The organism is Pseudomonas sp. MF5691, assembly GCF_016405645.1.
In the GTDB taxonomy this organism is placed as follows: Bacteria; Pseudomonadota; Gammaproteobacteria; order Pseudomonadales; family Pseudomonadaceae; genus Aquipseudomonas; species Aquipseudomonas shahriarae.
Genome location: NZ_JAEKDC010000011.1, coordinates 1 through 57,671, shown reverse-complemented (window position 1 = coordinate 57,671; position 57,671 = coordinate 1). Strand labels below are relative to the sequence as shown.

The window sequence follows — 57,671 nt, the reverse complement described above, 5'->3', positions numbered from 1 at the left end:
GGTCTGCCGCGCCCGCATATTTTGTGCCTTGTTCAGTTAAATCGAACTTCAAAGGGAACAACTCCTAAACCACTCATTGACCATACGATCCAATCAAGAACATATGCTACGCCCTTCGACATACCGAGCGGACTGCGGGCGATTACATCGTGTGATTGCGCAAGGTGGGATAGCTAGCCGCTTACGCTTTGGATAGGTCCTTCGTGACAGGAAGCTTCTGGCCGATTGCTGCCCGCTACGACAGGCAGAAGTTGGCCAGAAGCGGTCATCTAGGACCTACACAATCTCGCGGCGACTCACATAGCGCTGATCAACAACAACTGACCACAACCACACTAATAGCTTCGCTCAAAGTAGAGACGTTTCGTTCGGAAAAGTGAGCAAAAACGCCGTGCCTAAATTGCTGCTGGTTACACCCACTTTTCCACTGTGGGCCTGCATGATCGATCGAACGATGGCCAATCCAAGCCCGCCCGAATCATCGGGCTGATTGCGAGAAGGATCACACCGGTAAAACCGCTCGAATAAATGCGGTAGGTGTTCGCCAGCAATCGCATCACCTTGGTTGTGTACGCTGATTTCGAGCCCATTCCCAGCGCTCATGGTGCTGATAGTCACCGGCGTACCAGGAGCGGCATAACGCAGTGCGTTTGCAATCAAATTGGCCAGTGCCCTGCGTAGCAACTGCGCGTCAGCGTACAACGTGCCACTGGCCTGATTTATCAGCTCAATACCGCGCTCTTCCCCCATCCCTTCGAAATATTCGCAGAGCTGTCCGGCAAGCTCCTGCAGGTCGATGCGTTCGCGGCTGATGGACGACTTTGGCTGCTCGGTACGCGCGAGGAAAAGCATGCTGTCAATCATCCGCGCCAGGCGCTCGTATTCTTCTTGATTGGACACCAACAGATTCTGGTATTCCTCAATCGAGCGAGTACGACCAAGCGTCTGCTGGGTCTGCCCCATCAGGTTGCTCAATGGCGTACGCATCTCGTGGGCAAGGTCTTCGGAGAAGCGTGACAGCTGAGCGAAGCCTTGCTCCAGGCGGCTAAGCATCTGATTGAGCGCATGGCTCAGGGCACTTAGCTCGCTGAGATCATTGAACGCTTCCAAGCGCACATGCAGGTGCTGCACATCGATGGTCGCTGCGCGTGTCGCCAGTTGACGTACCGGCTTGAGGCCGCGCTGACTGACCAGCCAGCCGAGCAGAAACGCCAGCAACGCACCAACCGTCACTGCTGTCAGCACTTCCCAACGATAGGCACTGAGCATCTGCTCACGCTCACCGAGGTACTTACCCGCAATTAGGGTAAGGCGACGCTCTGGACTCGAGATATCGACCCAGGCAAAACGCAAAGCTGGATCATCAGGACTATCGGCAAGCCTTGGCGCGGACGATTTCGGCAGACTCGGCAATGGCACAGCGAGCGGGTTGATTTCGATTAGCAACTGCCCATTGCTGTCGACAATCCAAAGCATGTTGTCGCGGTTGCCCAGCATGTTTTCGTACAGCTGCGGGCGCGTGCGCAGCGAATCTACACTCTTACTGTCGCCGATCAGTGCCTGCATATGCTGCAGCCGACCGAGCAGGGCCTGATCGTCACGCCAGGCTATTTCACGTTGCAGAGAGTGATACAGATAGAACCCTACAGCACCTAAGAGCACCACGCTGATCAAGGCAAACATCAAGGCCAGGCGAAGGCTGAGTTTACGTGGCCATAGGCTCATGGTTGAGCATCCATCATGTAGCCCATTCCGCGTACGGTGTGAATCAGCTTGATCGGATAAGGATCATCAACCTTCGCACGCAAACGTCGAATAGCGACGTCTACGACGTTGGTATCGCTATCGAAATTCATCTGCCAGACATGCGAAGCAATCAGCGTACGTGACAGAACCTCACCTTCGCGGCTGAGCAACAAATGCAGCAACGCGAACTCTTTGTTGGTAAGGGGCAAACGCTCGCCACCGCGAGTGACCTTGCGCTTGAGCAAATCGACATGCAGGTCGGCAATCTGAAACTGCTCTACTTCTCTCGCCGGACCGCGGCGAAGCAGCGTACGTACACGAGCCAGCAGTTCCGCGTAAGAGAAAGGCTTCACTAGGTAGTCATCCGCCCCCAGCTCAAGCCCTTTGACCCGATCTTCGATAGCATCGCGCGCCGTCAGAAATAGCACAGGCGTCTGCCACTTTCGTCGGATGATCTGCAGCAATTGCCAGCCGTCCAAGCCCGGCAACATGACATCGAGGATGATCAGATCAAACTCGCACTCCTGCACCAAGTGCTGACCGTCTAATCCATTCAGGGCGACTTCCACAAGATAGCCGGACTCACTCAGCCCCTTGTGCAGGTAGTCAGCTGTCTTCGCTTCATCTTCAACAACCAGGATACGCATCTAGTCCTCCAGCGCAGGCGCATAGCCTAGGCCAATAAACAGCTTCGTCCCATTACAAATTGGTAATCCTCACGCAATCAGTCTGAGCGCAACGCTTATGCATGATGGCCGCCAATGGCTCAACCGAGCTTTGAACGGGAGGATTTATGCAAATCGCAAGAAGCTGCACCACCTCACTCCTATCCCTGGCGATAGGTTCAAGTGCCGCATGGGCAGATACCTCACCGGTTGCCCAGCGTGCGGATGTCACCCTTGCCGTGGCCAACCAATTGCTAGACGCCACATTGGCAGCCTGCCATGCAGACGGCCGTACCGGGGTAGCAGCAGTCGTAGACCGCGGAGGCAATCTGGTAGCCGTGCAGCGCGATGACAATGTCGGGCCACACAACACACTGGCAGCGCAGCGCAAGGCCTTTACCGCCCTATCAACAAAGACCGCTACAGGCCTGTTATCAGAGCGTGCACGCAGTAACCCCGAAGCTGAAAACCTAAACACACTCGGTGAGTTGTTGCTGTTAGGCGGTGGAGTACCGCTGAAGGTGGGCGATCAAGTCATCGGTGCCATCGGCGTTGCCGGGGCCGGCGGTGCGCAGATCGATGAAGGTTGTGCCCTCAAAGCTATCGCACAAGTTTTACCCACCCATAAATAGGAGACTCATCATGAATACATTGAAAACCCTTTTGGCCGGTGCCGTGTTGAGCGCACTTTCCTCCGCTGTTTTTGCGGCTGGTAACCCTCTGAGCGTCCATGTGCTGAACCTACAAGACGGCCTGCCATCACCTGGCGTGAATGTGACACTTGAAAAACAGAACGGCCAAGACTGGAGCAAACTGAACACCGGCATCACCAATGAACAGGGCCGTATTACTGCGCTTTATCCGGAAAACAAGGTGCTCGAGAAAGGGACCTATCGCGTAACGTTCAAAACGGGTGACTGGTTCAAAGAGCATCAGTCGGCAACATTCTTCCCGGAAGTACCTGTGATTTTCGAAGCAGACGGTAGTGTGCCTCACTACCATATTCCGCTGCTGCTCAGCCCCTATGGGTTCTCGACTTACCGCGGCAACTAAATTATTGATGTGGCTTTGCCCCGTTTTATGGGGCAAAGCCAGCTCTTGAGCAGAGTCGTTCAGGAGCACCTATTCATTGAGCCGCCCTAGATTCGTAGCCATATTTATGGCTGCTATTGGCCCAAAGCCGACGGTCGCGAACGGCAGCAATTGGCCAGAATCAGCCTTCTGAAGTGCCGACCAATCTGCGGGCGATTTACAGTCTCGACCCGCTGCATGCACGTTAATCACTGACTTTGCCCCCCCGCGCACTCTTGGTTTTTTAAACGCCAACTGGTAGCGTTCGGCACCTCGCTGTATTGCCCGATCCCTTTCGTCATTCGTGACCTGCACGAGAACCGTTGCCCCACTCGAGGGCACTGACGCAGGACGCATCGGGCGATGCACAGTCATTCGCAAATGGAGTTCACAATGACGCAAAACAGCACCGTGCTGTCGGGCATCCAGCTGGATCAATTCATGGACCGTCTTGAGGTCGAGCATCAGGAACATGGTGTCGACTACCTGTTGGGCCAGCTGCGCGGCCAACCGCTCAAGGCAACCTCGCTGGAGTCGATCGGACGGCTGCACGTGCTGTGGGTCAACGCGGGTGATGCAGACGCGGCCAGGGCGGTACTGGCTGACGACGGCCAGGCACTGATCGAGGCTACGCCTGATGATGAGCGCAACGAACTCAAGGTCAACCTGCTGATCTACCAACTGCGTCTGGGCAACTACTTCAAAGACGAGCAGGGCCTGCTTCAGGCGCTCGACAACCTTCAGCAATTGACCAACGAGCCGCTGCCGTTCGACATCGAGCAGTACCGGCGCTACCGCATTTTCGAAGATCTCCAACACGCCACCCTCGACGTCTCCCTGAAGACCATCGAAGTGCGTCACACCCTTGCCCTGATCAACCCCGACCGTCATGCACTGCGAGCCTGGGACGATGCCGATCAACACCAGCGACGGGCCCAGGCGCTGGCCGCCCATGAACGCGACGAAGAGGCTCGTGAAGCCGCGCTGGCGGCAATTGCCGCGTTACGCACCGCTGGCGAAGATCAGGATGTCGACGGTAACGACTGGCTGTGGCTGGGCGATGCGCTGATCGAAATCGTTCCATTGCGCCTGGCGATGTTCGAACAGCCGGTTGTGCGATTGATCGCCGAATTGTCGCTGCCCCAGCGTCGAGAATGGGAAGTGCGCCTGGCACGTCTGGCCGCCCGTTCATTGCAGGCCCAGGGCGACCTCGCCGGTGCTTTGAAAATCTGTGAAGTGGCGACCCTGAGTCTGGAGTCCGGCGGCGGTGACAACTTCGTTGATTTCCATTTGCCCTGGCTGCTTGAAAACGGCCAAATCGACGACGCCGGGCAACGTGCATTCATGGAAATCTATGAAATGCGCGGCGAAATGTGGCCGGGCACGGCCTACTGGGTCCACGATCGCCTGCTCGATGCCGAGGACCAGTCAGCGTGGTGGCCGTTGTGCGTGATACGTGCCTGTGATGATCAGAGGGTGCTGGAGCGCTTCACTTCCGGCCTGCCATGGCGGGACGAGTCGACCCCGTCCATGGGCCCGCTGCTCGATGCACTGCATGACGCGCGCGATGACCTTGAGCAAATTGACAACGTCTTCACCCTGGCCCTTGCAGAAGCCCGGCGACGCGCGCCGAATCACCCGTGGATCACTCGTCTGGTGGCGGTACGTGAACGTCAGGCCGGGCGCATCGACGCCAACACCGAACTGACGATGCTACGCGAGGCGGTTTCGGCCGGCGATCTGCAGGACCACCGCAGCGTCTACAGTCTGTTCAGCGCCCACGCCAGTGCATTCGGCATATTCGATGCCTTGCGCCAACCCTTGCCGCTATTGGCCAGCGGCATGTACTACTACAATTTTGCGACTTCCCTTGAAAGCTTGGTCGAAACGCATGTCGAGAAGCTTTCCAGCGAGGAGGCAGATTCGGTCTGGTGGCGGCTGCGGGAAGTGCAAAAGGTTGCCTACGAACATGGCCAGGCCCGTATGGAGCAGTGCTTCGCCAGCGGCCGCGGACACCGCTACGATGCCTGCGCACACCTGTACTCAATGCTGTGCAACAACCTGGCGATCAATTACCGCTGCTACAACGACAAACTCATGGGTCAAGCACTTGAGTTGCATACCCGTGGCATCGCCGCCAGCCCGTTCGCCGAACATTATCAGGGCATCCTCGAAAATCGTATTCTGCTGAACGATAACCCAGGCATCGCCGAAGCCGCCGAGCAGCTATGGCACTACGCAGCCGACTATGGCTACGGCCGCCACAACCCGGAAGATTACATACAGGACGTCACCCGCGCCCTGTTTCGACTGGACCGCGAGCGCGAGATTCTGATCTGGCTGGAGCGCATTCTCAAATGGCAGGAAGAGCGCGAAATCAGCGACAAGGACCTGGAGTACTCGCCGCTGTTCGCACGGATGAAAATTGCCATGTACCTGTCATACAGCCTGCCGGAGGCGGCCACTAACCTGTGGTTACGTTACGCGCCGGTCATCGATGAACTCTCTGAATCCTCTCTGCTGGCTTGTGCCGGCGATGTGCTCAAGGGGCTCGAGCGCAAGGCAGAGGCCGTGGCCTATTATCAGCGCTCCATTCTGCGCAGTGATCCGAACAACGAAGTTGATCGGGGAAACAATGAAATGATCCGCCAGTGCATCGCCGAACTGCAGGCGCCGGCAAAACCGGCCGGCAAAGCCTGGTGGCAGATATGGAAGTGACACCGGAGCTGCGAACGTCCGGTTATGCCCCGCGCAACGCACTCAATGCCGATCAACTCAAGCGTGGCATTGCCGAGCGCAGCAAGGCCCGAGGTGATGCGCCAGAGGTGGGCAAATGGTTGCTCAACCATTTTTACCGTCATCTGGTCGGCAATTTCGAGCCTGCGCGGCGAATCCTGAGCATGGGGCAGGCTATCGAGGCATTGGGAGCCGAGCCGCCGTCCTGGGTGGTTGGGCATTTGAGCGATGCAAAAAAAGATTCACTTGCACCGCTGGTCTGGGTCGATCCGCAGCAGGCGCCATTGCTGGCGCTGGAAGCCTTGCTGGTGGAGTTCCTGACCTCGCGTCAGGGCACAGCACTGGCGGGCAAGCTCGAACGCATCAACTGCCCCCAGGCGTTGATGCTGTGGCAAAAGGAACACGCGCAGATGGCGGCGCGTGTCGAACAAGGCTGGCGCCAGAGCCAGCCCGAGGCCTTGCTTGCGCGGGTGAACACCGCTGAGCACGTATTGCAGGAACTGCGTCCCGAAAGCTCCTTGCTGCGCGCGGAAATGGCCTTTGAAAGCTACGTGATGCGCCACTGTCTGGGCCAGTTCGCCGATCGCCGCGCCTTGACTGGCGGCTACGGCGAGCGCTATGCCGAAGCCGTCGAACAGCAGCGCATGCGTGTGTTCAGTTTGCGCGACAGTCAGGGCCAGCCACACATCACCATCAGCCTGATCGTCCAGGCCGACGGCACCTTGACGGTCGAGCAGGTAAAGGGTAAGCAAAACCGGCCTCCGGTGGAGCGCTATTACCAGGACCTGCTGCAGTGCCTGAATGCTCTGGACACCGACCAGCAGACACCCGCCGACTGTATCGCCATCGGCATCGTGCGTACCGAAGCCGGCTGGCTGCGTATCGAGGAGGTCAACGACCCGACCGCCCAGACTCGCCTGGTAGCCCGATATCCGCAACTTTATGAGCGCCTCGATGCGCCATCCGCCATGGTCGAATGGCTGGTCGCCGGGCGTCAGCCGCAGCAATTCCTGCAGGCTGCCCCGAAGGCGGTGTCGGTCAAGTACGCCATCCGGCACATTTTCAGCAAATACATTGAGCGTCAGCCCAAAGACCCGTTGTACCTCACCGAAGGTGTGCCGTGGCCTGAAATGACCTCGCCAATGGCCGAGGAAATCCTGGCCTGGCAGGCCCGGGCAAGGTAAGGAGAGCGGGATGTTTTTGCTTATCGCAGTTGTTGTTTCAGCCTGGATGTTGTGGCGAGCATTCAGACCGCGTGGCGCCCAGTTGTTCAGCCAACGCAGGCACTGGTCGCTGCTGCTGGCCAGGCCCATGGCTGATGCGATGGAAGTCGAGGGTTTCTACTCGTCGGCGTGCGATCACTTCACCGAGCAAGCACAGACGATTGTACGGGCAGCGTTGTTACACCAGGCCGGGATACGCAGCAATTGCAATGACGAAGCCGTGCGGTCGCACTTCAGTGCGACCCTCGAACAGCAGTGGTACAACCTCGACCTGCAGGCGCTGATGACCGGTGATGAGCCGCGTGCGGCCATGGCCTTTGCCTGCGTTCGAGTGGCGTTTCTGGTCCGTTGTGCGCTGCTGATGCGTTGGCTCGAGCCCGACCTCGCCTGGCGTGTGCTGCTGCTCAATGCACAGCGGGCGCAGGACTGTTTCGACAGTTGGGAAGAATTCGGCAAGGCCTATCAGCTAGGGCGCGAGCAGTGGGTGGCGGCGTTTCGCGTCGACTCGCTGGGCGAAGCATTCCATGAGCAGCATCTGCGCCAGTTGCTGACGCCCGGCAGCGGAGCGTGGGCCGATGTCCCCTGGAATACGCCTGCGGCGCTGACCCCGACTCTGGCGGGAGCTGCGTAGCTATTGGTTCAAGCGTCTGAATCGCTGGAGCTCTCACCGCTGGAGGCGAGCTTGGTTGAAAAGCTCTTTCATTGCTAGATCAGCCGAGGCCTGGAGTCGCTGTTCATGAATGGCTTTTCTCGGCCATAAGCAGACGGTCCTGATCTGTTGCCTCTAACGATTGGCAGAGCTCGACCAATATCTACCGATGATCAGCGCTGGCGTTCATACCAATATGGGGGGCATTCCCGGAGTGCAAACGCGGTATCTGCCGAGCAGAATTCGGAGAGAACCCCAACGGTCTATCCTTCAAGACTTGACTCCAATTGATCAGGGCGCTGATAAATGAACTCTCTCTGGATAGCACTGGCCATTTTTGGGTGCCTCGTTGCTGCCTCGCTTCTCATGATGCACTGGTACCCAAAGTTGGCATCCCGCCACAGGGATGACGACACTAACTCCGTAATTCGTCTAGTAGCCAACATTTTTGTGGTTATGACATCGCTGGTCTTTGGTTTGATGATCAATTCTGCCAAAAACACTTTCGAGTCCATTGATGCAAACTTCCATGGATATGCAACCAGCATGATCATTTTTGATCGGACACTGCGGGGCTATGGCGATGCGGCACAAGACACGCGAAACCGTCTGATCCTCTATCTTGAGCGTGCTATCGAGACCCCGTATCGGGGAGACGAGGCGCTGCAGCATCGTAACAGCGAGGCGGCTAAATACCTGGATGATATCGGCAAGTCTTTGGCTCTTATAATGCCCCCGGACCGCTACCATGAAACGATGCTTCAGGATATTCGTCAGCAATATCATTCGCTCATCGAGCAACGCTGGAGGATCGTAGAGCAGTCAGAGGGAGCGATTCCTGGCCCGCTGATTGGGATGCTTGTTGCCTGGTTGACACTCATTTTCGCCAGCTTTGGATACCGCGCTCCCCGTAATTCGATGGTGATAGGAATGTTCATTATCTCGTCATTGCTCATTGCGGCTTCCGTTTACCTTGTTTTGGACATGGACGTGCCATTTCATGGTCCTATCCAGATATCCGACGAGCCCCTGCGCAGGGCGCTCGCAGTAATGCAACTTTAGGGGCGCGAAAAGCTCTGGCGTTCTGAGTCATGGCCTCGAGGCGGACCAAGCCTAAGTCCGCTTCGGGCCGAATGCTGCCCCTCATGACAGGCAGAAATCGCCCATGAGCGGCCATCCGAACACATCACCTAACCGGCTGTTTTGTAGGATGACGCAGTCACCGATGTTCCGCTGCCAACATTGATCTGAATTGAGAAGTGGTCTCGGAAGATAGCCCGGCAGCTTCGAACACTGCGCAGGTGAAGCTAACGGGTGCAGGGCCTGGAGCAGTTATGATGCGGTCTGCAACCACAGCTACTGGGCTGCTTCGATAAAGCGTGCCCCCCTCATAACCCATGGCATTCTGCTGCAGGAAGTCAGCGCTGTTCGATGTATGAGGAACGGTGTCGAGAAGGCTGGCCCTGGCAAGTGCCAGCGTTCCCCCACAGATACCGGCAATTGTCGCTCCACTTGCACGACTAGCATGAAGAAACTCCCGAATATCAGGTGCTTCTGCACGTTCCCAGACCACTCCTCCAATCACGACTACAACGTCCGGTTTCCAGTCCAGACATTGTTGCAAACTGCTCTCGACCGTTACCGCCAATCCACCCTGCGAGCGAAACTGCCCCGTAGCAGAAGCGAAAAACCTGACATCGATCCCGTAAAACGGAGACGCAGTTCCAGCAATGAAAGCGTATTCCCAGTCCGCAAAACCGGGTGTCAGTATCAATCCCACACGTGCCATCAGTCAGAATCCTCCATGAATGCCAATAACATATGGCGACAACACACATACATCAAGGGCAGCTATGGGTCGAAAGGGGACACCCTTAACCGCGCGCACTACATCGGGCATATGCGCTCGATGTTGCCAAGCAAGCGGAGCAGGCTGAACAGGACGTTGTCTTGGCAAATGGTGCGCGGCCAACCAGTTACAAGCATCACGGCGAAGGCCGCGTGCAGTAACGGGGCAAGCACAAGATTCGCTACCGGTGCCTGGAGGAGAGTAGAGAACAGAATGCCGATGTTCAGCTGTTCGTATTGAACAACCTGATGCTAGGCCCAGCGGCTTTTGTAAAAGGCAAAGGGGTAAATACGTCTGAAAGGCAGGGTTGATCGGTGAGTCAGCAGAATGAGGGCAGAAATCGCCTCATGAAACGCCCAAACGAGTTGTCGCCTGGCCCTCCCGCACCACCTCTATGCATTTATTTTGTGAATAACGCGGCATTCCCCACGTTTTACGTAAAAAGTCCTGCCACTGATGTAACAAACAGTTTAATGATGGCTCAACTGTGCAAACTCCCTGAGTTCACCGTTTGGCTAATGGGTATGGATTGTACGTATTTCTACGTTAAGGATGTCGAGTGCCGAATCAGCCCTCAACCCAACGCCAGTATTGTATCCAGAGCCTGGGCGTCGCCCTGCTCTGCCTATGCGCGCTGCCGGCCGCCGCCGCCGATGGGCCGCAAGCGGGCCAGGAAGCGCTGCGCTTGCAGCAGCAACAGCAGCGCGACTTGCAGCAATTACACCTGGAGCAGCGCCAACGGCAACTGCAACGCGGTAGTTTCGGTACGCAAGCGGCCACGCCGGCCTTGCCAACAGACATCGCCAAAGATGACCGCTGCTGGCCGCTAAGTGGCACGCGCCTGGCCGGAATCACCCTGTTCAGCAAGGCTGAGCTGAACAAACGCATCGAACCCTACGTGGCGCCGTGCATGGGCGTCACCCAGATCAACCGCCTGCTGGCCGAGATCACCCAGCTGTATGTGCAAGCCGGCTATATCGCCAGCCGCCCGTACCTGATCAGCCCGCCGGCGGCCGGGCAGTCGCTGGATATTCACGTCGAAGAGGGCTACCTCGAAGCCATCGAACTGGCCGACCAGAGCCTGCCGGTGTCGTTAGGCGGCGCGTTCCCCGGGATGCTCGGCAAGCCGCTGAACCTGCGCGATTTGGAACAAGGCCTGGACCAGCTCAACCGCCTGCGTTCGGTGGACCTCACCGCCGACATCGCCCCTGGCAATGAAGCTGGCGCCTCGCGCATCATCCTGCGCTCGCGCAGCACGGCGTCACGCTGGGGGCTGGGGCTTGGAGTGGATAACCTCGGCAGTGCCGGCACGGGGCGTGATCGCAATGCGATCAACCTGAGCCTGGACAGCCCGCTGAAGCTCAACGATTCGCTCAACCTGAGCTTCAGCGACACGCTCAACCACGGGCCGCGCTACAGCCGCAGCAACAGCCTGTTTTATTCCATCCCTTACGGGTACTGGACCTACAGCCTGTTCGCCAGCCACAACGAATACCGCTCGCCGTTCAAGCTCAGCCGCGCCACGTTTTACAACAGCGGCCGTACTGACCAGGTCAGTTTGCGCACCGACCGCGTGCTGTGGCGCGACCAGGGCCATCAACTCAGCGCCAACCTGCAACTGGCCTACAAGGACGTCGACAGCTACCTGCAAAAGGTTCGCTTAGGCATCCAGAGCCCGACGCTGACAGTGGCCGAGGCTGGCCTGAATCTGTTCTGGCTCAACAGCGCAGTGTGGAACCTCGACGTCAATTACGCCCAAGGCCTGACATGGTTCAGCGCCGACCGTGATGCCGACCAAACGCAAAAAAACCTGCCCCAGGCGCAATTCCATAAGTACCGCGCCAACCTCACCCAATGGCGCAACGGCCAATGGCTGGGGCAACCGTGGCAGTGGCAGAGCCAGCTGTCGGCGCAATACAGCCCGGATGCGTTGCCTGCCATCGAACAACTGCTGGGCACCGACGATTCGGCGGTGCGTGGCTACCGCGAAAACATCACGTCCGGGGCCATCGGCGCGGTATGGCGCAACACCTTGCGCCTGCCGCTCACCAGCGACCTGCCGGTAAAAATCACCCCGCGCCTGGGCCTGGACAACGGCTGGATCAAGCGCGAACACGGCGCTCAAAGCCAGCGCCTGAGCGGTGCCAGTGCCGGGCTCAACCTCAGCTGGAAAAACGTGCAACTGGACCTCGATTACCAGCGCAACCTCAACACGCCCGCAGGGTTTGGCCAGGAGCCGGAGGTCTGGCTGACGCGCCTTAGCGTACAGATTTGAGCAACACCTGTTTAGCCTGAGTTAACCGCCGTACCTGACCACCACAGCAGCGTTGCAACGAACAACGCACGTCGCGGATCAGCCAACACAGAGCGAATTTATTTATGCCGACTGACACCCATACATTTCACCTTTCACCCCAGGGCAAACTGCGCTGGGCCATCGCCAGCCTGTTCCTGCTGCCGCAGCTGGTCCTGGCCGGTGGCTTAACCGTCGTCGAAGGGCCTGGCGGTACGCCGCAGCTGCAAAACCAGGGCGGCGTGCCCATCGTCAACATCGTCGCGCCGAATGCCGGCGGCCTGTCCCATAACCAGTTCCTGGACTACAACGTCGACCGTCAGGGCGTGGTGTTGAACAACGCCTTGCAAGCTGGTCAATCGCAACTCGCCGGGCAGCTGGCGGCCAACCCGCAGTTCCAGGGCCAGGCGGCGAGCGTGATCCTCAACGAAGTGGTGAGCCGCAACGCCTCGGCCATCAACGGCGCTCAGGAGGTTTTTGGCCGGGCTGCCGATTATGTGCTGGCCAACCCCAATGGCATTTCCGTCAACGGCGGCAGTTTCATCAACACCCCAAATGCCAACCTCGTAGTGGGCCGCCCTGAGCTCAACGACGGCAAGCTGCAAGGCTTGAACACTCGCGATGCAAGCGGCCACCTGACGGTGCAGGGCCAGGGCCTGCAAAACGGCGCGGGGTCGATCAACCTGATCGCGCCGCGTATCGACAGCGAGGGACGCCTCAGTGCGCGTGACCAATTGAACCTCACGGTCGGCCGCAATCAGGTCGACTACGCCAGCGGCCAGGTGCGCCAGGTCGACCCGGCGAGCAAAACCCAGGACCAGCGTATCGACGCCCGCCTGTTCGGGGCAATGCAGGCCGGCCGTATCAACATCATCAGCACCGCCGAAGGTGCCGGGGTGCGCGTGGGCGCGGTGCAAGTCGAGGGCCGTGATGGGGTGAAGGTCAGCTCGGCCGGCGACCTCGATATCAGCGGCCAGGTCCACGCCAACAGCCTCGACGCCACCCGCGCCGGTGTGCAGAGCCGCCAGGGCGATGTCTACTTGCACAGTGCCAAAGACTTGAGCCTCGCCGCCACCGACGTCGGCGGACGCAACGTCAAGCTCGACGCCGGCCGCAACCTCACCCTCAGCAGCCTGGAAAGCAAAAAGCTTCAGGAAAAACGTGAGCAGTGGAACAACAGCAACTTCCTGTTCACCTACGAAACCTATGACCGCACCACCACCGACAAGGACTCGCGTCAGCACGCCAACAACGTCGTCGCACAACAAAATGCCACGCTGTCGTCCGGCGCCAACACCGAGATCAAGGCCAGCAAGGTCGAAGCAGGCGACGCATTGCGCGTCAACAGCGGCGCCGACCTGCAACTGAGCGCCGCCACCGAGACCCACGAAACCCGCGACCAGGGCAACCACCGCAAGCACCTGTGGAAAGCCAACTGGGACAAGTCCAGCAGCGAACAGCGCAGCGTCACCAGCAGCCTCAAGGCCGGCAAAGCCCTGGAACTGACCAGCCAGCAAAAACTGCAACTGCAAGGCGCCGAACTGAAATCTGCGGGCGATATTCAATTGGCCGCTCGGCAAGTCGACATCACCAGCGCCAGCCGTACCCAGAGCAGCAGCGACAACGCTTACTCCGGCGACCTGACTGGCGGCAGTTTCTTCGGCAAGAACGGCGATGGCGATAAGGGCAAGACCCTGAACACCGGCAGCAAGGTCAACGCCGATGGCAAGCTGATCGTCAAGGCGGACGACGTGCGCATCAGCGGCAGCCAGGCGCGTGGTGGCCAACAGGCCAGCGTCATCAGCGACAAAGGCTCGCTGGTGATCGACGGCGTGCAAGACACCTCCCACGACAATAGCTACAGCAACGACAGCAAGTTCTTTGGTATCTCCAAGGATGAAAGCCGCAAGAACCTCAAGGACAGCACCGTCGTCGCCAGCAACCTGCGCTCGGACAGCAACCTCAAACTGCAAAGCGCCAAGGACATCAGCGTCAGCGGCTCCAAGGTCTCTGCGGCAGGCGAACTGCAAGCGAATGCCAAGGGTGACATCAAAGTCGCTTCGGCTGAAAACACCTCTCACACCAGTACCAGCACTCACACGCGGGGTTTCGATGGCTACGCCAAGGAAACCGCCGACGGCACGCATCAGTACCGCGCGGGTGTGAACTATGCAGACCAGCAGCACGCCAGCAAGACCGACACCACCCAGCAGCAAGCTTCCAGCCTCAGCGGCGGCAGCCTGGCCGTCACGGCCGGTGGCGACGTGAGCATCAAGGGTTCCGAGCTGAAGGCGACCCAGGGCGATGCGACCGTGAGCGGCAAAAACGTCGAGCTGTTGGCGACCGATGACAGCACCCGTAGCCAAACCGACACCACCACCACCGCTGGCGGCGTGTATTACACCGGCGGCCTGGACCGAGCCGGCAATGGTGCGCAGTTCAGCCACCAGAGCAGCACTGACACCAGCCACAAAACCACCGCGCAAACCAGCAGCGTGGCGTCGGCCGGCACGCTGACGATCAACGCTGGCAACACCCTGACCAGCCAGGGCGCGCAGGTGAAGGCCGGTTCTGAGTTGCAGGTCAACGCGGCGCAGGTCGATAACCAGGCGGCGCATAACACCGAGACCGGCACCCACAAAGAGAACGGTTGGACCGCTGACGTCGGCGCCAATGTTGAATACAAAGGCATCACCCGGCCGATCGAAAAAGCCGTCGACGGCGTGGCCCAGGCCAAATTCCATCAGCCCGGCCTGTTGGATGCCTTCGAGCAACCGAATGTCGGGCTCGATGTGGAAGTCGGCCATACCAACAAGACCCGCACACAGCAGGACAGTACCGCCGTGGTCAGCCAGTTCAGCGGTAGCACGGTGCAGGTCAATGTCGCCAACACCGTGAAAGATGAAGGCACCCAGTACCGCGCCAGTGAGGGCGGGCTGAAGATCAATGCCGGCGAGCACCTCGCCACGGCGGCCGCCAACACCCACACCAGCAGCGAGCAAGGCGTTGACGCCAAAGTGGGCGTGCGCGTCTACACCACCACCGGTGAAGACTTGAACGTGCGCGGCAATGGCGCAGGCGGCAGCAGCGATGGGCGCGAATCCAGCAGCACGGCGGTGGTCGGCAGCTACGCCGGGGCCCAGGGTGTGAACATCGAGACCCAAGGCGACGCGCGTTATGAAGGCAGCCAATTCAACGGCGGCCAGGCGGGCGTCAACCTCAAAGCCGGTGGCGAATTGGCGCTGAACCAGGCCAACGATACCCAGAGCAACACCAGTAACAGCCTGCGCGGCAGCGGTTCTATGACCGTGGGCACGGCCCCGGGCAGCAACGGTACGAACGCCAGCCTCGGTGCCGGCGTGCAACTGGACGACAAGCGCCTGAACACCCAGGACAGCCAGGCGCGTGTCGCGACGCTGCAGGGCAACGGCCCGATCCAGCTCAGCAGCGGTGGCGACATGACCCTGCAGGGTACTCAGGTCGGCAGCAGCACCGCGAAGACCGGTGACATCAGCCTCAACGCTGGCGGCAAGCTGAATCTGCAAGCGGCCACCGCTACGCACGTGAGCAGCGGCAGCAACCTGGGCGGCGGCCTGACGGTCGGGGCCAGCAAGACCAGCAGCGCTGAAAGCAGCGGCACCACCGGCAGCCTGAGCGCCAACTTCAACATCGGCAAAGTCGCCGAAAACGACCAAGGCGTTAGCGGCGGGCAGTTGCACAGCAACGGCAAGGTGAGCCTCACCAGCGGCGCCAACGCGGCGGATGCGATCCACCTGCAAGGCACTCAGGTAGTGGCTGACAGCGTCAATCTGGATGCGCAAAACGGCGGCATCCTGCAAGAGTCGGCGCAATCGACCCAGGCGCATAAGAGCTGGGGCGTGACCCTGGGCGCAGGCGGCAGCGGCGGCAAAACCACCCTGGCCGACGCCGGTGAACATGACACCCCCAAGACCCAGCACGGCATCAATGCGCGGGCCAAGGTCGACGTGGATCACCTGCAAGGCACCACCCAGCACGACAGCCTGATCAAGGCGAATAAGGTGGTGATCAACAGTGCCGGTGACACCCACCTGGCCGGCGCGCGAATTGAAGCGGATCAGGTCAGTGGCAATGTCGGCGGCGATCTCGTCGTCGAGAGCCGCAAGGATCAAGTCAGCAGCACCCAGGTCAACGTCGACGCCAAGCTTGATGTCGAGAAAAACCAACCCGGCGTGGTCAACAAACTGGCCAAGGCCAGCGGCCCGCTCAAGGACAAGGTGCAAGCCAAGGCCGAGGGCGCGTTTGACAAGCACCGCGAAAAGCTCGAGAACGCCGTGGACAAGGGCACCGAGCACCTGGCCTCGGCCAAGGACAGCGTGGTCAACAGCGTTGGCAACGCCAAGGAACGCCTGGGCGAAAAACTCACCCGCAGCGGTAGCTACGACGTGAACCCCGAGCCCCGCGGCGCCTTCGGTACGAGCGTGGACAAAGCCAAGGCTTACCTGGCGGACAAGAAGGATGCCGTGGGCACTCGCCTGTCCGACCTCAAGGAAAAGGCCTGGCCAAAAACCACTGACAGCTACGCCGTCAACGGCAAAAACACCACCGGCAGTTCGGTGGCCAATACCACCGAAAACGTGCTGTTCGGCGACAAGAGCGGCAACACGTCCTACACCCCGACGTTGAACCTGGACGTCAGCCATGTGGTGAAAGACAGCGTCACTCAAGCGTCGGGCATCCGCACGCAAGGCGTCAACCTGCAGGTGAGTGGCGAAACCCACCTGACTGGCGCCCGGATCAGCGCGGACCAGGGCAAGGTCGACCTGGGTGGTTCCAAGGTCACGGCAACGACGTTGGCCGGCAGCGATTACCGAGCGGATGTCGGGCTGAACCTGTCGAAGTCACCGGTCAACCTGGTGCTGGGCGCCAAGGACGAATTGACCCAGAAACAGGACGACGCCATACGTAAGGATCAAGCCTTCAACCTTGGACCGCTGAGGGTCGGCGGGCACAGTGATAGCCAGGCGTTACAGGCCGGGATTGATCAGCAAACCCATTAACTAGCAATCCACTCGTGGAAGCAGGAGGCTATCCTGCTTCCACTACTGATCGCGTAAACACCAAAATCCGTATGCGTGAATTAGAGTTTTTCTATGTTAACCAACGCTCGCTGAAATCCATCGACTTCCACGAAAAGACTTCAGGCGTAGTCATCTGATGTTGGGGCGGTAACAGGATGGAGGATAAGGTGGGCAGCCTGATCGCCGCTATGCCAATACCCAAGAGCAAGGTGTAATTGCCGAACGCTTACGGAAAAAGCTCTCGGCCACGGCGTTTTCATGACAGTTACCTCGGCGACTCATGCTGGCAAACAAATTGTTTGCCTTCAAAAAGCTGCGCCAATCGGAGCTGCAGCCCAGTATGCAAGTCGTTTATTTCGCCAGCGGCTGTGGGCATTATCGAATGCGCCAGAGCATGAGCCGCAGGGGAAATTGCCGGGACAATGCGCCGATGGAGCGAGTGTTCCGCAGTTTGAAAACGGAATGGATACCGACGTGGATTACAGATTTATTCAAGAAGCTCAGCGCGACATAAGCAGTCCTAGAGACAATTTCCGTTCAAAGAGCTGCAAGTACCCGCTCCAATTGGAGTATGGAAAACTCCATCTCGCTCAACGCCTGGTTGAGCTCTTCAGACGAAGCCTGTGCATCAGCACATACCAACTCCATACGCCGGCAAGACTCGACCAGTTGCTCTCCTTTAACCACACGCGCAGCGCCTTTAATTCTGTGAGCCAACTCCCCTAACTTATCCGTCTCACCATTCTGAAGTAGGACTCTCAGCAACTGATAATCTTTGCGATTATTATTGATTAGCTCATCCAGTATTTCACGAAACTTTACCGGGTCATTATTGAGGAGCAACTCCAGAGGTCCCAGATCTACCAGTTGTAGTGAATCGGATGCCATCAGTGGCAATGTCGTCGCAGGACACTCGTTCTCTGCATCCCGATTCTGTTGTAGCCCCAACAATCTCGCGTCCAACTCATCAAGACCGATAGGCTTGATGAGACAATCATTCATGCCCGCTTTTATACACTGTTCTATTTCTTCCGGCTGCGCATCGGCCGTAAGGCCAATAATCATCGTGGGCTCTAGTCCTTGCTCCTGTTCGACTCTGCGTATGGCTAGTGCAAGGTCCGAACCACTCATGACTGGCATATGACAATCGGTAATAACAACATCGAAAGAGTGCTCGCCCCAGCGGTCGAAGGCACGCTGCCCGTCTTCTGCCTCATAGACATCATGACCCAAGAATTCCAGTTGTTGGTGTAATACTTGGCGGTTGACTTGGTGATCATCTACCACCAGAACTTGCAAGCAGTAACGTTGATGAGCCAAGGGTAACGCGGGTAACTGCGTGATGTTGATGCGCTCTAATACCTGTAAATGCAGCTCTACTTCTATCTTCGTTCCACGGCCTAAAGCACTGCTCATAGTGACATGGCCGCCCATCATTTCGCACAGCGAACGACAGATCACTAGTCCCAGGCCCGTCCCTTCGGTCTGTTGCACATTGCGCTGCGCCTGAACGAAAGGTCTGAACAAGCGTTGCTGATCATTAGGACTTATGCCTACACCGGTGTCTTCCACACTGAGGTGAACATTAAGCAGGCTGGCATCGACCAAGAACCCGGAAATACTGATCGTGATCGAGCCTTCTTCGGTGAACTTGATGGCATTGCTGATCAAATTGGAGAGGATTTGCTTGAAGCGTAGGGCATCGACTAGCACATCGCAGTTAATGCTCGAATCGATGTCAAGGATGAGGGTCAAGCGCTTTTGCCTAGCCAGCCCCTCGAACACCCTGGCCACCGACTCGATCAGTTCACGCAAGTTGGCACGCTTGGGCGACAGACTGAGACGTCCGGATTCGATGCGGGCGATGTCGAGAATATCGCCGATCAACTCCAACAGGCTTTTTGCCGAAGTGTGGGCGATTTCAATGCTCGCGCGGTCAATCGGCTTACTTTCGGCGCGCTTAAGTGCCAGCTCAAGGATGCCGATTACGGCGTTCATTGGCGTGCGAATTTCGTGGCTCATGGTCGCCAGAAAGCTGGTCTTGGCACGGCTGGCATCATCCGCGAGGGCTTTTGCTTCTCGTAACTGCTCCACCAACTGACGATGCTCAGTGATGTCTAACCAGCCACAAATAACCCCCTTTATCTCACCTTTGGGGTCCTGGAACGGTTGCACCCAGTGGTTGATCCACGCCTCCCTACCCTGGAGCTGAATGGCATGCACCGACTCGATCGTCTGGCCGTCGCGCATCGCCTTAAAGTAGTTGCGATGAAAGTCCGGGAGGCTCTCGAAGTTTTCCTTGGGTAGCTGACGCACCGTTTTGTTCAGCACCTGCTCGGCGCTCAGGCCGACACTCTTCAAGTAGCTGCGGTTGCACGAGAGCATGCGTCCCTTGAGATCACGCACATACAGCGGCGGCGGCATGCAATCAGTCAGTGTTTCGACAAACTGCAGTTGATCGCTGAGCAACCGCTCTGCCCTTGCCCGGACTTTAATCTGGCGACGCAGATACACCACCCAGACCAACGACAGCAAAAGCAACAACACCGCAACCGCGACGATGTTGATGATAACCCTTTGGTAATCGACCCAAGTCTGGCCGCTCATCCCTGGTGGTGAACGCCAGCGATTGGAAATCGCATTGATCTCATCCGGGGCGATGCTTTGCATGACCTTGTTGATAATGGATTGCAGTTCGACATCACTTCGTCGCATCGCAAAGTTGAGCGTGGCAGGCCCGACATCAATCACCTGGTTGATCGCCAATTTATCGCGAAACAAACGCTCCTTGTAATAACGTGCTGCAGGCAACGCCACAATGGCGGCATCGACCTTGCCTTCATAGAGCAAGTTCATCGTATCCAGCGTGGTGCCAGCGTCAATTATCACTGCTTCGGGGTAGCGCTTGCGCAGTTGCTGTGAGCCCACGTGCCCAGTAGGAATCGCCACACGCTTGTCGGCCAGGCTCTCCAGCTTGCCTTGCTGTTCCTTGCTGCTAAGCAACACAAAGGGGCTGGTATCCAGCGGCCTGGAAAAACGCAGGAACGCTTCACGCTCAAGGCTGGCGGTCATCAAGGCCAGATCAGCTTCGTTATTTTTCAACGTTTCGATCATCTGCGGGTAACCGCCGCTGCGCAAAACAACCTCAAAATGCAGGCCCGTATTTAGGGTTATCACTTCGAGCAAGTCAGCGAACCCACCGGAAAATACGCCGTTCGAGTCGAAGTAGGCACCCGGCGCCATGTCATCATTGATTACCAGTCGCGCCACTGGGTTACGCTGGATCCAGCGTAACTGCTCTACGGTGAGGTCTAAGGGTTCTTCACTTGGAATAAAGCTGTTGCCGACCCAGCGCTTGGACAGGTTACGCAACGTATCGTCACCGATAGCCTCGATGGCGACATTGATGAGCCGCTGCAAGCGCGAGTTATCCGTGCGCAAGGCAAAACCATAACCGCCTACCGGTAGGTCGCTGAAACGCTCAAAGCGCAAGTAACCATAGTAGGAGTGGTTGATCCGGTAGTAGGCACTGTACAGATCGTCCAGATAAACGTCAGCTTGGCCAAAGGCTGCAGCGGCAATCGCCTCATCATGCTTGGCATACACCCGCAAATCGGCCTGCGGGTAGCGCTGCTTGAGCTCGTCGCTGTGTTCTTCGGTGATCGCTACGCGCAAGCCAGCAAGATCAACGGGTGAATGCCTAGGTTCGGTACTGCGTTTGAAAACCGCCAGCCTATCCTCGGCATAGGGAATGCTCAGCAGCAGGTTCGGGCGTGGCCTGGTGCTGCCGTGAACACTGATCACATCAACGCTACCGGCCTGTAATGCCTTGTGCGCATCCTGCTCATTGGCGAAGGCCAAGACCTTCACCTGCAAGCCCAATAGCTGCGCGACCAGAGCAGTTGCATCGGCGCTGATGCCCTCGTACAGGTTGTCTTGGGCATTGATCGAAAACGGCGCGGACGCGGCTGCCGATACGCCGACCTTGAGCTCGGCCTTGTGCCGCAGCCAATGCCAATCTTCGCCAGAAACAGCCAGATCGGGACGATCGATACGCAGTTGGCTGGACAGTACCTGCGGGGCTGGAGGTAATGATGTAGCCATCACCGGGGCGCCCCCCAAAAACAGCCCGATGGACAGACAGAATGGACGTAGATACATATGAAATAGGAGACCGAAAATGCCTGAAGTACGGGAATCCGTTGGCTGAAGGCCGTTCATTCAAGAGCCCGGCATGATACTGGAGGGCCGTCATGGATGAGGCAATAATAGTTCAAAGTCGCCTCTGTCGTTCAATCCTCAACGGTCCCAACCCGCCTGAACGGTACAGAAGTCTATAAAATGAGCTTCCGGCATGGGGCGTGCAAAAAGAAAGCCCTGGGCAAGGGTGGCGCCCAACTCAATGAGACGTACCTGTTGCTCGGTGGTCTCTACACCTTCGATAACCAGCGAGACCCCCAACGCTCGGGCTAACGCAACAGAACAACTGATGATTGCGGCGCTTTTTGGCTGGCTTTGCATCTTGCGTATAAACGCCCGATCGAGCTTGATCTCGCTGAACGGCAGCTCACTGAGCCGGTCCAGCGAAGAATAACCAGCGCCAAAATCATCCATGGCTACGCCACAGCCAAGCATACGTAGCCGCACCAAGTTCTCCAGGCTACTGGCCGGCGCACTCACGACACCGACTTCAGTGATTTCGAACATCACGCTGACCGCTGGCACCTGCGATTGCTTGAGCAACACGGCAATGCGCTCCGCCAGCCCGGTGCACGCCAGTTGTGCGGGATGCAGATTGAACGCCAGGTTAATCACCCGTCCTTGTACAGCCAGTCTTTGCTGCAGGGCCAGGCCCTGGTCAAAAAGCTGCCAGAACATCCTATCGACCAGATTGTGTTCTTCCATGACGGGCAAAAAATGCGCCGGCAATAAAACGCCCCACTGCGGGTGCGTCCAACGCGCCAAAACTTCTGCTCCGACCAGCAGTTGGCCCTCGAGAGTAACTTTGGGTTGGTAGTAGGCTTCAAATTCGCCGTTATCCAGGCCGCGTTGCACGTCGCCCAAGGTCGGCAATTCTGCTGGCGACAGTCTGGGAATGCTGCTGCAGTATTCCCGGTACCGTTTAACCAATAGGCTAAACCCATCAAGATTGAACGGCTTGCCCAGGTCGCCCAGAAAAGTAAGACCTAGGCAGTGAATCATCGCGACTGTGCCCTGACGTAGAACCGGATCCAGCTCGCTGCACAACACCACAGCACCGACTTTGCCGCTGCTGCTGGCATGACGCAAGAACGCCAGGCCATCCATGCCCGCCATTTTCAGGTCACAGAGGACGATGTCCACAGCGTCACAAGCGGCCAGGACAGCAATCGCTTCTTCTCCACCAGCAGCTTGCAGAATGGGTCCCTGAAGCACCTTTTCCAACGCGGTTACGGTGACAAGGCGCTGAAAGGGCTCATCCTCCAGCACCAAAACAGTCAAATCTTGCATTGCAGGTCTACACGCACGCAATTAAAGGACGAACAGTCTGCAAGGAGCGCTTCCTACATCTCCATGAGACTTTTCCTATGCGCACTGGGAAATTTCCTAAGGCAGCACTATCCTGCACTTACAGCTCTGCCGCTAATAGCTAATGGTGTTAACCTTATATCGCCGAGACTACACCGCTTCGTAACAAACGTTTTTTCAAGGTAGAACTCACATTATGCATAGCGTTCTTATAGTTGACGATCACCCGGTCATTCGACTTGCCGTCCGGGTCCTGCTGGAAAAGCACGGTATGCGTGTGGTCGCCGAAGCAGACAATGGTATCGACGCTGTTCAACTCGTGCGCGACCTGACACCACAAGTGGTTGTCCTCGACATTGGCATTCCAAAGCTGGATGGCTATACCGTTATCTCTAGAATCAAAGCCTTGAATGTACGCAGCGAGATTCTAATATTGACCTCTCAACCCGCCGATTCAGTGTGCCGGCGCTGCATCCAGCTGGGCGCTCGTGGCTTCGTCAATAAAGAAGAAGACTTGGGCAGCCTGATCAACGCGATCAAAGCCGTAGACGCCGGCTATAGCTTCTTCCCCTCTCTGTCCTTTGACAGCGTCAATTCAGCAGAACAACTTACTGAGCTTGAACAAATTCAGTCCCTAACAGACCGTGAAGTGACGGTATTGCAACACCTGGCCCAGGGGTACACCAATAAGCAGATTGGTGAAATGCTCTTTCTCAGCAATAAAACTGTTAGCACCTATAAAACCCGATTGCTACAAAAGCTAGGCGCCGCCTCGCTGGTCGATCTGGCCGAGTTCGCCAAGCGCAATGCATTGATTCCCTAACTGCCAACCAGCAAATTTGTAGGAAATTTCCCTATCATGCATAGGCAACGTCCTACTCATTTCTTCCCCTGTCACTCCTAAACTGGCTCCAGCTCAAGGGTACGGCGATACCCCGGCGCAAAGAGAGTTCAATTGAGTCCCCTTCAAGGACACCAACATCAATTTAGGAGTTTCAAATGAAAGTTAGTACGTTGGCTGGCGCGATAATGGCAATCACCTTGGCTGCCACTTCTGCTGTCAGTGTTGCCAAAGATCAGGGTCACGGTGTGATTACCTTCAAGGGCGCGATTATCGATTCGCCGTGTTCAATATCTCAAGAGTCGCAGTACCAGACTGTCGACATGGATCAAATCTCCAACGTAACCCTGAAAAACGGCGGCAAATCCAACCCGACTCCTTTCAAAATTGAATTGCGCGGCTGTGACCTGGGCGCTCTGAAGTCTGCGACGGCAACTTTCACCGGTTCGCCCTCGTCGAACCCGGACCTGCTGTCGCTGAAAGGCACTGCCCAAGGTGCAAGCCTGGCCATTGCCGATCACTCCGGCGCGCTCATCAAACTGGGCAGTGCTTCGCCTGCGCAGTCGCTGTCCAATGGCGACACCTACCTGCAATTCAATGCTTATCTGCAGGGCGACATGCTTGCTGCGGAAGGTGGCGGCGAAGCTGCCGCAGCCGAAATCGTACCGGGTAACTTCGAGACTTTCGCCAACTTCACCCTCGCATATCAGTAACGGATTTTGTCACTGAGGACTCCGCAGCACTTGCTGCGTGCTGCGGAGAACTTTGCGGAGGCGTAGATGAGTCGTTCAACCGCATTGCTGGTCACCCTGGCCCTTTGCACCTTGGGCGGGTCTGTCTGTTTGGCCGAGCCGGTGATGACTACTGGGCTCAAGGGGCGAGTGCAGATGACCGGAAGCATTGTCGATAGCGCCTGCACTATCCGTATGGGTAATGATAGCCAGACGATTGCATTTAAGCCCACAGCGCTTCACGGTTTAATCAATGGCGATACTACATCTAAACAACCCCTTAATATTTTTATAAATGACTGCATTACTTACCGTACGAACGACAACACTGAACCTTCGCAGCGTTTCCAATTAACATTTGAAGGTGAGTCCAATGGTAAATACTTCAGTGTTCAAGGCGTCGCACAGGGCATTGCCTTACAAATCAAAGACCAGGAAGGAAAGTTAGTTTCACCCGGCATGTTACTACAACACAGCAGTATGTCTCCCGACATGCTGACTCTTAACTACTCGCTGTCACTCGTCGGCAGTGGACATACATTGGAAGCGGGCGACTATCACGCCACGATTAAGCTGAGTATTCAGCACTTCTGAACTGCAGTTACCCAGTGCGCAGTTTCGCTCAAGGATTTAGTCACGTGGATCACCGTAAGGCATTGGCTGCTACGGCGTTGTGTTGTGTCGCGACGTGGGTAAATGGAGCCGAAGAATTCCAATTCAACACCGAGGTATTGGACCTCAAAGATCGCGAGAACCTTGATCTTGGAGTGTTTGCATCGGCCAACTTCATTATGCCCGGCCAGTACAGCCTGATGGTCCACATGAACCGCGATACATTGACGGAATTCCCGATCGATTACCTCCCGGCCGACGACGATCCGAAAAGCAGCGTCGCCTGTCTTTCCCCAGCCTTGGTCAAGGAACTGGGTCTGAAAGAGCACGTCCTAAAGTCCCTGACCTGGTGGCACGACGGCGCCTGTCTGAACCTCAGTAGTGTTCCTGGCATGCAGGCACGTGGCAGCCTGAGTACTTCGGCACTGTACGTGAGCATTCCCCAGGACCAACTGGAGTACACGGCGGCAAATTGGGATCCGCCTTCACGCTGGGACGACGGCATCGCCGGCGTGCTGTTCGATTACAACCTCAACGCCCAGACCACCGAACGCAAACAAGGTAAAGGACGCACCGATAACCTCAGCGGCAATGGTACCGCCGGTATCAACCTGGGTGCCTGGCGCTTGCGCGGCGACTGGCAAAGCCAGATGCAACGCAGCGCCGACCAACCTTCACAGCAGCAATTTGCCTGGAGTCGCTTTTACGCTTTGCGCGCTGTGCCGTCGCTACGTTCGAACCTGATCCTCGGTGAGGACTACCTGGACTCGAACCTGTTCGGCAGTTTCCGCTACACCGGCGGCAACCTGAGCAGTAACGACAACATGCTGCCCCCCAACCTCAGAGGTTATGCCCCAGAAATCAGCGGTGTAGCCCGCACCAACGCGCGCGTGGTAATTCGCCAGCAAGGCCGAGTGCTTTACGACACCCAGGTACCACCAGGCGCTTTTCGCATCCAAGACCTCAACGATGCGGTCTCTGGCCAACTTGACGTGCGCGTCGAAGAACAGGATGGCAGCGTCCAAGAATTCCAGATGGACACCGCCAGCATCCCCTACCTGACCCGTCCGGGTTCGGTGCGCTACAAGCTAGCTGCCGGCAAACCCTCTGATTGGGAGCATCAGCTTGATGGCCCGGCATTCGCCACCGGTGAGTTTTCCTGGGGGGTGAGCAACGGTTGGTCGCTGTATGGCGGTGGCCTCGGCGCCAAGGACTACGGTTCGCTGGCTGTGGGTGTAGGCCGTGACCTCATGGCGTTCGGTGCATTGTCCGTCGACGTTACACAGTCGCGAGCGACGTTGCCGGAGCGCGACACATTGAGCGGTAAATCCTACCGCGCCAGTTACTCCAAACGCTTCGACGAGTACGACAGCCAGGTCACCTTTGCCGGCTACCGGTTCTCCGAAGAGAGCTACATGAGCATGAACGAATTCATCGAAGCCCGGCGAGGTGGCCAGCCACTGAACCAGAGCAAGGAAATGTATACCGCGACATTAAGCAAACAGTTTCGCGATTCCGCGCTGAGCGTGTACTTGAACTACAACCACCAGACCTATTGGAACAGCCAGGCGAGCGATCGCTATAGCCTGTCGTTGTCACGCTATTTCAACGTGGGAGGGTTGAAGAACCTCAGCCTGTCGCTCACCGCATACCAGAACAAGGCCAGCGGCACCTCAGATGACGGCGCTTACCTGTCGGTCAGCATTCCCTGGGGCAGCAATGGCTCATTCAGCTACAGCTCATCGGTAAACCAGGGGCAAAGCAGCCATAGCTTGAGTTACTACGACCGCATCGATGATCGTAACCACTACATGCTCAGCGCAGGCAAGGCCTCAAGCGGTGAAACGGCCAGCGGCTTCCTCTCTCATGATGGTGATGAGGCTCAGGTAACGGCCAGTGCCAGCTATCAGACCGGCGAGTACACCTCGGCGAGCCTGTCTTTGCAAGGCGGAGCAACCCTGACCGGTGAAGGCGCGGCCCTGCACCGTAGCAGCCTCATGGGTGGCACCCGGCTTCTGGTTGATACCCAGGGCGTAGCCGGCGTACCGGTGCGCGGCAGCGGCGGGGTCACCCGCACCAACCGTTTCGGCAAGGCTGTGATTAGCGACGTGAACAGCTACTACCGGAATCAGGCCAACATAGTTCTGGACAGCTTGGCCGACGACGTCGAAGCCACCCAATCAGTCACCCAGGCGACCCTGACCGAGGGCGCGATTGGCTATCGCCGCTTTGACGTTATTGCCGGCTACAAGTCCATGGTCATCATTCGCATGGCAAACCGCCGCGCTCCGCCCTTTGGCGCAACCGCCCAGAACAGCCGCGGCCAGGAAACCGGCATTGTCGGTGAAGAAGGATCGACTTACCTAAGCGGCATAAAGCCAGGCGAAACCATGTCGCTGCATTGGGATGGCAGCGCACGATGCACCTTCACCCTACCCGACCGGGTTACATCGCTTGAGCGACAACTGGAGCTGATGTGCCGGCCAGTCAGCGACGTGGATAACGCTGGCGCTTAATTTATTGCAATAGGTACCTCTATGAAAGCTCGCTTCAAACGCAACACTCTGCCCCTGCTCGTTTTGATCGGCGCGTGCACCGCACAGACCTGCCAAGCCGCCGTGTCGCTTGATCGTACCCGGGTGATTTTTACCGGCAGCGAGAAATCGGTCAGCCTCAGCGTCAGCAACCAGAATACCCAACTGCCCTATTTGGCCCAGGCCTGGATTGAAAACGAACAGTCCGAGAAGATCACCAGCCCCCTGGTGGTACTGCCTCCAATCCAGCGCCTGGAAGCCGGCACCACCAGCCAGGTGAAAATTCAAGGTCTGCCTGAACTGGGCCAACTGCCCCAGGATCGCGAATCACTGTTCTACTTCAACCTTCGCGAAGTGCCGCCGCGCAGCGATAAACCAAACACTTTGCAGATCGCGCTGCAAACGCGAGTGAAGCTTTTCTATCGCCCCGTGGCTATTGCTCCAAAAGCCGGTCTCAATGAAGCCCCCTGGCAGGAAAAACTGACGCTTACCCGCCAGAACGACCGCTATTTAGTGAACAACCCGACGCCTTATTACATCACCGTGATCGATGCCACGCCCGACCTCAAAACCGCCAGCGCAACGGACTTCAAGCCCTTGATGATCACCCCCAGAGGTCAGTTGGATCTGGGTGTCAGCAGCAAGTCACTGGGCGACAAACCTGTATTGACCTACGTAAATGATTTCGGTGGCCGCCCGCAGCTGCAGTTCAGCTGCACCGCAGGTACCTGCACCGCCAGCGCCGTTGCCAACAACCGCTGACACCGAGCCATGACCTGTTCAAGTGAGGGCAAATCACGATGCTCGCAACACGTAGATGCCTGGTAGCCTTGCTGTGCAACGCCAGTGTTTGGACCTGGTCTCACGCCGCTGGCATTCCTGCACAGACGGCCGAACTCCAAGTCACCGGGAACTTGCTTGAGAGCGCCTGTTACCTAGATCCGAGCTCCGCCTATCAGACCTTGTCGCTGGGAGACCTGAGCACTGCGCGCCTTTCACGCATTGGCGATCAGGGCGCTCCGGTGGCCATGCAGCTCAAGTTGCAAGGCTGTGTGCGTAGCGATGGTGGTCGACGTGATGATCAGCAAGGCACGCTGGTTTGGAGCGCGATTGAACCGGTGGCTACGCTGGCCTTCAACGCGGTCGCGGATGCCGATACCCCCGACCTGATCAAGGTGGTTGGCGCCGAGGGCTTCGGCCTGCGTGTACTCGATGTCCAAGGCAACGACGTACGCCTAGGCCGCACCGCACCGGCCTGGTTCGTCTCGCCTGGAGAGAGCCAGTTGACGTACTACATCCGTCCTGAACGTACCGCAGCCGCTTTGCGCCCCGGCGCCTTTCGCGCCAGTCTAAATGTGTACCTGACGTATGATTGAATTTCCCGCGATGAAAGTTGGAAAAACTGCACTTCTCGCCGTGCTAGTTACTTATGCATCTACTTCTCCCGCTAACGAGCGGGCAGTAAGAATTCAAGGTATTGTATATGCCGCAATTCCTTGTGTTATTAACAAAAACGAACCTATTACTCAGTCGTTTGGCGATGTGCAGACCACGGGCATCAATGGACATTACAAAACTATCACCCTGGGCTACTCCCTCGACTGCACACGCTCGTTGACAAATGATCTACGCCTGCAGATCCGCGGTAACGACGCGGGTTTCAACTCCACGCTGCTGAGAGTCCCAGGGTATGAAAACCTCGGCATCGCGTTAACAAAAGACGGTGAACCGCTGGCAATCAACACCTGGGCAAACTTTGACTCTCGCAGGCAGCCATTATTGCAAGCGGTGTTGGTTAAACGCCAGAACAGCGAGATCAAGGCGGGTCCGTTTAGAGCTGGCGCAACCCTTGTGGTCGACTATCAATGAAGACACTAGGTTACATGTTAGCGGCACTATGGTTCACCGCCCTAAGCTTTCCGAGTCTGGGCCAAGACAATCTGCAGTTCACCGGAAATTTGCTGGCGCCCCCCGTCTGTATTATTAGCAATAAGGGTGGCCGTATAGATGTGCACTTCGAGCGCAATATCGCCGTCAATCGCATTGATGGTGAGCTTTATCGCCAGGCGATCGCCTATCAGATCGAATGTCCGGGTGCGGCTGGCACTGGTATCGCCTGGCACATGCGCCTGACTCTCAAAGGAGCGTACGCAGACTTCGAGCCTACTGCCCTGAAGACCTCGGTGGACAACCTAGGCATCAAAGTACTGCTCGGTGGCACGGTGCTGATTCCGAACGAATCTCGAGAGATCGATGTCAGCGCATCGACGCCACCGCTGCTCGAAGCCGTACCGGTAAAGCTCCCCGCTGCTCAGTTGCCCAGCACTGACTTTACCGCCTCAGCGCTTTTGATGGCCGAACTATACTAGGAGTATCTATGGGTAAGTACACGACCACCTTAAGTGCCTGGTTAGTTGTAAGCCTATGGTTGCCTGCAGCGCAGGCGACACCGGACAACCTGTACTTTTCTGGCACGTTGGTTAATGAACCTTGTGTGCTCGCGGAGAATGACAGGGAGATTCTGCGGGACTTCAGCACCGTAATCGACAAGGATCTTTATCTCAACGGCAGAACTAAGGGTCTCCCGATTGAACTACACCTGACCAACTGTGACCCGGATGTCGGCAAACGTATGGTCAGCATCACCTTCAGCGGCAATGAAAGCAAAGAGCCTCCCGGGCTGCTGGTGCTTCAAAGCGCCACAGTAAAAGGTCTGCTGGTCGGGCTGGAAACTAAAAGTGGCACTGCCCTGCCATTGAACAAGACTCACCGCATGGGGCCGCTAACTATCGGCGACAATTTGCTCAGCTTCAATACTTACCTGCAAGGCGAGCCCAAGGCACTTGCTAATCACGCCCTAGGGCTTGGTGATTTTGAAGCATCTCTTACTTTTTCCCTAAGTTACGAGTAATCAACATGAAAAAAATTTCCGTAACGGTGCTGCAAAAAGTTTTCGCTGGGATACTATTATGGGCCTCAGCGTTACAAGCACAGGCCTACTACACCCTCACCACAACAGACAGTCGTATAGAATCGGGCGGGGTGCGCTATTATTTCCTAGTAAGCGGGTGGACAACTGGCGACACCAGCCCGAGCCCTTGCGCATCCGACGACCCACAATTAACTTTATGCACAATTGGCATTGCTGCGCTGCAGCCATATTCGATTATCTATGTAGGAGAGTACAACTCTTGGGAGGTACCTGTTCGCCATGGCGCGTCTACTTTGGGCCAATTACTCTCAGACCTACAGATGAAAGGATTTAGAATCCCTCTAAGTGGATCGATTCTAGTTCCTCGTCAATATGCCGATAATAATATCTGCATAACATTTACGTACTCCCGAGTCGGCCCCAGTGTCGGCGGCGCCTATAATCCTTTCGGGCCATGCGCCAGAGTTGGCCCTGTAGCAGTTCAATGCGAAATATCGGGGAATGCCACTATTGACCATGGAAGCCTTCCCGACAATAAATTATCAGGAGCAAAGGCTTCAACCCAGCTCGATTTGCAGTGCCGAGGCTCAACTAACGTTACAGTTTCAGCATCCAGGACAAACTCTTTAGGCGTGCAACTCGACGACTATTGGACTCTATTCTCAAAGATCACCGTAAATGGCAAGGACGCGACTAGAGGCATCAATGTGAATGTTACTGATGGTCAAACCAGCAAATTAGACATTACCTCGACACTGAGTACCCCCACGGGAGCAGTCACACCCGGCAAGTTCACCGGTTTCACGGTGATTACCGTTTCACCGCCTTGAGTTGCGTGTGATCGCAACTTGTAAAAAAAGCGCTTTCCGTGATCCAGTAACGCTGTTTAATAATCGCCCAGGGCCTGTACGAAATACTTTGAAACCGCCGTTGCCACACCTGAGTTCCGAGATCAACAGCGCGGTACTAGGACGCGGCGGGCCAATCAATTGCGAGCGGGTACCCTTCCTGCTCAGGCACGCGGCTCAGGACCACGCGGTACTTCTTACAGGCCTTGAGGGTCGTCAGCTCTGGCGCTGTAGCGTCGTCGATATCGACTGCATCCTGCAGGTGCCTGATTGCGTAATCCGCCTCGGCTCGCAAGTGCGCGATCTGGTTTTGTGCAGCCACCACAGGATCAAGCGCAGGTGGCGGCAGCTCTTCCTGTGGGGGCAGATCCGGCACTAGGATGTGCAGCGTGATCATGACCTTCAAATCGTACGACTCGCCCTCTTTGGCCATGGTGAGTGGCGAGGCATTCCTATGGCCAACACAAAGCTGGCGACGGTCCTAGAAACCGCGCCGCGTTTCATCAGGGCATCGGCAGCCCCGCATATCTCAGCATATGCCGAGCGGTTTTCAAGAACACCGTTCGCCCCCACGTCCGCGAATTCCCCATGGAGATGGCGCGCCGGTGCTGTGCGCGACCGTAGGCCAGCTACCCGACGCAGATGAAGGCCAAGGCGAGCATGACGGCTTTGTGATCATCACCGCCGACAGCGCCGGCGGCATGGTAGACCTTCACGACCGGCGGCCTGTGGTGCTCACGCCGGAGTTGGCCAGGGAATGTCTGGACCCGGGCACGCCCAAGGAGCGTGCCGAGCAGATGGTATTGCACCAGGGCAAATCATCGGAGGTGTTCGAATGGTTCAAAGTCGAGAAAGCCGTGGGCAACGTACGGAGCAAAGGGCCTGAGCTGATTGCACCAATGCGCTGATAGTGACCATTACCAGTTCATAATAGCCAGCTCGCCTGTTTTTTCTGCTACACCCTTCCTCGGGTTGGCCCTGCTGTAACGGATATCCATCGCCTCCATGCGGAACCCTTTAAACACCCGTCGGACTTCGGGATGATCATTGATGCTTACCATCACCTTGTCTTCGCAGGCGCGCATGAATTCATGCCATTCGCTAAAATCCTGCACCTCGCAAGGCCGCTCCGTATAGTTAGACCCGCCCCTCTTCTTGCCAGTGGCCCATGCGCTACCTTACTGGTGCCATCTCGACCGCTACACAACGCCCTTTCGTCCGCACCTTCTGCACCAGTCGCGCTCTGTTGACGAACACATTGATCTCGCAACTGCCTGAGTGTTGTACGTCTTCCCAGTATTCTGCGTGCACAAGTTGCCCGTTCTGCGGCCCCGTGTAAGTACCCGCTGCTTCACGTGAGACATAGCTACTGTCACGTACATACCTAAGCACTACCATATCTTCCTCCGGCGCCACCATGATCTGCCTTGGCACACCGAAGAAGTCGATCAGTTCGCCCACCGGGCGATCTTTCCAGGTACTGCTGGCCGACAATGATGCACAGCCACTGAGCAAGGTGGCGAGCAAGGCCAACATAAACAATCGGTTCATAAGGTCTTCTCCCTGAAGGTCGCGTTACTTGGCAGGCATCTGCGCGAACCCTTCATCTATCTTCTGCAGGATGGCCGTCTTGGCGGCCTCGCGGTTCAATATCTCGAAGAAGTGCGGCCCTGCCTTGCTCATTTGCGACGCGGACATCACACCCAAGTGCTCCATCTTCTTGGCCTGGCGTTCAGTCGGCTTACAGACAAAGTCACGGCTTTGCATCAGCCAGGCGTCAGGTTTGCTCTGCCATTGTCTGGAATACTTCGCATCGCGAAACCCATTGAACACGCTGCGGAAATCCGCTGCACCCACTACTCGCACGCGGTTCTTCGCACAATCGATTTCGACATCGTAAGAGGTGAAGTCGGGCTTTCCGGGCTCTTCGTAAAGTTGATAGACACCCAATGATTTCGCCCCACCTGGACGATTGACGATGTGAGTGGGGTCGCCGTCTGCGATGAACACTTGATTCTTGCCCAAGGCACCCTGGTAGTGAACGACCCAGAAGTCGCCCTTCAGCACTTCGCTCGCTTGGGCAGCGAGGGCACTACACAGTAATGCGGCAGGCAGGAGATGCCTTGTAAAAGCGATCATAGGGGCGGTCCTTTGCCGTTATTTTTGAAGAAAATAGTTTCACACCCTGGACATGAGGCAAAGGGCCATCTAGCACATTCGTACTATTCATAAGAGAGTTCTACGCCAATACCATCGCGATACAGTCGGTCATGCGCTTCGGCGACTAAGCAGGAACAAAAAAATCACAACTCTTGTCGCAGTATGGATTCCCAAGCAGGATTCGATAAGGCGGTGCTGTGCATCTCTATCGACACATCGAATTAGCACATTACGATGCTGATTCTGCGCTAAAGCACTAGAAAAAGGATTTTGGAAAATGTTAAAGAAAATAACCATAGCTGCTGTCACTCTTGCACTTACAGGTTGCGGACTTCTCCCTCCCCCAGCGCCACCTGCTCCCCCTACAGTCGAGCACTCTATTGCAAGCAAGACCGAAATCGTCGATGCAAAAAGGAAGCTGCTCAGACATATTTCAGACCCCGACTCCGCGAAATTTGAAACTATTTATAAATTCAAGGGGCGTTTCGCTAGTGGTAAAAGCTATGAAGGAGTCTGTGGTTATGTGAATTATAAAGGCGCAGAAGGTGGCTATGAAGGATTTACACCGTTTATGGTCGTTGGGGATGTGGTCTCTTATTACGGCGACCATTTACCTCACAACTACCATATCCTCAAAAGTTTTTGCACAAAGTCACGATCAAGCTAATAGGCAGATGCCGGCAAGTAAATTTCAAGTTAGCCTTTGATATCAATAGTAAGTACTACCGAACCTATATGAGTACCTTCCTGGGCTAGTGTCCCGAATGGCTAGCAGGTCTTGATGTTAACGCATCCGCCCGGCTCGCTTCTTTTTAGACTGTTGTTTCGCGCATGTAGTCCTGACAGGCCGTGAGTAGGATTAGGCCTCGGTCGTCTTCGTCGGTGATGGCGATAATTCGTACCAGTTTGTGCTGATGCTAAATACCGCGTTCCCTACGAAGAATGACACTCTCATGCTCGACCTGCAGCCAGCCAAGGATTGGTTAATTTGCTATCTGCCCCGACCGCCTGATAGCTCCGGGATCGCCGCAGGCAGCGGCGGCGAACTTGCCGACTTCAACGTGCAGCCGCTCCCCAGCAGCATCAGCGGCACCAGCATCCACAGCAGCAGCCTTGTTCTGTTCTCGCATCACTCACTTCCTCATTCACTGCCAATTGGCGCTGTTCTTTTTGGCGGGCTGAGTTCCCTAGCCTCGGTTATGGCGAGCGCCTGGGCTTTACCGATTTCTGCCAGTTACTTTCCGTAGCGCCAGTCTTGAACCTGCCATGTGACGCCAGCGGCGCTGGCCATCAGCACCAGGATCAGCAGCACCAGCCCGGCCGGCTTCTGGACCGGAGTCATCACGGCACATCCTTGAAGAAGACGTGATGCCACAGACGCAACGTCTGCTTGGCCTTCGCCGCCCAGGCAGGGGCCTTGGGCATCGTGGTTGCGTAGTAGTGCGTGGTCCCGCCAGTTGGATCCGGTACGCGGCAAGCATCCACTCTACGTGTTCCCGTTTGGCAAGCCAGATGACGAGGGGAATGAAACGACGGTTCACCGCATGAACGACTCGGCCTGGAAGAAGGCGCGGATTCGGGCGGCAAAGAAGTGGCAGGAGAAGTTCTTGCGGCCGGCACATGACGGCTTTACCAGGAACCGCATACACGACTTGAAGCACACCTTTGGGAGAAGACTGCGTGCTGCTGGCGTGACTGAGGGGATCGGAAAGCGCTGCTCGACCACAAGAACGGAAGCATCACCAGTCACTACTCGGCGGCGGAACTGGATCAGCTGATTGCGGCGGCAAACAAGGTATCAGCAACCGACTCACGCACACCAGCGTTGACGATTCTGAAACGGAGGGAGGCATGATGAAAAACGCCAGGGTCACTCGGAAAGTCACTATGGCAGAAACAACAAAGCCGCTCGAAAGCGGCTAAGTCATTGAAAAATATGGTCGGGACGGAGTGATTCGAACACTCGACCCCTAGCACCCCATGCTTGGTCCTGTACATGCGTAAGCCATTGTAAAATATAGAATTAGCCATGTATGCACGATACCAAATAACCCAATTTCCTGTGCTTATGCAAACGATAAACCGTGGCCTGTAGCCGAGGTTTTGCGCAACATACATCTCTCAGCACACCCCTCCCCTGGCGTCCTGCCGACCCAACACAATCAAATCTCCCTGCACCACCACGACTGTGCATACAGCGCTCCTTCAACCTCTTCCAGCCCGCTGATGTTCAGACCGAGCTTGGCCATGCCATTGATCTTTGCATCCAGCAACCACGGGGATACGTCAGGAGCTGGGTCACTTTTGAAGATCCAGGACTTTACACAGTTTCTTCCAAGCTCCTTACTGTGAGCCTCCACAATGCTCCTTGAGCCAGCCAAACGGGCGCGCGATCACGAGACTTGGGCTTACCGAACAACTTTGGCCTGGTCGTCGGCGAGGATGCTGCTGACCACAATCTTCATGGGCATACACCGGAGCAACAGGTAAAAAAGGTTCGCGGTGCCTGACCAGTAGGGGCACTGCGATCGCAGGACAAGCCCGCCCTCCACGAGTCTTCGCCTGCTTTTCTCCAGGTCTGCTACGGCGCCAGGTTCACGCCGTTACAGCGGCCCTTGATAGAGAAGTCGCTGATCTGCCGCGCCTTGTCCACCGTCATGAGGATTGTGCAGCCGCCAGGATGGGTCACGTCGTCCCAGTAATTGGTATGGACCATCACATTGCCTTGCCTCTCGGCGGTGCTGCCGACCACCTCCTGGCGCACATAGGTGGTATCGCGGTACCAGCCCAACTGCACCCCACCTCCGCTGGGCAACGGTTCCATGCGCCCGGGCGGGCCAAAGAAGTCGATGGCCTGCTTGGCGTCGCGCCCCTGCCATTGGTGGCTGGCACGCAACTCCGGCAGGGTCGGGATACAGCCGACCAGGGTAGGTAGCAGCAAACTGAGAAACAGCAGAGAACGTGTGTTCATCGGGCGCTGCTGTCTAGCATGTCATCCAACTCTTGCACCGCCTGGCTGTTGGCTTGAACACCGATCAACTGAATGAACATGGCCTGGATGGTGGTGACCATCCGCGTCGCCGGCATCTTGCCGATCGGCAACATCTGGTTGCGCGCACGGTTGTCTGGGGCGCAGACGAAGGCAAAGGTGCGCTGCAACCAGTAGTCCTTCGGTGCGACCCAGCCTTGGATGTTGGTCTTCACATCCTTCACGGCACCGTCGAAGCGACGTATCGCCCGGGCGCTGTCCAGGCGGATCTGGCGCTGTTTGCATTTGACCTGCACCTCATAGGCGGCGAGGGTCGGGAAGGCAGGATCTTCGAACAGCTGCATGACCTGCACCGATTGCACGCTACCAGGCTTTTTCATGATGCCGGCGGCATCGGCGACGTACACCTCGTTGTGCAGACGCTCCCCTTTGCCGTAGATGATCCAGTAGTCACCCGAGGCTTGTTCGGCCATGGCCGAGGTACTGCAGGCCATGACCAGGATAGCCAGCCATCGACAAGGGGGTGGAAGTTTGTAGCCCATGGAGGTCCTTTCCCGATTTCTGTAATTTAGGAGGACTAATATGAGCCGAGAGTGGGTAGGATCAAATAGCACGCTTGTGCTAATGGCTAAACGCCTTCACTCCTTAGTTTCTGTACGAAGAATGCCTGTGCGACGACCGTAGAGCGTTGAAAACAGTCTCGGAATTCAACCAACCAACTCGTGCGTGACTCCGACCGTTGTTCCTCGCCTGTTTTCGGGTGGTTCCACTGGAACTACACGCCGAATGTCTTGCGGATCACCCCATTCTGTCCCTTGACCTATCAGATATCGTTCGCAGCTCGTCGCCTCAAATCGCACAACCCTAAAACCTCGATAACTGTATGCAAATACAGTATTCGGATTATCCAAAAATGAACATCGACGAAGACACCTCGACGTGGCTTGGATGCCCTACGCCCCTGGAAATGTACAAGCACCAGTGCGCGCTACTCGAGGACGAGCTCACAACCGCCTATCGCTTGCTGAGTAAGGCGCGGGCGAACATTGCGGGCCTGGTCCAGATGAATGACCTGCTCGCCACCGGAAAAGCTTCGGCAGAGACGGCACTGAGAGACGCCCTTGAGCGCATATCGGCGATGGGCAACGACCAGACGGACAAGAGAAGCTTTCGAAGCGTCGACCTGGTGACCGATCAACGCGACCATCTCTTCACCTGTACCAGAAAGCCGGAAAGGACGGGCAGAAGATCGCAGGCCATGCCAGCGAGAAGATGACCAAGAACTACCAAAAGGACCACGCAGAAATCGTCTGGTCTGAAGCAATTCCAGACCTAAATATCAGCGAAATCACCGGGTAGTTTTGCGCAAGTTTTGCGCAGGTTATGCACGGGCACAAAAAAGCCGATCTAGCTGATCGGCTTAAGTGACTGATTTTACTCAGAAAATATGGTCGGGACGGAGTGATTCGAACACTCTACCCCTAGCACCCCATAAAGGTGAATCACAATCCAATCCAGTCTAAACAATTCCAGGAACAAGGCCTAAAGCACTGTATTTACTAGGCCAATACAGTTTACACAGTCCAACCGCTTCCGATAGTATTCTACCAAAGCCAGCGAGAAACGGTGACCCAACGGTGACCATCTGGAGCCTGGCCTTTCTGGGGAAGCGAAAGTGGCGACGATCACCGACAAACAGATGAACGCAAAACCAGCCAAACCTACCTGGCTGATCGAGGATGCTCCTCGCGGCTGCGGCCGATTCATGGCACGTCTTCGCCCAGATGGCGAACGCCTGTTTTACTTCAGGTATACCGACACCAGCGGTGGAAGAGTGTTTCTGCCCATAGGTGCATATGACGCCACTGGCACTGATGGACTTACCCTCAAGGAAGCAAGAACTAAAGCTGGAGAGTGGTCACGCCTCTACCAAAGTGGAACTCGCAACTTACGTGAACATCTGGATGCCGAGGAAGCTGCCCGTATCGCAGCCCGAGATGGTGAATTGGCACGACTCACCGCCGAGAAAGCAGAAGCCGAAGCCGAGCAAGCTCGCCAGGCGGCACGCAAGACTGTTACCGACCTATTCGAGCACTGGGCTAAGGTTGATCTCATCAACCGCAAGGACAAGGGTGCAGAGGCTCGTCGGATGCTTGAAAAGGACGTTCTGCCCTTCTTGGGCGACTTGGCTGTCGCTGATGTGAAAAAGGGTCATATCACCGAGGTGACAGATGCCCTCCTCGCTCGCGGTGTAAACCGTATGGCCAAGATGGTTTTTTCGCTTATGCGTCAAATGTTCCGCTTTGCCGTAGACCGCGACCTTATTGAGCACGATCCCAGTGCCAGTATCCGCAAAGCTAAGATAGGCGGCAAAGATACTGAACGCGACCGAGTACTGAGTGATGACGAAATCAAGCTGCTTGCTAAGAAAGCCCCTGATGCAGGACTGCTAGTCACCACCGAAGCTGCAATCTGGATTGCCCTATCGACCTGCTGTCGAATTGGTGAGCTCCTGAGCGCCCGATGGGAGCATATCGATCTAGAGCAAAGCACTTGGCTGATTCCGTCCGAGAATAGTAAAAACGGCAAACCGCACAGCATCATCCTTTCAGACTTTGCCATTAGCCACTTCAAGCGCGTAAAGCAGATTAATAGCCTGTCACCTTGGTGCTACCCGAACACCTACATAACTGACCATGTATGCCCTAAAACGGTAACCAAGCAGCTGGGAGATCGCCAGCGCCTTCCGGAACAAGGCTCCATGAGCCGACGTAGCGCCAAAGCCCAAGCACTGTTGCTACCAGGCGGAAAGTGGACGCCTCACGACCTGCGGCGTACAGGCGCGACGATTATGACTGCTATTGGCGTGCTTCCTGAAGTGGCTGAACGTTGCCTCAACCACACAGAGGAAAATAAGGTAAAACGCATATATCAGCGTCATAGCTATGCTAAAGAAATGGCGGAGGCTTGGGAAGTTCTCGGCAAACATTTATCCGGCCTGATATAGACAACCACTCCAACCGCCCAGAGAAAAGACTAGCAGCGCTACACAAGGACACTATTACAAATGAAAAACAAAGAGTTTGTTATATCAGTAACTGAATTTCTTGAGGAGCACAGCATCTCCGAAAGTGAATTCAAAAACAGAATCGAAAAGCTGCAGATTTCCCTTTTATGCCGCCGCCCTAGAAATGTTGCAGTTCACGTATCAGGCTCGGCTATCGTCGCAGGTTCAGATGAGCTACAAACAGCACAAAGCCTATTTAAGCGGCATAGGGGCACACCTTTCAGCGAAGAGCACGATTACCACGCAATTGTAGAATCCAACATTAAATTCTTCTCCATACCCCCCTCTGAGTGGGCTGAAATTATAGATTACGGAGAAATCCTAAAGGATAATTTTAGCTGTGCCTTTATCAGCAGCATCAAAGAAGGACTTTCAGTAATTTCGGCGATTGAACAACTAAAAGCACAATTAAAACCCTATCCATCCCTTGTGGTTGACGCAGGATTTTTTGTGACTAACCGAAAAAGCAACCAGCCACAAGAAGAAAAAATTACCGCCGCGGAAATACTAATTAAAAAAGAAGACACTCAAAAAATCCTTAATGAAGGAATGGAGGAGAGCCGCTACAGTCAAAAAATGGAATGGATGTCAGAGGATCTTGCAATCCTGAACGAAGCATCAGATAGATTCATCAAAAAAGAAAAAATCACCTCAATCGATCAAAAAAAAGAACTTATCGAAAAAATAAAAGACTGGCTAAAATCTAGATTCAGCCTCAGAGGCGGAGATCTTCTAGATCAGGCGGCTTATGCAATACTTCCAGACAGGCTCTATGAGTATACACCAATTGAAAAGCCAGGCAATGAAATCATCAAAGAATATCCTTCCCATGCCTCAATCTCGTTGATTATGATAAACGAGGCGGCAAAGCTTTTCTGGAAACAAAGCCAAGAAAGCACCAAAAAATATCACCCCAAAAAGGAAACAATTAAAAACCATTTGTGCGATGAGTGCGGGCTAACAGTAAAGCTTGCCGTAGCAGCTGCCAGTATTATCAGCTTAAAGCCTAGAAAGTAATCAAAAAGGCTTTCTACACAGAACCATTAGGCGCCGCCTGAGCAGGACATGAACGTCTAGGGCGCCCTCTCTTCATAGTTTTCAGCTTTGGCATATTTCCCCTGAAAAATGACCTGCCACTATCAGCAGAGAGCCGTACCCAATAGTCCACTTTCGTAAGATATGACGCCACCCTATTCTTCAAAGCGCTTACCCTGTCCAGCTGATTAAAACTAATCATACCTATTCCAAGATATTTATATTTATCCTTTACTGCATTACAATTGAAATAGCGCCCTGATCCTGCCGTAATTGAGTCCCGCCAATACTCACCAACCATTCTAGCCAAAACCCCATCCTGGCGATGATTTGATCCATTATAAAAAAGCAACAAATGAAAATGAAACCCCTTTAGCTGTCCATATTCCAGCTTACAAGCAAACCCTAACAACCCATCAACTGGAATGCCCTTGTGTAGATCTTTCTGCATTTTTGCCCAATGTACCTTTACCTTACTAACATCGCCATAAAAATCCTCACGACCACTTACAAAGCCTGACTGATAAGACAAATCAACACGCACAACAAGCATCCTAGAGTGCTTGGCGAAAAGAGCGTCTATATAACCTTCCAAGCTGTTAACTCGCTTAACGGACGCTTTACGGAATCGTTTCAAAACGGCTTTAAAAGCATCACTGGCCAGCTCCAGCCGCACAAACTCTACGAGATCATTCATTCTAACTGAAAAAGCCTCAGCGGCTCCATTGCGTAAATCCCGCCAGACTCTGAGCGAATGAAGCTCATCGACTCGATCAACACATCTGAAAAAAACCTCCACATAAGGATTAACTACATGACAGGGGAAGTACTGTTCAAGCATTCCCTTTCCCCTCTTCAGTTTGTCAACAAAATAGCGACCAAGCCTCTCAGCCTTAACCTTTACCCCGTAAAGTTGATGAGTATAAGAAGAGAACAAAAAGCCCTTACTATCAGCAAGCTCACACATTAATTTCTCAATAGAACGCAACTCCAACACCAAGCTTTCCTCTACCCTTAAAACAGGAAGCCCTCCGACCTCCTCAACCATTAGATCTAACGACCCTCCATTATCGATCCAATCAACTTCATCTATCACTCACTGATTCCTCAAGAAGCCAGCAACATGGCTTTGGGGGGGCCATGCTGCTGACAAATGATCAGTTGACATCACAACCGTCAACTATTGCACCATCAACTTATCTAACTAATTAACTAGACATCAAACAACTGATTTAATTAAACCAAACTACAAACCCAACAATCTAATTAAATAGTAATACATAATCAAGCAATAACCACCTTGAACATGCTCCCTATAAAACCTAGACAAACAAACCAACACAACTCGTAAACAACTAACGCCAAATATCAAAAACAACCCAAAGAGTTAGTACCCCGAAAAGAGACTAGCATCATCTACAAACCACCCTGCCAAGGACAGAGATCAACATAAATAGTTTTGTCCCCAGGATAATTCAAAATCCGGATAGCACTGTTATTTACCAGTCGCAAAAGAACATGCTCAAGAGCAGCTTTCTTTCTAAACTTCCCAGGCCCGCATTGCAAAATATAATTTTTTTTAACAAAACGCTTACCCACCTTACGAAAACTATCAAGCCAGCAATTTAATTCCTGCTCTTCATCGTTCTCTTTAGAGTTCTCCCCAAACAACTTTATAAAATCATTGGAGTACCATTTAGCAAGATCCGTTGCCGCCTGCAAGGTTGACATCGAAATATCACCCTCAAACCCTTCAAAACAATGAAGCAATGCAGCCAACCTAGAAATAACCTCAACTAACTTTGAACCATGATCACCTAGCCCATACAGTATTCCACCTGCACACATCCTTGACTCAATATCATTCGCAATCTCTACCCAAAGCCGAGCCGCTTCGGAGTCGAATCCGATCACTTCTTTTTCTTTTTTATTTCCTCTGAAACAAATAAGATCCATCTCAAGAAAGTGCTCCAACCGCGAGGCAAATTGTGTTTGATGATACCAGGACGGTACTTGAGTGCTTACATATCTAGTCCCCTGTGTTGAAGCCGGGCGACAGATTAGAAAGCGCGCCCACAAACCAGATCCCCTAGACACCCCGCCTTTATGAGCCATGTACTTCGAAAATACGCTCTCCTGGACCATAAGAGAGACTGTCAGCCGTGCGTCAACAAGTTTAAAGCTTTCCGCCGTCTTACGATCAATTGTGATTGAGTCACCACTCCAAATCGCATTTTGCTTTGAAAGGTCATTAAAGGCGCGCCCTTCTAAAACACCTCCACCTTCACTTGAAATCAAACCAGCCGCAGGTAAATTTTCGTACATCCCATGAAACAAAGCCTCAGAGGTTGAGTCCTCATACAAGATCTTAAATTCTTTTGGCTTAGCTGGGGCTTCTTTCTCTAAAGCCAATAGAACCTTCTCCTCTTCGTCAGCAGAAAGCCCTTTTGATGCTTTTTTCATAATCGCTTTTAATACTCCGTTACGTCGAACCATCCAGGTATCGTACTTAACTTTCCACACCGACTGACTCTCCTTCACCTCCTCGCCCTGTTTAGCCTGAAAGGCCCTAATCGGCTTCAAAAAAACATTCTCAACCGTTGACTTCCTTTCACCCGAGTCAGCAATAGCCAGAAGCATCAGCGAGGTCGGAGCGACCTGGCCATTGGGTTTACGAATATCTACAAGGCCCTGCAAGACAACAGAGATTGCAGTTAGGGCCGCATTTTGAATCAATCCCCGCGGAGCCTGAATATTAGCTTGAGCCTCATTTATTGCTGCATCCAGCAAGGGAAATTGCGACAAACTCGGATATGAATCATCTCCGAAATTAGACTTATTTGCGCTATTTCTGAAATAGTTAAAATACATAGCTCACCCAAAAATACAACAAACAACATTAAGAAACTGCAGCAGACATAACGCCCGCCATTGACCATTGATTCTGCCTAGACAGCCTCACACACTCTTCCACCCACAAATTTATTTCACTCTCAATCCAACGCACAGATGTTTTCCCGACACGTATCTGCTTTGGGAATTTCGCATCATAATGACGCGAGGCCACATTTAGCTTGTTATAAATAGTTGACCTTGAAAGACCCGTTCGCGTTAAAACATCTCTCAAGCGAAGCATAACCAACGCTTCTGATTTTTCATTAGACATCATTACACCCGTTAGGACTGGACGAGGCAATCCTATAAGCAGCAACTCAACTCTCAAAGAACGTGAGCGTAACGCTTGCTAACGTTACGCCTTAGAACATGCCACTTTGAAAGCAATTCTGTCTCGCGCCTCAAAATAGAATGTATCTCCCCTTAGCCAGTACTATTCCAGCTATTAATAGCAAAAATAGCTGCCCTTAACGCCAAACCTCACATTCAGATTCCGCCCACAACGTCCCTCCCTGGGATGTTGTTTTGGCAAGCCTCATTCAAAAAAATCTCAGACCTATATCACCTAGATGAACGCTCAGCGATGAGCGCGTCATTCAGCATTTCTGCGTGATACGTGGACTCAGCAAACAGAGAGGAATCATTTATGTACACCCCGTGCCCGAGCTGCAATTCAGGACGAGTGGTTACTAAAAATGTTGGTAAGCAAGCAGGTGGTTTGATTGGTGCAGCGGGCGGTGCGGCCAGTGGGGTCGCTGGAGCACTAACGGGAGCGGAGGCTGGCGCGGTGCTGGGAGTAGTCGGCGGGCCGGTGGGAATCGCTATCGGCAGCATCGCCGGGGCGATTTTGGGTGGTCTGTTCGGTGGGGTCGCAGGTGGCATTGCCGGGGCCACGCTGGGCGAGCAGATCGATGAAAAAATCCTTCTCAACTATCAGTGCCTGGCGTGTGGCTACAGCTTCAGCGTCAACCGTTAAGTCGTTGTGAACAGGCGTCGTTGGTTAATGAAACGACGCGCTTTTCCCTTCATTCGCAAGGAATCATTTCCATGGCTCATCTCGTTGAACAAATGGCTTACGTTGGTGCCACGCCCTGGCATGGTCTGGGCAGTCGCCTCTCCCCCAAACAACCGCTCGAAGTCTGGCAGCGTGAAGCGGGTATGGACTGGCAGATTCAGGAAAGCCCGGTCCATTTTAAGTCTGACGCCATCGGGCACCTGGGCTCAATTCATACCTTCCCTGAGCAGAAGGTGCTGTATCGCTCCGACACCAAGGCCCCACTGTCGGTGGTTTCTCAGCGCTACCAGGTGGTGCAGCCACGTGAAGTGCTGGAGTTCTACCGGGATCTGACTGAAGTCTCGGGCTACGAACTGGAAACCGCTGGAGTGCTCAAAGGCGGTCGCAAGTTCTGGGCGCTGGCCCGTACTGGGCAAGGCACGACGCTCCGTGGTAACGACCAGGTAAACGGCTACCTGCTGCTTGCCACCTCCTGTGACGGCACCCTGGCCACCACAGCGACCCCGACCATGGTACAGGTGGTCTGCAATAACATGCTGACCATCGCCCTGGACGGTACGACCAAGGCGATCAAGGTGCCCCACAACACCCGCTTCGATCCGCAAGCAGTGAAAAAGCAGTTGGGTATTGCTGTCTCTCAATGGGACGAGTTCATGTACCAAATGAAAAATTTATCCGAGCGAAAGGTTCAGTGGCGTGAAGCAATGGGCTTCTTCACGAACGTACTGCGTGACACCAGCACTGATAGTCCGCTACCGCCAGTCCTTCCCAATGAACGGGCGCTACGCAAGGTGCAGAGCCTACATGAAGGTCAGGACGAGGATCGACATTAGAATCAGCTCAAGGTACCGCCTGGGGATTACTCAATGCTGTAACCAAGTATACGGATCACGAGCGACGGTCCAAGAGCAGTGAGTATCGGGTCGACTCCGCTTGGTTCGGCCAAGGAGCAGCGCTCAAGCAGAAAGCCCTCAAATCCGCACTTCTATTGGTGGCATAAAGCGGCGGGCAACCGGCTGCACGCTTATCCTAACCTTCCAATTCCTGGGATATTTGTGACAGGAGCATTTCCTTGGACATTTCCGGATCCTGGAGCAACTGGCTTTTGATAAGCACAGTTGCGGGATGAACTCCAAGATGGGCAGAAAGCTCAATTAATTTTTCTACGGAAGGGCTTTTCAAGCCTCGTTCAACATCGCTGACGTAGCTCTGGCTCGGAGCAAGCTGCTCTTGGGCAATACCATGTCTGCTCCTCAGGATTTTCACTGCCATCCCGAAGGCTTGCTTTGAGTTCATTTCTGTTGCTCGCAAAAGCAACGATGAAGCCTTCGGAAGCGCAAAAGCACTATACTCGATTGAGCATATACAGCTAAAATTCGAAAAAACCCTTACACAATTTTTTGATTGGATCGAATGCAAGCAACTAACCACGTGATTGCCATCTCGCAGAGCTAGCTCGTCCCTCTCGTCACCAAGTGGCTCAACGAGTACACACCCTACGGATCGTCAACGGTGGTTACGGCTTTCCAGAAAAAGCAGGGATACATGCATCTTGCTTTTGTTTTTTCTATGCGCTTTTAAATCTGAAAAGGGAATCACATGAAAATCGTGTACAAAATATTTGCGCTTACTTTGATGACGTCCTCTGCATACGCTGTTGATCTATATAGCCAATATTCAACTCCCGACTCTATAAGTTGCACTGGCCCGAACAACAACGTATGCACCGACACTACCCGACCTGACGACATTGTAGTCCAATATAAAGATGCCTATGGCAAAGTCACCATGCAACAAGAGCCCTCTTTTGAAATCATTACTTGTATACGCATTTTAGACAAGTGCATTGATAACGATCGAAACTATCGAGGAAAATCGATAACGGGTCGCGATGTCAAATATGTGGCGTTCAAAGATTTTTATATTTATCCGGGCGGTGACGGCAAAGATTGGGCATACAAAAATGGTACGGGACCTCTATTCGGAGGCGCTCCAGCAGGCAACGTCGTAGGAGCACCTGCGACCTCCACAGTTAAAGCAACGGCTACAGCTACCGGCACCTATGACATATGGTGCGATCCGCAAGGCAATAGCTGCGATCTAACCATAGACGGTGGTAGTGACATGGTCAACCGTGATCGACTACCGGTTTACGTACCGATGGCTTCTGATACCAGTAACTGCTCCATGGAGTTTTGCTATAACTCAAAGCAGGACGTAATTGGTTTGAACCCAGGGTACGCACTCTGGAAAAAGTAACGCCTATTCCCGCTGGCTCGCCAAGAGCCTGAGTATCAAATGTACTCACTCTGGTTGGGCCATGGCGCTGTCATCAAACAACGCGCCCTGCAGCGCTGTGCTGGAACTCGCGGCCTAGCAACACTCATTTACTCAACTATTAAAGCGCCTGGCCAGCTTCTGTTGGCCGGGCTTTTTTTTTGGTTCTTTACGGATTACCGGGAAAGACGCTCTTGATCTTCATGAAAAAGAACTCGCTGTACCGGTAGCCATACGCCATGCGCTTGATGACTTTAATTCGATTGTTTATCCCTTCCAGTTGCCCTGTATGCATCGGCCACCTAACTCGGCTCACAATCCTTCGCCAATAGCGTTTCAGTCGTTTTGCAAACTGAACTGGATGCGTTTTTTTTGACTTCAAACCCTTGCGCCGGGCAATAGATTACTTATTGAACATTTTGTAAAAATCCGTAACATTGCCCGCCATGATACTCGAACAGCTCAAAGCCCTGGGGAATGACACTCGCATGCAAATGATGGAGTGGCTCAAAGACCCACTCAGTAATTTCCCACCTCAGGATCATGGCGATCCTGCCATAGGGGTGTGCGTAACCCATTTGCAGCACAAGGCAGGGCTTTCACCTTCTACCGCGTCTGCACACTTAGCTATCTTGCAACGTGCAGGCTTCGTGCTAACCACCCGCATCGGAAAATGGACTTACTATCGACGCAACGAGGTGGCGATTGATGACTTTGCGGCTAGGCTGACCATCGATTTGTAATTTTTAACCTTTCATTTCGTTATTTCGCGTAATTAGAAAACACAAGGAAACCCCGATGAGCAACAAAACAATCTTCGTCCAACCCGGTGGCGGCTATGAAAAGGTTGTGGTTGGCAGCAGCGAAGCCCGAGCCGCAGCCCACGGCGAAATCACCGTGCGCCTGCACGCCAACTCGCTTAACTACCACGACTTCGCGGTGGTCAGCGGTATGTGGGGCCCTAGCGAAAAACGCATCCCCATGGCCGATGGTGCAGGTGAAGTCATTGCTGTCGGCCCAGATGTCACTGAATTCAAGGTGGGTGAATCGGTCGTCAGTACCTTCTTCCCGGAGTGGATCAGCGGCGCGCCACTAGTTGAAGGCTTTGTTAGCGTGCCAGGTGATGGAATTGACGGCTACGCTCGTGAGCAAGTGACTGCCCAAGCCACATCGTTCACCCTCGCGCCGACCGGATACAGCCACGCTGAAGCGTCGACGCTCACCACTGCCGGCCTTACTGCATGGCGCGCTCTGATGGCCGATGACTCACTCAAGCCGGGCGATACCGTGCTCGTTCAAGGCACTGGTGGCGTTTCAATTTTTGCCCTGCAGTTCGCTAAAATGGCCGGCGCTACCGTCATTGCTACCTCTTCAAGCGACGAAAAACTTGAACGTCTGAAAGCACTAGGCGCTGATCATGTGATCAATTATCGCAAAGATCTTAACTGGGGCGAAACTGCACGCGCTCTAACGGGGGGCCGCGGTGTTGATCACATCATAGAAGTCGGCGGCCCTGCGACGCTTGAGCAATCGATGATTGCAATTCGGGTTGCTGGTCACATCTCCGTCATCGGGATACTGAGTGGCGTAAGCGGTGCAATGAATTTTGTACCGGCATTGATCAAGCAAGTGCGCCTGCAGGGTGTGTTGGTAGGCAGCCGCAGCCAGCAGCAAGATATGGTCCGAGCCATCAACGTTAATGGTATGCGCCCGATTATTGATCGTCATTTCCCTATGAGCGAGATTGTCGAAGCGTTCAAGTATCAGGAAACCAACCAGCATTTCGGCAAAATTTGCCTGGATATCTAAGCGCGCATGAATGGCCATGATCCGTATGCCCACCTCAAAGTCGTGCCGAGGTGGCTGCCGACGCAGCGCGAGACGGATTTGCCCATTGCTGTCTGTCGCAACCGGCAGCAGTGGGTCGACTCACCCATGCTGTGCTCCGAGGCAATCAGCTAAGAAGCAGTCATTCTAAGTGCCATGAAACGATTCGATTTAGCCCCTCTAGTCAAAGCAGAATCATTAGGGCTACAACGATTTTGTCATGCAGTTATTGGGTTGAAGAATAGACAATCGTAGGCATTCTCACAGAGCCATGGTCGCTCTCTGCCGGTCATGGTCACGCAACGTGATGGTGAAATCCGATGCAAATGCTTGGTCAGGTCGAATGCAAATGGCTGGGCAAGCCCGTGCAATTACCCACCGTTCTAGCCCACAGATCCGGATAATCCGCCCAGCAGCCGTTCCGGCTCAAGCCATAGTACGGGCAGCGCGATGTTTTTCGTCAAATTTGACGCGTACAGCTCGTTGTCCAAAACTCTGGCGGGCCGCTTGGTTTACGATGGATGTCAAAACTCGTTCCCAGCCTAAGCAATGCTGTAGCAAAATCAGCTCGACTCGAGAAGAGCTGCAATTTGCTCCCCTCCGGCGAGTATCGTAGATCTTTCTTCCTAACGCGGCGGCGATCATCGGACCGACATAATGCTGCGCATCAAATGAAGTGATGGCTGGCTCACGAACTGCGATTATCAAGATTTCGTCGGAGGGCTTGCTCAAAACCCAAAGTAGACGACTGGTCTAATTGTTGGTATGGTGCGTCCATGAATACGATGACCACCACCGATGTACGGCAACACATCCTCGACACGGCTCAAAACATCATTGCCGGGCGAGGATTCACAGCTGTTGGTTTGAGCGAAATCCTTAAATCTGCGAATGTGCCAAAAGGTTCGTTCTATCATTACTTCAATTCCAAGGAAGCATTTGGCGAGGCGCTCTTGGAGAGCTATTTCAGTGACTACATGGTGCAATTGGAAACGCTATTGAACCGTCCAAGTGTATCAGCAGCACAACGCTTGCTGGCCTACTGGGCTACCTGGATTGAAACCCAATCAGCCTGTTATCCCGCCGAGGGGAAATGCTTGGCAGTGAAGCTTGCAGCGGAAGTCAGTGATCTATCGGAGCCAATGCGTATGGTGCTCCAGGATGGCATGGAAGGAGTAATTACTCGTCTCGCCAATGTGGTGAGTGACGCTGTAAACGATGGTTCTCTGCCGGGCGATACTGACACCCGCGGCTTGGCGACCATGCTGTACCAACTTTGGCTCGGAGCCAGTCTAAGGACCAAGGTCACGCGTGATCAGATGCCTTTGCAGGCGGCCTTCGAGACTACTTCTCTGTTACTCAGTCAGGTATCCGACCGATGAAATTTTCAATGTAAAAAATTTACTCAAAAAATATACGACTGGTCTATTTAATCGGAGTTAAAGCAATGTTTAATTTTGACTTCTACAACCCTACGCGAATCGTCTTCGGCAACGAAACCATCAGCCGCCTGGATGAACTGGTTCCGGCTGCGGCCCGCATCCTGCTGCTCTATGGTGGCCAGAGCGCTCGTGCAAACGGTACGCTCCGCGAAGTCCGTGACGCATTAGGCTCTCGGGAAGTGCAAGAATTCGGGGGTATAGAGCCAAACCCCAGCTATGAAACGCTAATCAAGGCTGTTGATCAGGTTCGCACCCATCGCTTGGATTTTCTCCTGGCTGTCGGTGGAGGTTCGGTCATCGATGGCACCAAGTTCGTTGCCGCTGCTGTTGGCTACGAGGGTGATGCTTGGGACATTCTGGAAACGCGGGGTGCAAGTATTCGACGAGCGCTGCCATTTGGCACCGTTCTGACCCTACCGGCAACTGGCTCGGAAATGAACAATGGAGGCGTGGTTACTCGCCGGGCGACACAAGACAAGCTGCCGTTTCGAAGCGCTTACATGTTTCCACAATTCTCGATTCTCGATCCCACCAAAACCCAAACCCTCCCCACCCGTCAACTCGCAAACGGCGTTGTCGATGCGTTCGTGCATGTCATTGAGCAGTACCTGACCTACCCAATCGATGCGCGCGTCCAAGATCGTTTTGCCGAAGGTCTTTTACAAACGCTGATCGAAATTGGCCCCCTTGTACTGAAAGAGTCCGCGGACTACAGCACGCGTGCCAACCTCATGTGGACGGCCACTTTGGCGCTCAATGGCCTGATCGGAGCGGGCGTACCACAGGACTGGTCCACCCACATGATCGGCCATGAGCTCACCGCGCTGTACGGCATCGATCACGCACGGACCCTGGCCATCGTACTTCCTGCGAACCTAGAGATTCGTCGTGAAGCCAAGCGCGCGAAGCTGCTGCAGTACGCCGAGCGGGTTTGGCAGATCAGCCAAGGGGACAAAGAACAACGGATTGACATGGCCATACAACAGACCCGGATGTTCTTCGAGAGCCTGGGCTTACCGACGCACTTATCCGCCTACAAGCTCGGCACTGACGCTATAGATGCGCTAATAAACCAGCTCGACACACACCACCTCACCGCACTCGGCGAACACAACAACGTCAGTTTAGACGTCAGCCGCCGTGTGCTTGAAGCGAGCCTATAAGCCAACCTCCAGCACTGCTTATCCACACAGGCAGCGCATTACAAAACATCCACAAGCATGCACAACTGCAAGGTATACGACATGAAGATTCTCCTCGTTCTGACTTCCCACGACCAGCTTGGTGACACTGGCGAGAAGACCGGTTTCTGGCTCGAAGAGCTGGCCGCGCCTTACTACGCCTTCATCGACGCTGGCGTGCAAGTGACCCTAGCATCGCCGAAAGGCGGTCAACCACCCATCGACCCAAAGAGCAATGAGCCCGACTTCCAGACAGACGCCACCCGTCGCTTTCAGACCGATTCAGTCGCCACTCACGCGCTGGCCAACACCGAGAAACTGAGCGACGTGATCAGTTCCGAGTTTGATGCGGTGTTCTACCCTGGCGGCCATGGCCCACTGTGGGATCTTGCGGAGAACACCTTTTCTATCTCTCTGATCGAGCAATCAATCCAATCCGGCAAACCTGTCGGAGCGGTTTGTCACGCACCAGCGGTTTTGCGCCATGTCAAGTGTGTAGATGGCAAACCTCTGGTTGCAGGCAAGACAGTAACCGGTTTCAGCAATAGCGAGGAGGCTGCGGTGGGTCTAACTCAAATCGTGCCTTTCCTGGTAGAGGATATGCTCAAGGCAAATGGTGGGCGCTATACCAAGGGTGCTGACTGGAGCGTTCATGTCGAAGTCGATGGGTTGCTCGTAACTGGCCAGAACCCAGCTTCCTCTGAAGCTACGGCTCACTCGCTGCTCAAACTGTTGGCCTGAGACTACGTCAATGTCCGCCTACGTAGTCTTCACACGTGAACACACCACAGACGAGGCTGAGTTGAAACTCTATGCCCGTAAAGCACCGGCGGCACGCCAGGGTCGGAACCTCACACCATTGGCCTTCTACGGCCAACTGGAGGTGCTCGAAGGCGGACCGATTGAGGGCGCAGTCATTCTTCAATTTCCGGACATAGCAGCAGCTCGAGAGTGGTACTCCAGCCCCGCCTACCAAGAGGCACTGCAACATCGTCTTAAAGGTGCGGTTTACAGAGTATTCCTGATTGATGGCATCAATCATTAGTAAATGCACCAAAATATTCCCGCAGTTTAGGTCCTGTCTACTTACCAGCCTCATTAACAAATCAAATTTACTTAAAATTACTGGAGAAACAGCATGGCATACGCATCCGTTAATCCCTATACAGGTGAAGTTCTAAAAAGTTTTCCAGATGCAACAGATATTCAGATTGAACAGGCTCTTGAGGCGTCTCACAACGCATTTCTTGTCTGGAAGAATTGCTCAATCGCAGAGCGTGGGGCCGTCCTTCAGCGAGCTGCCGACCTGCTGCGCGCGCGAGCAAACGACTATGCCCGGTTGCTAACACTGGAAATGGGCAAGATCACTGCCGAAGCATTAGGTGAAGTAGAAATCTCAGCAAGTATCTTTGAGTATTACGTTAAACATGCAGAAGCTTTGTTAACTCCGCAGAAGCTGCCGGTAGCCGACCCAGCCGAGGGTGAAGCAATCTTGGTCCATGAGCCGTTGGGCACTATCCTGGCCATTGAACCATGGAACTTTCCTTACTATCAAATTGCTCGCATTCTCGCACCACAGTTGGCAGCGGGTAATACCGTGCTGCTCAAACATGCTTCAAACGTACCGCAATGTGCCGAAGCTTTCGAACAACTACTGCTTGATGCTGGTCTACCTGCTGGCGCATTCAGCAACATGTACGCAAATCGCCAGCAAATCGAGACAATCCTCAACGACTCTCGAGTACACGGGGTGGCACTGACCGGTTCCGAAGGCGCAGGTGCCATCATCGCCTCCCAGGCTGGCAAGGCACTGAAGAAATCTACATTGGAACTGGGGGGGGCAGATGCCTTCATAGTTCTGCGCGACGCTGAACTGAAAAAGACCGTGAAGTGGGCTGTTGTAGGCCGTCACTGGAATGCTGGACAGGTGTGCATATCATCCAAACGCATGATTGTAGTGGAAGAAGTCTACGATGAGTTCCTGCGCCTTTATGCCGAAGGTGTAGCACAACTGAAGGCCGGCGACCCGTTCGATCCGGAAACAAATCTAGCCCCCCTGTCATCTCAAACTGCCGCCGACGAAATCCGCGCGAAGATTCGTGAAGCAGTCAACTACGGTGCTACGGCCACCGAGGTTGGGCCCAAGGTACCAAGCAAGGGTGCATTTGTTCAACCGACCATTCTGACCAACCTGACGCCTGATAACCCTGCCTACTACTGGGAGTTCTTCGGTCCAGTCTCGATGATCTTACGAGCTAAAGACGAAGAAGACGCGATAGTTATCGCCAACGACTCTCCGTTCGGGCTCGGTGGTTCGGTATTCACCGCAGACGCCCAGCATGGTGTTGAGGTTGCTAAGCGCATCGAGACAGGCATGGTGTTCGTCAATCACCCAACGTCATCGAAAGCCGACCTACCTTTCGGCGGAATCAAAAGATCTGGTTACGGTCGCGAGCTGATTGGTTTGGGAATCAAGGAATTCGTCAACCACAAGCTGATTAACGTCATGGATATCGACGCGCCGTTCTGACTTACATCTTCACCTCAATGCAAACAGGCCTCAGTGCTTTTATGCAGCAGCCCCCCCCCTCTTTGATGAAGAGATCGGGGGGGGGCTGGACTACGTTGCCAAGCCTGGCGCGCAGCACAGCGCGCTCCCCGCCGATCCAGAAGCAGGCTGAAAAAGTGCGGCGATAGGAATGCCTGCGCGAATACACAACTACATATTGACATATATCAATATCTCAAATAATCTCAACCAAACCCATCGCACTTACCTCAGGAGGTAACCCATGCAAAATTCCAGTGATACCCATCCGAGCTACCTTCCCGACAACAGCTACGGCCTGTTTATCGACAACCAGTGGGTGGCGGCCGAAAATGGTGAAACCCTCGACATTATCAACCCCGCCAACGGAAAAATTCTCACCAACATCCCAAACGCCACAGCTGCCGACGTCGACCGCGCGGTGCAGGCCGCAAAACGCGCCTTCGTGACCTGGCGTACCACCTCGCCAGCGGAACGCGCCAATGCGTTGTTGAAGATCGCCGACCTGCTGGAAGCCGATGCCGATCGGTTCGCCGTTCTGGAAACCCTTGATGTAGGCAAACCCATTCGTGAAAGTCGCTCCGTCGACATCCCACTGGCGATTGATCATTTCCGCTACTTCGCCGGCGCAATCCGCAGCCAATCGGATGAGGCGGTCATGCTGGATGAGCAAACACTCAGCATCGCTCTCAGTGAACCCCTCGGCGTCGTGGGCCAAGTGATTCCGTGGAACTTCCCGCTTCTTATGGCCGCCTGGAAGATCGCTCCAGCCATCGCGGCGGGTAACACCGTAGTCATCAAACCTTCTGAGCTAACCCCGGTAACCATCCTTGAACTGGCGAAGATCTTCGCCAAGGTACTTCCGGCCGGCGTGGTCAACATCGTCACAGGCTTAGGCACCTCAGTTGGCCAGGCCCTACTGGATCATCCAGACCTGCGCAAGCTTGCCTTCACTGGCTCGACGCGTGTCGGCGAACTCGTCGCCAATGCGGCAGCGAAGAAAATCATTCCTGCCACCCTTGAACTGGGCGGCAAGTCAGCCAACATCGTTTTCCCCGATGCGAACTGGGACAAGGCCGTGGAAGGCGCAGTCCTCGCCATCCTGTGGAACCAAGGCCAAGTCTGCGAATCCGGCGCACGGCTGTTCGTTCACGAGTCCATCTACGAGCAATTCCTGGCTGAGCTCAAGCATAAGTTCGAAGCTGTGCGTGTGGGTGACCCATTGAACCCAGACACCATGATGGGCGCACAGGTCAGCAAGACCCAGATGGAACGGATCCTCGGCTACGTTGATATCGCCAAACAGGAAGGTGCCGAGGTACTGATCGGCGGCGGTCGCCTTACAGGTGCCGATTACGATGCCGGCTTCTTCATCCAGCCAACGATTCTGGTCGGTGTTCGCAACGATATGCGCGTCGCCTACGAGGAAATTTTCGGCCCTGTTCTGTGCGTCATTCCTTTCAAGGATGAAGCGGAGGTCATCGCCATGGCCAACGACTCCGAGTACGGCCTAGCGGGCGCAGTCTGGACCCAAGACATCAACCGGGCGTTACGTGTGGCACGCGCGGTGGAAACCGGACGTATGTGGGTAAATACCTACCATGAGATCCCTGCCCACGCCCCCTTTGGTGGCTATAAGAAATCTGGCCTAGGACGGGAAACTCACAAGTCAATGCTGGAAGCCTACAGCCAGAAGAAGAACATCTACGTCAGCCTCAACGAAGCACCGCTCGGGCTCTTCTGACCTCGCTGATCCATGTTTTTTTGACCTATAACATCGAATATTTTAGATATGCAGGTAAACGAAATGACACAATCAGAACTTTTTAAAACCACTCAGCTGGGCCCATACACCCTCAAGAACCGTATCGTTCTGCCGCCACTGACGCGTTCGCGCAGCTCCCAACCCGGCAATATTGCGAACGACCTAATGGCCACATATTACCGTCAGCGCAGCGGTGCTGGCTTCATGGTGACCGAGGGCACACAGATCGAACCCCGAGGACAGGGTTATGCCTGGACACCCGGCATTCATAGCCCAGAACAGATACAAGGCTGGCGTAAGGTCACCGACGCTGTTCACGCCGAAGGGGGGGTGATCTTTGCTCAACTTTGGCATGTAGGCCGCGTGTCGCACACATCGCTGCAACCCGGTGGTGAAGCGCCCGTCGCGCCATCAGCCATCCGCGCGGACAACGTCAAGGTGTTCATCGAAACTGGCCCCGGCACGGGTGCACTGGCCGACCCATCGACCCCCCGAGCCCTGTCCACCAAGGAGGTAAAGGAACTGGTTGAGCTCTACGCCCAAGCAGCCCGAAATGCTTTGGACGCAGGTTTTGACGGGGTGGAGCTTCACTGCGCGAACGGGTACCTGGTAAACCAGTTCATTTCGGCCCATACCAACCAGCGTGATGATGAATATGGCGGTTCGCTGCAGAACCGTCTTCGCTTCCTGCGCGAAATCACCCTGGCCGTTGCTGGTGTCGTCGGCAAGGAGCGCATGGGAGTTCGCTTCGCCCCGCTGTTCGCGACCACAGACGAAGACCGCGTATACCTTGGCCTGGTCGAAGAAGATCCTCACCAAACCTACATCGAGGCAGTGAAGATCCTCGAGGAAGTGGGCATTGCCTACCTGTCGCTCGCCGAAGCCGATTGGGAAAACGCACCCGAGCTGCCTGAGACGTTCCGGGAAGATGTTCGTAAGACCTTCAGCGGCAAGATTCTCTATGCCGGCAAGTACACCGCTGAACGAGGAAATCGCGTGATAAAAGCTGGCTGGGGCGACCTGATCGCTTTTGGTCGCCCCTTCATTGCGAACCCCGACCTGCCCGCTCGTATCGCCAACAACTGGCCGCTTCACCCAGTTGATCCAAGCAGCATGTACGGCGGTACCGATAAGGGCTACACCGACTACCCGACTTACAAATCCTAAACGCTCAATGCCACGCCCCATAACTCAGGGGCGTGGCTCAGCGTTTGCTGACCGAGGAAGTTAAGCATGTACCAACCGAGCACGATCCCCTACCAAGAGCATAGGGGATTCAAACGAACCTTCAGGCAGGGTCATCTAAGCCTTGGGCTGTTCTTTCCCCTAGAGGCTTTCGAAGGTGATACACCGAGCATGCTAGATCAGGTCGCGCTGGCCAAACGTGCAGAGGCACTTGGTTTTTCGGCGCTCTGGTTTCGCGACGTCCCACTCAGGGACCCAAGCTTCGGCGATGTCGGCCAGGTTTTCGACCCTTGGGTGTATCTGGGCTACATGGCAGCCCATACAACAGAAATCGCACTAGGTACCGCCTCCATCGCCCTTACTTTGCGTAATCCCTTGCACACGGCAAAGGCCGCAGCGAGCATTGATCAGTTGAGCGGAGGTCGCTTGCTCCTGGGAGTAGCCTCTGGCGATCGTCCCGTGGAGTTTCCCGCATTCAGCATTGATCCAGAAAAGCGTGGCGAGACCTTTCAAGAAAACTTCAATGTGATACGCCAAGCCCATCGAACACACTTCGAGCCCATTCGCTGGAGTGGCGGCGAGTTAGTGGGGGCCGACCTCGTTCCCAAACCTACGACTCGGGAAATACCGCTATTCGTAACCGGACACAGCCGCCAGCCGCTCGATTGGATCGCACGTGAAAGCCATGGATGGATCAACTATCCACGTCCGCCAAAAATACAGCGACTGATCGTGGAGGATTGGCGACAGGAAATAGTTAAACAGTGTGGCACTATCTACAAGCCGTTCTTGCAATCGCTTTATATCGACCTGGACGAACACCCGTCCACGCCGCCCTCGCATATCCATCTAGGATTTCGACTAGGCTCTGTACGTAAACCCAAGAAATACGATTTTCTGTAAAATACACCGCCATTAAAGCCAGGAGGCCAAGATGGCAAAGCGGTATGAACTCCCCGACGCAGCCTGGGATCTGGTTGCAGATAT

At 54.8% G+C, this 57,671-nt stretch carries 50 protein-coding genes and 8 pseudogenes (1 of these 58 running past the window's edge); 40 read left to right on the top strand and 18 right to left on the bottom strand.

Annotated features, from left to right (window positions below; translation table 11 throughout):
* From JFT44_RS16980 to JFT44_RS16970, 3 genes are all read right to left on the bottom strand, one after another.
* Positions 1 to 52, bottom strand: partial view of a MepB family protein gene (locus tag JFT44_RS16980; RefSeq protein ID WP_198830940.1) — the 5' portion only. The gene continues 518 nt to the left of window position 1, outside the view; the window shows 52 of its 570 coding nt (coding positions 1-52); the start codon lies at positions 50 to 52; its stop codon lies beyond the left edge, outside the window.
* Between the two features lie 296 nt (positions 53 to 348).
* Positions 349 to 1,725: a heavy metal sensor histidine kinase gene (locus JFT44_RS16975; protein ID WP_057441703.1), complete on the bottom strand. Its 1,377-nt coding sequence runs from the start codon at positions 1,723 to 1,725 to the stop codon at positions 349 to 351.
* On the bottom strand, positions 1,722 to 2,393 hold the full coding sequence (locus JFT44_RS16970; protein WP_120733596.1) for a heavy metal response regulator transcription factor: 672 nt from the start codon (positions 2,391 to 2,393) through the stop codon (positions 1,722 to 1,724). Before JFT44_RS16970 ends, JFT44_RS16975 begins: the two co-directional genes overlap by 4 nt.
* Before the next feature lie 146 nt (positions 2,394 to 2,539).
* Here JFT44_RS16970 and JFT44_RS16965 point away from each other — a divergent pair, with 146 nt between their 5' ends.
* From JFT44_RS16965 to JFT44_RS16940, 6 genes are all read left to right on the top strand, one after another.
* Entirely contained in the window at positions 2,540 to 3,043 is a 504-nt protein-coding gene (locus JFT44_RS16965) for a heme-binding protein (protein WP_198830939.1), read from the top strand.
* A gap of 10 nt (positions 3,044 to 3,053) precedes the next feature.
* Entirely contained in the window at positions 3,054 to 3,464 is a 411-nt protein-coding gene (gene uraH, locus JFT44_RS16960) for a hydroxyisourate hydrolase (protein WP_057441708.1), read from the top strand.
* Between the two features lie 411 nt (positions 3,465 to 3,875).
* Entirely contained in the window at positions 3,876 to 6,200 is a 2,325-nt protein-coding gene (locus JFT44_RS16955; RefSeq protein WP_198830938.1) for a hypothetical protein, read from the top strand.
* On the top strand, positions 6,191 to 7,402 hold the full coding sequence (locus tag JFT44_RS16950) for a hypothetical protein (RefSeq protein ID WP_170059741.1): 1,212 nt from the start codon (positions 6,191 to 6,193) through the stop codon (positions 7,400 to 7,402). Before JFT44_RS16955 ends, JFT44_RS16950 begins: the two co-directional genes overlap by 10 nt.
* 10 nt (positions 7,403 to 7,412) lie before the next feature.
* Positions 7,413 to 8,072, top strand: a complete 660-nt coding sequence (locus JFT44_RS16945) for a DUF1266 domain-containing protein (RefSeq protein ID WP_198830937.1) — start codon at positions 7,413 to 7,415, stop codon at positions 8,070 to 8,072.
* Between the two features lie 324 nt (positions 8,073 to 8,396).
* On the top strand, positions 8,397 to 9,152 hold the full coding sequence (locus JFT44_RS16940; RefSeq protein ID WP_057445017.1) for a DUF4239 domain-containing protein: 756 nt from the start codon (positions 8,397 to 8,399) through the stop codon (positions 9,150 to 9,152).
* 157 nt (positions 9,153 to 9,309) lie between these two features.
* Here JFT44_RS16940 and JFT44_RS16935 read toward each other — a convergent pair whose 3' ends face one another.
* Entirely contained in the window at positions 9,310 to 9,879 is a 570-nt protein-coding gene (locus JFT44_RS16935; RefSeq protein ID WP_169960199.1) for a DJ-1/PfpI family protein, read from the bottom strand.
* A gap of 619 nt (positions 9,880 to 10,498) precedes the next feature.
* Between JFT44_RS16935 and JFT44_RS16930 the strand changes: the two genes are divergently transcribed.
* From JFT44_RS16930 to JFT44_RS16920, 3 genes and pseudogenes are all read left to right on the top strand, one after another.
* Positions 10,499 to 12,214, top strand: a complete 1,716-nt coding sequence (locus JFT44_RS16930) for a ShlB/FhaC/HecB family hemolysin secretion/activation protein (RefSeq protein WP_198830936.1) — start codon at positions 10,499 to 10,501, stop codon at positions 12,212 to 12,214.
* A gap of 104 nt (positions 12,215 to 12,318) precedes the next feature.
* A complete protein-coding gene (locus JFT44_RS16925; protein WP_198830935.1) occupies positions 12,319 to 17,271 on the top strand; it encodes a hemagglutinin repeat-containing protein in 4,953 nt (1,650 codons plus the stop codon).
* 354 nt (positions 17,272 to 17,625) lie between these two features.
* Positions 17,626 to 17,808 (top strand): annotated as a pseudogene (locus JFT44_RS16920) (IS3 family transposase); the annotation flags it as partial.
* Between the two features lie 21 nt (positions 17,809 to 17,829).
* On the opposite strand, the gene JFT44_RS16915 reads toward JFT44_RS16920, so the two are convergent.
* Positions 17,830 to 21,453 carry an ATP-binding protein gene (locus tag JFT44_RS16915; protein WP_374068246.1) on the bottom strand — a complete coding sequence of 1,208 codons (3,624 nt, stop codon included), beginning with the start codon at positions 21,451 to 21,453 and terminating at the stop codon, positions 17,830 to 17,832.
* 138 nt (positions 21,454 to 21,591) lie between these two features.
* The gene (locus JFT44_RS16910) at positions 21,592 to 22,782 is read right to left on the bottom strand and encodes an EAL domain-containing protein (RefSeq protein ID WP_057960150.1); all 1,191 of its coding nucleotides are present in this window, start codon (positions 22,780 to 22,782) and stop codon (positions 21,592 to 21,594) included.
* A 214-nt stretch (positions 22,783 to 22,996) separates the two neighbouring features.
* Between JFT44_RS16910 and JFT44_RS16905 the strand changes: the two genes are divergently transcribed.
* From JFT44_RS16905 to JFT44_RS16860, 10 genes are all read left to right on the top strand, one after another.
* Positions 22,997 to 23,623, top strand: a complete 627-nt coding sequence (locus tag JFT44_RS16905) for a response regulator transcription factor (RefSeq protein WP_057960151.1) — start codon at positions 22,997 to 22,999, stop codon at positions 23,621 to 23,623.
* Between the two features lie 176 nt (positions 23,624 to 23,799).
* On the top strand, positions 23,800 to 24,354 hold the full coding sequence (locus JFT44_RS16900) for a fimbrial protein (RefSeq protein ID WP_057960152.1): 555 nt from the start codon (positions 23,800 to 23,802) through the stop codon (positions 24,352 to 24,354).
* A gap of 66 nt (positions 24,355 to 24,420) precedes the next feature.
* Positions 24,421 to 24,966, top strand: a complete 546-nt coding sequence (locus JFT44_RS16895; RefSeq protein ID WP_057960153.1) for a fimbrial protein — start codon at positions 24,421 to 24,423, stop codon at positions 24,964 to 24,966.
* 44 nt (positions 24,967 to 25,010) lie between these two features.
* Positions 25,011 to 27,500, top strand: coding sequence for an outer membrane usher protein (locus tag JFT44_RS16890; RefSeq protein WP_198830934.1), 2,490 nt, complete (start codon positions 25,011 to 25,013; stop codon positions 27,498 to 27,500).
* 21 nt (positions 27,501 to 27,521) lie between these two features.
* Positions 27,522 to 28,280, top strand: a complete 759-nt coding sequence (locus JFT44_RS16885) for a fimbria/pilus periplasmic chaperone (protein ID WP_169990223.1) — start codon at positions 27,522 to 27,524, stop codon at positions 28,278 to 28,280.
* A 38-nt stretch (positions 28,281 to 28,318) separates the two neighbouring features.
* Positions 28,319 to 28,894 carry a fimbrial protein gene (locus JFT44_RS16880; RefSeq protein WP_081044279.1) on the top strand — a complete coding sequence of 192 codons (576 nt, stop codon included), beginning with the start codon at positions 28,319 to 28,321 and terminating at the stop codon, positions 28,892 to 28,894.
* Positions 28,887 to 29,387: a fimbrial protein gene (locus tag JFT44_RS16875; RefSeq protein ID WP_081044280.1), complete on the top strand. Its 501-nt coding sequence runs from the start codon at positions 28,887 to 28,889 to the stop codon at positions 29,385 to 29,387. Before JFT44_RS16880 ends, JFT44_RS16875 begins: the two co-directional genes overlap by 8 nt.
* Complete coding sequence (locus JFT44_RS16870; protein ID WP_081044281.1) at positions 29,384 to 29,887, top strand: fimbrial protein; 504 nt, start codon at positions 29,384 to 29,386, stop codon at positions 29,885 to 29,887. Before JFT44_RS16875 ends, JFT44_RS16870 begins: the two co-directional genes overlap by 4 nt.
* Before the next feature lie 8 nt (positions 29,888 to 29,895).
* Positions 29,896 to 30,429 carry a fimbrial protein gene (locus tag JFT44_RS16865; protein WP_057960158.1) on the top strand — a complete coding sequence of 178 codons (534 nt, stop codon included), beginning with the start codon at positions 29,896 to 29,898 and terminating at the stop codon, positions 30,427 to 30,429.
* Between the two features lie 5 nt (positions 30,430 to 30,434).
* The gene (locus tag JFT44_RS16860) at positions 30,435 to 31,280 is read left to right on the top strand and encodes a hypothetical protein (protein WP_128593367.1); all 846 of its coding nucleotides are present in this window, start codon (positions 30,435 to 30,437) and stop codon (positions 31,278 to 31,280) included.
* A gap of 136 nt (positions 31,281 to 31,416) precedes the next feature.
* On the opposite strand, the gene JFT44_RS16855 is transcribed toward JFT44_RS16860, so the two are convergent.
* Entirely contained in the window at positions 31,417 to 31,695 is a 279-nt protein-coding gene (locus tag JFT44_RS16855) for a tail fiber assembly protein (RefSeq protein WP_198830933.1), read from the bottom strand.
* 196 nt (positions 31,696 to 31,891) lie between these two features.
* Here JFT44_RS16855 and JFT44_RS16850 point away from each other — a divergent pair.
* Positions 31,892 to 32,206 (top strand): annotated as a pseudogene (locus tag JFT44_RS16850) (SOS response-associated peptidase family protein); the annotation flags it as partial.
* 9 nt (positions 32,207 to 32,215) lie between these two features.
* Here JFT44_RS16850 and JFT44_RS16845 read toward each other — a convergent pair.
* The 3 genes from JFT44_RS16845 to JFT44_RS16835 form a co-directional block, all read right to left on the bottom strand.
* Positions 32,216 to 32,383 (bottom strand): hypothetical protein, encoded by a 168-nt coding sequence (locus tag JFT44_RS16845; RefSeq protein ID WP_178118132.1) that lies wholly within the window; start codon positions 32,381 to 32,383, stop codon positions 32,216 to 32,218.
* 88 nt (positions 32,384 to 32,471) lie between these two features.
* Complete coding sequence (locus JFT44_RS16840; RefSeq protein WP_057960160.1) at positions 32,472 to 32,849, bottom strand: hypothetical protein; 378 nt, start codon at positions 32,847 to 32,849, stop codon at positions 32,472 to 32,474.
* A 24-nt stretch (positions 32,850 to 32,873) separates the two neighbouring features.
* Complete coding sequence (locus tag JFT44_RS16835) at positions 32,874 to 33,437, bottom strand: hypothetical protein (RefSeq protein WP_198830932.1); 564 nt, start codon at positions 33,435 to 33,437, stop codon at positions 32,874 to 32,876.
* Positions 33,438 to 33,735: 298 nt separating this feature from the next.
* Between JFT44_RS16835 and JFT44_RS16830 the strand changes: the two genes are divergently transcribed.
* Both JFT44_RS16830 and JFT44_RS29170 read left to right on the top strand, forming a co-directional pair.
* Positions 33,736 to 34,125: a hypothetical protein gene (locus JFT44_RS16830; RefSeq protein WP_198830931.1), complete on the top strand. Its 390-nt coding sequence runs from the start codon at positions 33,736 to 33,738 to the stop codon at positions 34,123 to 34,125.
* A gap of 286 nt (positions 34,126 to 34,411) precedes the next feature.
* Positions 34,412 to 34,705 carry a hypothetical protein gene (locus JFT44_RS29170; protein WP_198799544.1) on the top strand — a complete coding sequence of 98 codons (294 nt, stop codon included), beginning with the start codon at positions 34,412 to 34,414 and terminating at the stop codon, positions 34,703 to 34,705.
* A 94-nt stretch (positions 34,706 to 34,799) separates the two neighbouring features.
* Here JFT44_RS29170 and JFT44_RS28720 read toward each other — a convergent pair.
* Positions 34,800 to 34,931, bottom strand: a pseudogene (locus JFT44_RS28720) (cell wall hydrolase); the annotation flags it as partial.
* On the opposite strand from JFT44_RS28720, the pseudogene JFT44_RS16815 reads away from it, so the two are divergent.
* A pseudogene (locus JFT44_RS16815) lies at positions 34,928 to 35,313 on the top strand (site-specific integrase); the annotation flags it as partial. The pseudogenes JFT44_RS28720 and JFT44_RS16815 overlap by 4 nt on opposite strands.
* 726 nt (positions 35,314 to 36,039) lie before the next feature.
* On the opposite strand, the gene JFT44_RS16810 reads toward JFT44_RS16815, so the two are convergent.
* Both JFT44_RS16810 and JFT44_RS16805 read right to left on the bottom strand, forming a co-directional pair.
* Positions 36,040 to 36,429, bottom strand: coding sequence for a hypothetical protein (locus JFT44_RS16810; RefSeq protein WP_057442083.1), 390 nt, complete (start codon positions 36,427 to 36,429; stop codon positions 36,040 to 36,042).
* On the bottom strand, positions 36,426 to 36,941 hold the full coding sequence (locus tag JFT44_RS16805) for a hypothetical protein (protein ID WP_198830930.1): 516 nt from the start codon (positions 36,939 to 36,941) through the stop codon (positions 36,426 to 36,428). Before JFT44_RS16805 ends, JFT44_RS16810 begins: the two co-directional genes overlap by 4 nt.
* A 419-nt stretch (positions 36,942 to 37,360) precedes the next feature.
* Here JFT44_RS16805 and JFT44_RS16800 point away from each other — a divergent pair, with 419 nt between their 5' ends.
* The 4 genes and pseudogenes from JFT44_RS16800 (at position 37,361) to JFT44_RS16790 (ending at position 40,531) form a co-directional block, all read left to right on the top strand.
* Positions 37,361 to 37,723 carry a hypothetical protein gene (locus JFT44_RS16800; RefSeq protein WP_233098377.1) on the top strand — a complete coding sequence of 121 codons (363 nt, stop codon included), beginning with the start codon at positions 37,361 to 37,363 and terminating at the stop codon, positions 37,721 to 37,723.
* Positions 37,648 to 37,806 (top strand): annotated as a pseudogene (locus JFT44_RS28715) (integrase); the annotation flags it as partial. The gene JFT44_RS16800 and the pseudogene JFT44_RS28715, both read left to right, overlap by 76 nt.
* Before the next feature lie 316 nt (positions 37,807 to 38,122).
* Positions 38,123 to 39,454, top strand: a complete 1,332-nt coding sequence (locus tag JFT44_RS16795; protein WP_073844914.1) for a site-specific integrase — start codon at positions 38,123 to 38,125, stop codon at positions 39,452 to 39,454.
* A gap of 60 nt (positions 39,455 to 39,514) precedes the next feature.
* Positions 39,515 to 40,531, top strand: a complete 1,017-nt coding sequence (locus tag JFT44_RS16790) for a hypothetical protein (protein WP_073844916.1) — start codon at positions 39,515 to 39,517, stop codon at positions 40,529 to 40,531.
* Positions 40,532 to 40,544: 13 nt separating this feature from the next.
* Here JFT44_RS16790 and JFT44_RS29000 read toward each other — a convergent pair whose 3' ends face one another.
* The 3 genes from JFT44_RS29000 to JFT44_RS16775 all read right to left on the bottom strand — a co-directional run bounded on the left by JFT44_RS29000 (position 40,545) and on the right by JFT44_RS16775 (position 43,685).
* Positions 40,545 to 41,645, bottom strand: coding sequence for an inovirus-type Gp2 protein (locus JFT44_RS29000; RefSeq protein ID WP_143192539.1), 1,101 nt, complete (start codon positions 41,643 to 41,645; stop codon positions 40,545 to 40,547).
* Positions 41,646 to 41,965: 320 nt separating this feature from the next.
* On the bottom strand, positions 41,966 to 43,420 hold the full coding sequence (locus JFT44_RS16780; RefSeq protein ID WP_073844920.1) for a YfjI family protein: 1,455 nt from the start codon (positions 43,418 to 43,420) through the stop codon (positions 41,966 to 41,968).
* Positions 43,421 to 43,448: 28 nt separating this feature from the next.
* Complete coding sequence (locus tag JFT44_RS16775; protein WP_073844924.1) at positions 43,449 to 43,685, bottom strand: AlpA family transcriptional regulator; 237 nt, start codon at positions 43,683 to 43,685, stop codon at positions 43,449 to 43,451.
* A gap of 405 nt (positions 43,686 to 44,090) precedes the next feature.
* Here JFT44_RS16775 and JFT44_RS16770 point away from each other — a divergent pair, with 405 nt between their 5' ends.
* On the top strand, positions 44,091 to 44,420 hold the full coding sequence (locus JFT44_RS16770) for a hypothetical protein (protein ID WP_057711611.1): 330 nt from the start codon (positions 44,091 to 44,093) through the stop codon (positions 44,418 to 44,420).
* 71 nt (positions 44,421 to 44,491) lie between these two features.
* A pseudogene (locus JFT44_RS16765) lies at positions 44,492 to 45,459 on the top strand (DUF932 domain-containing protein).
* Between the two features lie 29 nt (positions 45,460 to 45,488).
* On the opposite strand, the gene JFT44_RS16760 reads toward JFT44_RS16765, so the two are convergent.
* Positions 45,489 to 45,755: a helix-turn-helix domain-containing protein gene (locus tag JFT44_RS16760; RefSeq protein ID WP_032902013.1), complete on the bottom strand. Its 267-nt coding sequence runs from the start codon at positions 45,753 to 45,755 to the stop codon at positions 45,489 to 45,491.
* A 303-nt stretch (positions 45,756 to 46,058) separates the two neighbouring features.
* Here JFT44_RS16760 and JFT44_RS16755 point away from each other — a divergent pair, with 303 nt between their 5' ends.
* The gene (locus JFT44_RS16755) at positions 46,059 to 46,718 is read left to right on the top strand and encodes a hypothetical protein (RefSeq protein WP_127882195.1); all 660 of its coding nucleotides are present in this window, start codon (positions 46,059 to 46,061) and stop codon (positions 46,716 to 46,718) included.
* 187 nt (positions 46,719 to 46,905) lie between these two features.
* Here the strand turns inward: JFT44_RS16755 and JFT44_RS16750 are convergent.
* A pseudogene (locus JFT44_RS16750) lies at positions 46,906 to 47,088 on the bottom strand (transposase); the annotation flags it as partial.
* A 94-nt stretch (positions 47,089 to 47,182) separates the two neighbouring features.
* Between JFT44_RS16750 and JFT44_RS16745 the strand changes: the two are divergent.
* The 10 genes and pseudogenes from JFT44_RS16745 to JFT44_RS16700 form a co-directional block, all read left to right on the top strand.
* Positions 47,183 to 47,479 (top strand): helix-turn-helix transcriptional regulator, encoded by a 297-nt coding sequence (locus JFT44_RS16745; RefSeq protein WP_038443618.1) that lies wholly within the window; start codon positions 47,183 to 47,185, stop codon positions 47,477 to 47,479.
* A 55-nt stretch (positions 47,480 to 47,534) separates the two neighbouring features.
* Positions 47,535 to 48,545: an NAD(P)-dependent alcohol dehydrogenase gene (locus JFT44_RS16740; RefSeq protein ID WP_073844922.1), complete on the top strand. Its 1,011-nt coding sequence runs from the start codon at positions 47,535 to 47,537 to the stop codon at positions 48,543 to 48,545.
* Positions 48,546 to 49,339: 794 nt separating this feature from the next.
* A complete protein-coding gene (locus JFT44_RS16735; RefSeq protein ID WP_032902016.1) occupies positions 49,340 to 49,945 on the top strand; it encodes a TetR/AcrR family transcriptional regulator in 606 nt (201 codons plus the stop codon).
* Positions 49,946 to 50,010: 65 nt separating this feature from the next.
* Positions 50,011 to 51,168: an iron-containing alcohol dehydrogenase gene (locus JFT44_RS16730; RefSeq protein WP_045061818.1), complete on the top strand. Its 1,158-nt coding sequence runs from the start codon at positions 50,011 to 50,013 to the stop codon at positions 51,166 to 51,168.
* A gap of 81 nt (positions 51,169 to 51,249) precedes the next feature.
* Complete coding sequence (locus JFT44_RS16725) at positions 51,250 to 51,927, top strand: type 1 glutamine amidotransferase domain-containing protein (RefSeq protein WP_038443625.1); 678 nt, start codon at positions 51,250 to 51,252, stop codon at positions 51,925 to 51,927.
* A gap of 10 nt (positions 51,928 to 51,937) precedes the next feature.
* A complete protein-coding gene (locus tag JFT44_RS16720; RefSeq protein ID WP_010562395.1) occupies positions 51,938 to 52,231 on the top strand; it encodes a DUF1330 domain-containing protein in 294 nt (97 codons plus the stop codon).
* Positions 52,232 to 52,324: 93 nt separating this feature from the next.
* Positions 52,325 to 53,716, top strand: a complete 1,392-nt coding sequence (locus JFT44_RS16715; protein ID WP_073845424.1) for an NAD-dependent succinate-semialdehyde dehydrogenase — start codon at positions 52,325 to 52,327, stop codon at positions 53,714 to 53,716.
* A 262-nt stretch (positions 53,717 to 53,978) separates the two neighbouring features.
* On the top strand, positions 53,979 to 55,478 hold the full coding sequence (locus JFT44_RS16710; protein ID WP_010562393.1) for an aldehyde dehydrogenase family protein: 1,500 nt from the start codon (positions 53,979 to 53,981) through the stop codon (positions 55,476 to 55,478).
* Positions 55,479 to 55,541: 63 nt separating this feature from the next.
* On the top strand, positions 55,542 to 56,666 hold the full coding sequence (locus JFT44_RS16705) for an alkene reductase (protein WP_045057438.1): 1,125 nt from the start codon (positions 55,542 to 55,544) through the stop codon (positions 56,664 to 56,666).
* A gap of 66 nt (positions 56,667 to 56,732) precedes the next feature.
* Positions 56,733 to 57,551 (top strand): annotated as a pseudogene (locus JFT44_RS16700) (LLM class oxidoreductase); the annotation flags it as partial.
* Between the last annotated feature and the right edge of the window lie 120 nt (positions 57,552 to 57,671).

Coding starts and splice junctions, on each gene's coding strand:
- JFT44_RS16950 (WP_170059741.1), top strand. CDS start 6,191: ATGGAAGTGACACCGGAGCTGCGAACGTCCGGTTATGCCCCGCGCAAC.
- JFT44_RS16780 (WP_073844920.1), bottom strand. CDS start 43,420: ATGTATTTTAACTATTTCAGAAATAGCGCAAATAAGTCTAATTTCGGA.
- JFT44_RS16755 (WP_127882195.1), top strand. CDS start 46,059: ATGAAAATCGTGTACAAAATATTTGCGCTTACTTTGATGACGTCCTCT.
- JFT44_RS16740 (WP_073844922.1), top strand. CDS start 47,535: ATGAGCAACAAAACAATCTTCGTCCAACCCGGTGGCGGCTATGAAAAG.
- JFT44_RS16720 (WP_010562395.1), top strand. CDS start 51,938: ATGTCCGCCTACGTAGTCTTCACACGTGAACACACCACAGACGAGGCT.
- JFT44_RS16835 (WP_198830932.1), bottom strand. CDS start 33,437: ATGATCGCTTTTACAAGGCATCTCCTGCCTGCCGCATTACTGTGTAGT.
- JFT44_RS16770 (WP_057711611.1), top strand. CDS start 44,091: ATGTACACCCCGTGCCCGAGCTGCAATTCAGGACGAGTGGTTACTAAA.
- JFT44_RS29170 (WP_198799544.1), top strand. CDS start 34,412: ATGCTCGACCTGCAGCCAGCCAAGGATTGGTTAATTTGCTATCTGCCC.
- JFT44_RS16905 (WP_057960151.1), top strand. CDS start 22,997: ATGCATAGCGTTCTTATAGTTGACGATCACCCGGTCATTCGACTTGCC.
- JFT44_RS16715 (WP_073845424.1), top strand. CDS start 52,325: ATGGCATACGCATCCGTTAATCCCTATACAGGTGAAGTTCTAAAAAGT.
- JFT44_RS16870 (WP_081044281.1), top strand. CDS start 29,384: ATGAAGACACTAGGTTACATGTTAGCGGCACTATGGTTCACCGCCCTA.
- JFT44_RS16895 (WP_057960153.1), top strand. CDS start 24,421: ATGAGTCGTTCAACCGCATTGCTGGTCACCCTGGCCCTTTGCACCTTG.
- JFT44_RS16900 (WP_057960152.1), top strand. CDS start 23,800: ATGAAAGTTAGTACGTTGGCTGGCGCGATAATGGCAATCACCTTGGCT.
- JFT44_RS16940 (WP_057445017.1), top strand. CDS start 8,397: ATGAACTCTCTCTGGATAGCACTGGCCATTTTTGGGTGCCTCGTTGCT.
- JFT44_RS16760 (WP_032902013.1), bottom strand. CDS start 45,755: ATGAACTCAAAGCAAGCCTTCGGGATGGCAGTGAAAATCCTGAGGAGC.
- JFT44_RS16965 (WP_198830939.1), top strand. CDS start 2,540: ATGCAAATCGCAAGAAGCTGCACCACCTCACTCCTATCCCTGGCGATA.
- JFT44_RS16705 (WP_045057438.1), top strand. CDS start 55,542: ATGACACAATCAGAACTTTTTAAAACCACTCAGCTGGGCCCATACACC.
- JFT44_RS16955 (WP_198830938.1), top strand. CDS start 3,876: ATGACGCAAAACAGCACCGTGCTGTCGGGCATCCAGCTGGATCAATTC.
- JFT44_RS16970 (WP_120733596.1), bottom strand. CDS start 2,393: ATGCGTATCCTGGTTGTTGAAGATGAAGCGAAGACAGCTGACTACCTG.
- JFT44_RS16775 (WP_073844924.1), bottom strand. CDS start 43,685: ATGCTTCGCTTGAGAGATGTTTTAACGCGAACGGGTCTTTCAAGGTCA.
- JFT44_RS16810 (WP_057442083.1), bottom strand. CDS start 36,429: ATGAACACACGTTCTCTGCTGTTTCTCAGTTTGCTGCTACCTACCCTG.
- JFT44_RS16915 (WP_374068246.1), bottom strand. CDS start 21,453: ATGTATCTACGTCCATTCTGTCTGTCCATCGGGCTGTTTTTGGGGGGC.
- JFT44_RS16805 (WP_198830930.1), bottom strand. CDS start 36,941: ATGGCCTGCAGTACCTCGGCCATGGCCGAACAAGCCTCGGGTGACTAC.
- JFT44_RS16730 (WP_045061818.1), top strand. CDS start 50,011: ATGTTTAATTTTGACTTCTACAACCCTACGCGAATCGTCTTCGGCAAC.
- JFT44_RS16885 (WP_169990223.1), top strand. CDS start 27,522: ATGAAAGCTCGCTTCAAACGCAACACTCTGCCCCTGCTCGTTTTGATC.
- JFT44_RS16735 (WP_032902016.1), top strand. CDS start 49,340: ATGAATACGATGACCACCACCGATGTACGGCAACACATCCTCGACACG.
- JFT44_RS16945 (WP_198830937.1), top strand. CDS start 7,413: ATGTTTTTGCTTATCGCAGTTGTTGTTTCAGCCTGGATGTTGTGGCGA.
- JFT44_RS16880 (WP_081044279.1), top strand. CDS start 28,319: ATGCTCGCAACACGTAGATGCCTGGTAGCCTTGCTGTGCAACGCCAGT.
- JFT44_RS16975 (WP_057441703.1), bottom strand. CDS start 1,725: ATGAGCCTATGGCCACGTAAACTCAGCCTTCGCCTGGCCTTGATGTTT.
- JFT44_RS16860 (WP_128593367.1), top strand. CDS start 30,435: ATGAAAAAAATTTCCGTAACGGTGCTGCAAAAAGTTTTCGCTGGGATA.
- JFT44_RS16855 (WP_198830933.1), bottom strand. CDS start 31,695: ATGATCACGCTGCACATCCTAGTGCCGGATCTGCCCCCACAGGAAGAG.
- JFT44_RS16830 (WP_198830931.1), top strand. CDS start 33,736: ATGTTAAAGAAAATAACCATAGCTGCTGTCACTCTTGCACTTACAGGT.
- JFT44_RS16935 (WP_169960199.1), bottom strand. CDS start 9,879: ATGGCACGTGTGGGATTGATACTGACACCCGGTTTTGCGGACTGGGAA.
- JFT44_RS16725 (WP_038443625.1), top strand. CDS start 51,250: ATGAAGATTCTCCTCGTTCTGACTTCCCACGACCAGCTTGGTGACACT.
- uraH (WP_057441708.1), top strand. CDS start 3,054: ATGAATACATTGAAAACCCTTTTGGCCGGTGCCGTGTTGAGCGCACTT.
- JFT44_RS16875 (WP_081044280.1), top strand. CDS start 28,887: ATGATTGAATTTCCCGCGATGAAAGTTGGAAAAACTGCACTTCTCGCC.
- JFT44_RS16865 (WP_057960158.1), top strand. CDS start 29,896: ATGGGTAAGTACACGACCACCTTAAGTGCCTGGTTAGTTGTAAGCCTA.
- JFT44_RS16710 (WP_010562393.1), top strand. CDS start 53,979: ATGCAAAATTCCAGTGATACCCATCCGAGCTACCTTCCCGACAACAGC.
- JFT44_RS16800 (WP_233098377.1), top strand. CDS start 37,361: ATGAACATCGACGAAGACACCTCGACGTGGCTTGGATGCCCTACGCCC.
- JFT44_RS16845 (WP_178118132.1), bottom strand. CDS start 32,383: ATGCGCGCCTGCGAAGACAAGGTGATGGTAAGCATCAATGATCATCCC.
- JFT44_RS16745 (WP_038443618.1), top strand. CDS start 47,183: ATGATACTCGAACAGCTCAAAGCCCTGGGGAATGACACTCGCATGCAA.
- JFT44_RS16840 (WP_057960160.1), bottom strand. CDS start 32,849: ATGAACCGATTGTTTATGTTGGCCTTGCTCGCCACCTTGCTCAGTGGC.
- JFT44_RS16910 (WP_057960150.1), bottom strand. CDS start 22,782: ATGCAAGATTTGACTGTTTTGGTGCTGGAGGATGAGCCCTTTCAGCGC.
- JFT44_RS16925 (WP_198830935.1), top strand. CDS start 12,319: ATGCCGACTGACACCCATACATTTCACCTTTCACCCCAGGGCAAACTG.
- JFT44_RS16790 (WP_073844916.1), top strand. CDS start 39,515: ATGAAAAACAAAGAGTTTGTTATATCAGTAACTGAATTTCTTGAGGAG.